The 53,959-nt window shown below is 74.0% G+C and carries 58 protein-coding genes (1 of these 58 cut by a window edge); 30 read left to right on the top strand and 28 right to left on the bottom strand.

From position 1 onward, the window contains the following. Window positions 1-270 carry the 3' portion of a DUF4440 domain-containing protein gene (locus ACIBG4_RS24555; protein WP_397203768.1) on the top strand. It extends 150 nt beyond the left edge of the window, so the window shows 270 of its 420 coding nt (coding positions 151-420); the start codon falls outside the window, past its left edge; its stop codon occupies window positions 268-270. A 36-nt stretch (window positions 271-306) separates the two neighbouring features. Here the strand turns inward: ACIBG4_RS24555 and ACIBG4_RS24550 are convergent, their stop codons facing one another. Beyond that, window positions 307-921, bottom strand: coding sequence for a TetR/AcrR family transcriptional regulator (locus tag ACIBG4_RS24550; protein ID WP_397203767.1), 615 nt, complete (start codon window positions 919-921; stop codon window positions 307-309). Window positions 922-990: 69 nt separating this feature from the next. Between ACIBG4_RS24550 and ACIBG4_RS24545 the strand changes: the two genes are divergently transcribed. Together ACIBG4_RS24545 and ACIBG4_RS24540 are read left to right on the top strand one after the other, a co-directional pair. Continuing rightward, entirely contained in the window at window positions 991-3,111 is a 2,121-nt protein-coding gene (locus ACIBG4_RS24545; protein WP_397203766.1) for a HelD family protein, read from the top strand. Between the two features lie 138 nt (window positions 3,112-3,249). Beyond that, window positions 3,250-4,233, top strand: a complete 984-nt coding sequence (locus ACIBG4_RS24540; RefSeq protein WP_310709798.1) for a right-handed parallel beta-helix repeat-containing protein — start codon at window positions 3,250-3,252, stop codon at window positions 4,231-4,233. A gap of 109 nt (window positions 4,234-4,342) precedes the next feature. Here the strand turns inward: ACIBG4_RS24540 and ACIBG4_RS24535 are convergent, their stop codons facing one another. From ACIBG4_RS24535 to ACIBG4_RS24520, 4 genes are read right to left on the bottom strand one after another with little or no spacing between them, the layout of a single operon-like run. Continuing rightward, a complete protein-coding gene (locus ACIBG4_RS24535) occupies window positions 4,343-5,581 on the bottom strand; it encodes an ABC transporter permease (protein ID WP_397203765.1) in 1,239 nt (412 codons plus the stop codon). After that, window positions 5,578-6,393, bottom strand: coding sequence for an ABC transporter ATP-binding protein (locus ACIBG4_RS24530; protein ID WP_397203764.1), 816 nt, complete (start codon window positions 6,391-6,393; stop codon window positions 5,578-5,580). The genes ACIBG4_RS24535 and ACIBG4_RS24530 overlap by 4 nt, the downstream gene beginning before the upstream one ends. Next, window positions 6,390-7,448: a peptidoglycan-binding protein gene (locus ACIBG4_RS24525; RefSeq protein WP_310709801.1), complete on the bottom strand. Its 1,059-nt coding sequence runs from the start codon at window positions 7,446-7,448 to the stop codon at window positions 6,390-6,392. Before ACIBG4_RS24525 ends, ACIBG4_RS24530 begins: the two co-directional genes overlap by 4 nt. Then, window positions 7,445-7,987: a hypothetical protein gene (locus ACIBG4_RS24520; protein WP_397203763.1), complete on the bottom strand. Its 543-nt coding sequence runs from the start codon at window positions 7,985-7,987 to the stop codon at window positions 7,445-7,447. Before ACIBG4_RS24520 ends, ACIBG4_RS24525 begins: the two co-directional genes overlap by 4 nt. 160 nt (window positions 7,988-8,147) lie before the next feature. Here ACIBG4_RS24520 and ACIBG4_RS24515 point away from each other — a divergent pair, with 160 nt between their 5' ends. The 5 genes from ACIBG4_RS24515 (at window position 8,148) to ACIBG4_RS24495 (ending at window position 13,252) form a co-directional block, all read left to right on the top strand. After that, window positions 8,148-8,801 carry a response regulator transcription factor gene (locus ACIBG4_RS24515; protein WP_397203762.1) on the top strand — a complete coding sequence of 218 codons (654 nt, stop codon included), beginning with the start codon at window positions 8,148-8,150 and terminating at the stop codon, window positions 8,799-8,801. After that, window positions 8,798-10,015 (top strand): sensor histidine kinase, encoded by a 1,218-nt coding sequence (locus ACIBG4_RS24510; RefSeq protein WP_397203761.1) that lies wholly within the window; start codon window positions 8,798-8,800, stop codon window positions 10,013-10,015. Before ACIBG4_RS24515 ends, ACIBG4_RS24510 begins: the two co-directional genes overlap by 4 nt. A 22-nt stretch (window positions 10,016-10,037) precedes the next feature. Beyond that, entirely contained in the window at window positions 10,038-10,634 is a 597-nt protein-coding gene (locus ACIBG4_RS24505; protein WP_397203760.1) for an NUDIX hydrolase, read from the top strand. A 251-nt stretch (window positions 10,635-10,885) separates the two neighbouring features. Beyond that, window positions 10,886-11,605, top strand: a complete 720-nt coding sequence (locus ACIBG4_RS24500) for a lysophospholipid acyltransferase family protein (protein WP_397203759.1) — start codon at window positions 10,886-10,888, stop codon at window positions 11,603-11,605. A gap of 45 nt (window positions 11,606-11,650) precedes the next feature. After that, on the top strand, window positions 11,651-13,252 hold the full coding sequence (locus ACIBG4_RS24495; RefSeq protein WP_397203758.1) for a penicillin-binding transpeptidase domain-containing protein: 1,602 nt from the start codon (window positions 11,651-11,653) through the stop codon (window positions 13,250-13,252). 9 nt (window positions 13,253-13,261) lie between these two features. Here ACIBG4_RS24495 and ACIBG4_RS24490 read toward each other — a convergent pair whose 3' ends face one another. The 3 genes from ACIBG4_RS24490 to ACIBG4_RS24480 all read right to left on the bottom strand — a co-directional run bounded on the left by ACIBG4_RS24490 (window position 13,262) and on the right by ACIBG4_RS24480 (window position 15,437). Further along, window positions 13,262-14,125 (bottom strand): alpha/beta fold hydrolase, encoded by an 864-nt coding sequence (locus ACIBG4_RS24490; RefSeq protein ID WP_397203757.1) that lies wholly within the window; start codon window positions 14,123-14,125, stop codon window positions 13,262-13,264. Between the two features lie 172 nt (window positions 14,126-14,297). Next, window positions 14,298-14,945 (bottom strand): PadR family transcriptional regulator, encoded by a 648-nt coding sequence (locus ACIBG4_RS24485; protein ID WP_397203756.1) that lies wholly within the window; start codon window positions 14,943-14,945, stop codon window positions 14,298-14,300. Between the two features lie 228 nt (window positions 14,946-15,173). Next, window positions 15,174-15,437, bottom strand: a complete 264-nt coding sequence (locus ACIBG4_RS24480) for a DUF3040 domain-containing protein (protein WP_310709810.1) — start codon at window positions 15,435-15,437, stop codon at window positions 15,174-15,176. A gap of 134 nt (window positions 15,438-15,571) precedes the next feature. On the opposite strand from ACIBG4_RS24480, the gene ACIBG4_RS24475 reads away from it, so the two are divergent. Continuing rightward, window positions 15,572-16,618, top strand: a complete 1,047-nt coding sequence (locus tag ACIBG4_RS24475; protein ID WP_397203755.1) for an Rv2578c family radical SAM protein — start codon at window positions 15,572-15,574, stop codon at window positions 16,616-16,618. Between the two features lie 520 nt (window positions 16,619-17,138). Beyond that, window positions 17,139-18,638 (top strand): glycosyltransferase family 4 protein, encoded by a 1,500-nt coding sequence (locus ACIBG4_RS24470; RefSeq protein WP_397203754.1) that lies wholly within the window; start codon window positions 17,139-17,141, stop codon window positions 18,636-18,638. 162 nt (window positions 18,639-18,800) lie between these two features. On the opposite strand, the gene ACIBG4_RS24465 is transcribed toward ACIBG4_RS24470, so the two are convergent. Further along, a complete protein-coding gene (locus tag ACIBG4_RS24465) occupies window positions 18,801-19,187 on the bottom strand; it encodes a DoxX family protein (RefSeq protein WP_397203753.1) in 387 nt (128 codons plus the stop codon). Beyond that, on the bottom strand, window positions 19,184-19,618 hold the full coding sequence (locus ACIBG4_RS24460; RefSeq protein ID WP_397203752.1) for a MarR family winged helix-turn-helix transcriptional regulator: 435 nt from the start codon (window positions 19,616-19,618) through the stop codon (window positions 19,184-19,186). The genes ACIBG4_RS24465 and ACIBG4_RS24460 overlap by 4 nt, the downstream gene beginning before the upstream one ends. Window positions 19,619-19,685: 67 nt before the next feature. On the opposite strand from ACIBG4_RS24460, the gene ACIBG4_RS24455 reads away from it, so the two are divergent. Both ACIBG4_RS24455 and ACIBG4_RS24450 read left to right on the top strand, forming a co-directional pair. Further along, window positions 19,686-20,189: a MarR family winged helix-turn-helix transcriptional regulator gene (locus ACIBG4_RS24455; RefSeq protein WP_397203751.1), complete on the top strand. Its 504-nt coding sequence runs from the start codon at window positions 19,686-19,688 to the stop codon at window positions 20,187-20,189. A gap of 147 nt (window positions 20,190-20,336) precedes the next feature. Then, window positions 20,337-21,080: an HNH endonuclease family protein gene (locus ACIBG4_RS24450; protein ID WP_397203750.1), complete on the top strand. Its 744-nt coding sequence runs from the start codon at window positions 20,337-20,339 to the stop codon at window positions 21,078-21,080. Window positions 21,081-21,113: 33 nt separating this feature from the next. Here the strand turns inward: ACIBG4_RS24450 and ACIBG4_RS24445 are convergent, their stop codons facing one another. Then, window positions 21,114-21,962, bottom strand: coding sequence for an SGNH/GDSL hydrolase family protein (locus ACIBG4_RS24445; protein ID WP_397203749.1), 849 nt, complete (start codon window positions 21,960-21,962; stop codon window positions 21,114-21,116). A 240-nt stretch (window positions 21,963-22,202) separates the two neighbouring features. Between ACIBG4_RS24445 and ACIBG4_RS24440 the strand changes: the two genes are divergently transcribed. Next, entirely contained in the window at window positions 22,203-23,432 is a 1,230-nt protein-coding gene (locus tag ACIBG4_RS24440; RefSeq protein ID WP_397203748.1) for an isochorismate synthase MenF, read from the top strand. 16 nt (window positions 23,433-23,448) lie between these two features. On the opposite strand, the gene ACIBG4_RS24435 is transcribed toward ACIBG4_RS24440, so the two are convergent. Then, window positions 23,449-24,069, bottom strand: a complete 621-nt coding sequence (locus tag ACIBG4_RS24435; RefSeq protein ID WP_397203747.1) for a YigZ family protein — start codon at window positions 24,067-24,069, stop codon at window positions 23,449-23,451. A gap of 37 nt (window positions 24,070-24,106) precedes the next feature. After that, window positions 24,107-24,562, bottom strand: a complete 456-nt coding sequence (locus ACIBG4_RS24430; RefSeq protein WP_397203746.1) for a MarR family winged helix-turn-helix transcriptional regulator — start codon at window positions 24,560-24,562, stop codon at window positions 24,107-24,109. Window positions 24,563-24,617: 55 nt separating this feature from the next. Here ACIBG4_RS24430 and ACIBG4_RS24425 point away from each other — a divergent pair, with 55 nt between their 5' ends. From ACIBG4_RS24425 to ACIBG4_RS24415, 3 genes are all read left to right on the top strand, one after another. Next, the gene (locus tag ACIBG4_RS24425; protein ID WP_397203745.1) at window positions 24,618-24,983 is read left to right on the top strand and encodes a VOC family protein; all 366 of its coding nucleotides are present in this window, start codon (window positions 24,618-24,620) and stop codon (window positions 24,981-24,983) included. Window positions 24,984-25,072: 89 nt separating this feature from the next. Next, complete coding sequence (locus ACIBG4_RS24420; RefSeq protein WP_397203744.1) at window positions 25,073-26,191, top strand: epoxide hydrolase family protein; 1,119 nt, start codon at window positions 25,073-25,075, stop codon at window positions 26,189-26,191. A gap of 128 nt (window positions 26,192-26,319) precedes the next feature. Next, window positions 26,320-26,898, top strand: a complete 579-nt coding sequence (locus ACIBG4_RS24415) for a TetR/AcrR family transcriptional regulator (RefSeq protein ID WP_310709823.1) — start codon at window positions 26,320-26,322, stop codon at window positions 26,896-26,898. Between the two features lie 37 nt (window positions 26,899-26,935). Here the strand turns inward: ACIBG4_RS24415 and ACIBG4_RS24410 are convergent, their stop codons facing one another. The 3 genes from ACIBG4_RS24410 to ACIBG4_RS24400 are packed head-to-tail and all read right to left on the bottom strand — an operon-like array spanning window position 26,936 to window position 29,728. Beyond that, entirely contained in the window at window positions 26,936-27,691 is a 756-nt protein-coding gene (locus tag ACIBG4_RS24410; protein WP_397203743.1) for an ATP-binding cassette domain-containing protein, read from the bottom strand. Next, complete coding sequence (locus tag ACIBG4_RS24405) at window positions 27,688-28,728, bottom strand: ABC transporter permease (protein ID WP_397203742.1); 1,041 nt, start codon at window positions 28,726-28,728, stop codon at window positions 27,688-27,690. The genes ACIBG4_RS24410 and ACIBG4_RS24405 overlap by 4 nt, the downstream gene beginning before the upstream one ends. Before the next feature lie 19 nt (window positions 28,729-28,747). Then, window positions 28,748-29,728, bottom strand: coding sequence for a substrate-binding domain-containing protein (locus tag ACIBG4_RS24400; protein ID WP_397203741.1), 981 nt, complete (start codon window positions 29,726-29,728; stop codon window positions 28,748-28,750). 133 nt (window positions 29,729-29,861) lie between these two features. Here ACIBG4_RS24400 and ACIBG4_RS24395 point away from each other — a divergent pair, with 133 nt between their 5' ends. Continuing rightward, complete coding sequence (locus ACIBG4_RS24395; protein WP_310709829.1) at window positions 29,862-30,494, top strand: TetR/AcrR family transcriptional regulator; 633 nt, start codon at window positions 29,862-29,864, stop codon at window positions 30,492-30,494. 60 nt (window positions 30,495-30,554) lie between these two features. Here the strand turns inward: ACIBG4_RS24395 and ACIBG4_RS24390 are convergent, their stop codons facing one another. After that, entirely contained in the window at window positions 30,555-31,487 is a 933-nt protein-coding gene (locus tag ACIBG4_RS24390) for an HpcH/HpaI aldolase/citrate lyase family protein (RefSeq protein WP_397203740.1), read from the bottom strand. Further along, complete coding sequence (locus tag ACIBG4_RS24385) at window positions 31,484-32,671, bottom strand: CaiB/BaiF CoA transferase family protein (RefSeq protein ID WP_397203739.1); 1,188 nt, start codon at window positions 32,669-32,671, stop codon at window positions 31,484-31,486. The genes ACIBG4_RS24390 and ACIBG4_RS24385 overlap by 4 nt, the downstream gene beginning before the upstream one ends. A 92-nt stretch (window positions 32,672-32,763) precedes the next feature. Between ACIBG4_RS24385 and ACIBG4_RS24380 the strand changes: the two genes are divergently transcribed. Beyond that, a complete protein-coding gene (locus ACIBG4_RS24380; protein ID WP_310709834.1) occupies window positions 32,764-33,405 on the top strand; it encodes a GntR family transcriptional regulator in 642 nt (213 codons plus the stop codon). A gap of 181 nt (window positions 33,406-33,586) precedes the next feature. Then, on the top strand, window positions 33,587-34,357 hold the full coding sequence (locus ACIBG4_RS24375) for an HAD family hydrolase (protein ID WP_397203738.1): 771 nt from the start codon (window positions 33,587-33,589) through the stop codon (window positions 34,355-34,357). Here the strand turns inward: ACIBG4_RS24375 and ACIBG4_RS24370 are convergent. Then, the gene (locus tag ACIBG4_RS24370; RefSeq protein WP_310709837.1) at window positions 34,294-35,094 is read right to left on the bottom strand and encodes an inositol monophosphatase family protein; all 801 of its coding nucleotides are present in this window, start codon (window positions 35,092-35,094) and stop codon (window positions 34,294-34,296) included. The genes ACIBG4_RS24375 and ACIBG4_RS24370 overlap by 64 nt on opposite strands. Window positions 35,095-35,235: 141 nt before the next feature. Between ACIBG4_RS24370 and ACIBG4_RS24365 the strand changes: the two genes are divergently transcribed. The 6 genes from ACIBG4_RS24365 (at window position 35,236) to ACIBG4_RS24340 (ending at window position 41,558) form a co-directional block, all read left to right on the top strand. Beyond that, complete coding sequence (locus tag ACIBG4_RS24365) at window positions 35,236-35,976, top strand: GntR family transcriptional regulator (RefSeq protein ID WP_310709839.1); 741 nt, start codon at window positions 35,236-35,238, stop codon at window positions 35,974-35,976. A gap of 96 nt (window positions 35,977-36,072) precedes the next feature. After that, the gene (locus ACIBG4_RS24360) at window positions 36,073-36,870 is read left to right on the top strand and encodes a hypothetical protein (RefSeq protein ID WP_397203737.1); all 798 of its coding nucleotides are present in this window, start codon (window positions 36,073-36,075) and stop codon (window positions 36,868-36,870) included. 98 nt (window positions 36,871-36,968) lie between these two features. After that, window positions 36,969-38,450 carry an MFS transporter gene (locus ACIBG4_RS24355; protein ID WP_397203736.1) on the top strand — a complete coding sequence of 494 codons (1,482 nt, stop codon included), beginning with the start codon at window positions 36,969-36,971 and terminating at the stop codon, window positions 38,448-38,450. A 144-nt stretch (window positions 38,451-38,594) separates the two neighbouring features. Next, a complete protein-coding gene (locus ACIBG4_RS24350; RefSeq protein ID WP_397203735.1) occupies window positions 38,595-39,443 on the top strand; it encodes a tryptophan 2,3-dioxygenase family protein in 849 nt (282 codons plus the stop codon). Further along, window positions 39,436-40,638: a kynureninase gene (kynU, locus tag ACIBG4_RS24345; RefSeq protein WP_397203734.1), complete on the top strand. Its 1,203-nt coding sequence runs from the start codon at window positions 39,436-39,438 to the stop codon at window positions 40,636-40,638. The genes ACIBG4_RS24350 and kynU overlap by 8 nt, the downstream gene beginning before the upstream one ends. Then, entirely contained in the window at window positions 40,635-41,558 is a 924-nt protein-coding gene (locus ACIBG4_RS24340; RefSeq protein ID WP_397203733.1) for an alpha/beta hydrolase family protein, read from the top strand. The genes kynU and ACIBG4_RS24340 overlap by 4 nt, the downstream gene beginning before the upstream one ends. Here the strand turns inward: ACIBG4_RS24340 and ACIBG4_RS24335 are convergent. Then, the gene (locus ACIBG4_RS24335) at window positions 41,524-42,402 is read right to left on the bottom strand and encodes a GNAT family N-acetyltransferase (RefSeq protein WP_397203732.1); all 879 of its coding nucleotides are present in this window, start codon (window positions 42,400-42,402) and stop codon (window positions 41,524-41,526) included. The two genes, ACIBG4_RS24340 and ACIBG4_RS24335, sit on opposite strands and share 35 nt — an antisense overlap. Window positions 42,403-42,527: 125 nt before the next feature. Next, window positions 42,528-43,007 (bottom strand): MarR family winged helix-turn-helix transcriptional regulator, encoded by a 480-nt coding sequence (locus ACIBG4_RS24330; protein WP_397203731.1) that lies wholly within the window; start codon window positions 43,005-43,007, stop codon window positions 42,528-42,530. A 103-nt stretch (window positions 43,008-43,110) separates the two neighbouring features. Here ACIBG4_RS24330 and ACIBG4_RS24325 point away from each other — a divergent pair, with 103 nt between their 5' ends. After that, window positions 43,111-43,998 (top strand): NmrA/HSCARG family protein, encoded by an 888-nt coding sequence (locus ACIBG4_RS24325; RefSeq protein ID WP_397203730.1) that lies wholly within the window; start codon window positions 43,111-43,113, stop codon window positions 43,996-43,998. 22 nt (window positions 43,999-44,020) lie between these two features. Continuing rightward, window positions 44,021-44,485 (top strand): MarR family winged helix-turn-helix transcriptional regulator, encoded by a 465-nt coding sequence (locus ACIBG4_RS24320; protein ID WP_397203729.1) that lies wholly within the window; start codon window positions 44,021-44,023, stop codon window positions 44,483-44,485. 127 nt (window positions 44,486-44,612) lie between these two features. Here the strand turns inward: ACIBG4_RS24320 and ACIBG4_RS24315 are convergent, their stop codons facing one another. The 4 genes from ACIBG4_RS24315 to ACIBG4_RS24300 form a co-directional block, all read right to left on the bottom strand. Beyond that, window positions 44,613-45,041: a DUF5360 family protein gene (locus ACIBG4_RS24315; protein ID WP_397203728.1), complete on the bottom strand. Its 429-nt coding sequence runs from the start codon at window positions 45,039-45,041 to the stop codon at window positions 44,613-44,615. Continuing rightward, the gene (locus ACIBG4_RS24310) at window positions 45,025-45,570 is read right to left on the bottom strand and encodes a TetR/AcrR family transcriptional regulator (protein ID WP_397203727.1); all 546 of its coding nucleotides are present in this window, start codon (window positions 45,568-45,570) and stop codon (window positions 45,025-45,027) included. Before ACIBG4_RS24310 ends, ACIBG4_RS24315 begins: the two co-directional genes overlap by 17 nt. Before the next feature lie 72 nt (window positions 45,571-45,642). Beyond that, a complete protein-coding gene (gene menD, locus ACIBG4_RS24305; protein ID WP_397203726.1) occupies window positions 45,643-47,301 on the bottom strand; it encodes a 2-succinyl-5-enolpyruvyl-6-hydroxy-3-cyclohexene-1-carboxylic-acid synthase in 1,659 nt (552 codons plus the stop codon). Beyond that, window positions 47,298-48,323 carry an o-succinylbenzoate synthase gene (locus ACIBG4_RS24300; RefSeq protein ID WP_397203995.1) on the bottom strand — a complete coding sequence of 342 codons (1,026 nt, stop codon included), beginning with the start codon at window positions 48,321-48,323 and terminating at the stop codon, window positions 47,298-47,300. Before ACIBG4_RS24300 ends, menD begins: the two co-directional genes overlap by 4 nt. A gap of 197 nt (window positions 48,324-48,520) precedes the next feature. On the opposite strand from ACIBG4_RS24300, the gene ACIBG4_RS24295 reads away from it, so the two are divergent. Then, a complete protein-coding gene (locus ACIBG4_RS24295) occupies window positions 48,521-49,666 on the top strand; it encodes an AMP-binding protein (protein WP_397203725.1) in 1,146 nt (381 codons plus the stop codon). 479 nt (window positions 49,667-50,145) lie between these two features. Here ACIBG4_RS24295 and ACIBG4_RS24290 read toward each other — a convergent pair whose 3' ends face one another. Beyond that, the gene (locus ACIBG4_RS24290) at window positions 50,146-50,973 is read right to left on the bottom strand and encodes an SDR family oxidoreductase (protein WP_397203724.1); all 828 of its coding nucleotides are present in this window, start codon (window positions 50,971-50,973) and stop codon (window positions 50,146-50,148) included. A gap of 60 nt (window positions 50,974-51,033) precedes the next feature. On the opposite strand from ACIBG4_RS24290, the gene ACIBG4_RS24285 reads away from it, so the two are divergent. Beyond that, complete coding sequence (locus ACIBG4_RS24285; RefSeq protein ID WP_397203994.1) at window positions 51,034-51,513, top strand: MarR family winged helix-turn-helix transcriptional regulator; 480 nt, start codon at window positions 51,034-51,036, stop codon at window positions 51,511-51,513. A 9-nt stretch (window positions 51,514-51,522) separates the two neighbouring features. Here ACIBG4_RS24285 and ACIBG4_RS24280 read toward each other — a convergent pair whose 3' ends face one another. Continuing rightward, window positions 51,523-51,888 carry a darcynin family protein gene (locus ACIBG4_RS24280; RefSeq protein WP_310717450.1) on the bottom strand — a complete coding sequence of 122 codons (366 nt, stop codon included), beginning with the start codon at window positions 51,886-51,888 and terminating at the stop codon, window positions 51,523-51,525. Beyond that, a complete protein-coding gene (locus ACIBG4_RS24275; protein WP_397203723.1) occupies window positions 51,878-52,795 on the bottom strand; it encodes an NAD(P)H-binding protein in 918 nt (305 codons plus the stop codon). Before ACIBG4_RS24275 ends, ACIBG4_RS24280 begins: the two co-directional genes overlap by 11 nt. A gap of 115 nt (window positions 52,796-52,910) precedes the next feature. On the opposite strand from ACIBG4_RS24275, the gene ACIBG4_RS24270 reads away from it, so the two are divergent. Continuing rightward, window positions 52,911-53,849 carry a LysR family transcriptional regulator gene (locus tag ACIBG4_RS24270; RefSeq protein ID WP_397203722.1) on the top strand — a complete coding sequence of 313 codons (939 nt, stop codon included), beginning with the start codon at window positions 52,911-52,913 and terminating at the stop codon, window positions 53,847-53,849. The last annotated feature ends 110 nt before the right edge of the window (window positions 53,850-53,959 follow it).

The raw sequence follows: 53,959 nt of genomic DNA, 5'->3' as shown, positions 1-53,959 counted from the left end.
GCCTTCACGCTCGCGGCCCCGGACGGGCGGCTGCTGTCACGCGCGGAGGTGCTGGCCGAGGTCGAGGCCGGGTACGGGCGCGTGCCCGGGGCCCGGATCGAGATCCGCCACGTCACGGTGGTCGCCGCCTCCGGGGCTCTGGTGGTGGCCGCGTACGAGGAGTGGCAGGGCGGCGCGGGACGGCGCTCGACGGCCGTGTTCGAGCGCCGGCCCGGCGGGCTGAGCTGGCTGCACCTGCACGAGACCGCCGTCCGGGAGGGCGGCCCCTAGGACGAACGCGCCGGCGTCCGGACGGCGGTGGGGCGCTCAGCCGGGGGTGCGCCCGGCCCCCAGCAGCGAGAAGGCCAGCTCGGCGGCGCGGACCGCCTCCGGCTCGACCTCGGCGATGGGGCGGCCGGCGGCCAGCGCCTCCCAGGAGCGCCGGGCCAGCACGCGCTGCGTGGCCATCGCCTGGGCGGCCAGCAGCTCGGCCGTCAGCCGGTCCGTGCTCTCGGCGAGCGCCTCGGCCAGGGCGCTCTCGTCCACGGCCATGTACTGGAACACCCGCGTCGCCAGGCTCGGCGTGGAGAAGACGAGACGGTAGTAGGCCACCACCGCCGGGTTGTCGTTGAGCCCGGTGACCGGCTCGTGGCGGGCCAGCCCGTCGAGGAAGTGGCGGCGCAGCGCTTCGAGGGGGGTCTCGCCCGCCGCCCGGCCGCGCACCACGCGGGCGGCCTCGCCCTGGTGGTCGGCGATGCGGTGCAGGACGAGGTCCTCCTTGGTCGGGAAGTACTTGAACAGCGTCGGCTTCGACACCCGGGCCGCGGCCGCCACCTCGGTGACCGGCACCTCGTCGAAGCCGCGCTCGAGGAAGAGCGAGATGGCGGCCTCCGAGATCGCCTCGTGGACGCGCTGCCGGTGCTGCTGCCTCAGTCCTGTCATGGATTCACTCTAGCAAAGTGTTAACCTGGTTAAAGTATTGCCCGGGTTAACACTTTCCGGAGGGCGCACATGGACGAGCTGGAGCACGGCGTGGACGGGCTGGAGCAGGAGCGGCGGTACGTCGAGACGTGCCGGGCGGGGCTGCGCCGCATGCTCGACGCCGCGCGCGACAACGTGATCGTCGGCGAGACCGTCGCCGGTGACCGCTACAGCGCCGAGCGGCTCGGCCGCTACCTCAAGAGCCTGGCCAAGGAGCTGACCGAGGAGCCGGACGGCCCGCCGTTCTTCGGCCGCCTCACCTTCGAGCGCCGGGACGGCGCCGCGCCCGCCGAGGGCACGGGGGCCGGAGGGGGCACGGGGGCCGGAGAGGGCACCGCGGACGCGGAAGGGCACGACGGCCGTACGTACTACATCGGCAGGCGGCACATCCCCGGCGAGCACGGCGGCCCGCCGGTCGTCATCGACTGGCGGGCGCCCGTCGCCCGGGCCTTCTACCGGGCCGGCGCGCGGGACCCGCAGGGCGTGGCGGTGCGCCGCCGGTTCGGCTGGTCGGACACCACGCTGACGTCGTACGAGGACGAGCGGCTGGGGCGCGGCGAGGAGCGCCGCAGCCGCCTGCTGGCGGCCGAGATCGAGCGGCCGCGCGTCGGCCCGATGCGTGACATCGTCGCCACGATCCAGCCGGAGCAGGACGACCTGGTCCGCACCGGCCTGGAGGACTCGATCGGCGTGCAGGGGGCGCCCGGCACCGGCAAGACCGCCGTGGGCCTGCACCGCGCGGCGTACCTGCTGTACGCCTACCGGCAGCGGCTCCAGCGCGGCGGCGTCCTCGTCCTCGGCCCCAACCGCGCCTTCCTCGGCTACATCGCGGCGGTCCTGCCCGCGCTGGGCGAGGTGGACGTGGAGCAGACCACGCTGGACGCACTCATCGCCACGGTGCCGGTCCAGGCCCGGGACGACGCGCGGGCGGCAGCGGTCAAGCACGACGCCCGGATGGCCGAGGTGCTGCGCCGGGCCCTGTACGGGCGGATCTCGAAGCCGGTCGAGCCGGTGGTGGTGAGCGAGGGGTCGTTCCGGTGGCGGGTGGAGGAGGACGAGCTGCGCCGCGTCGTGGACGACACGCGGCGTGACGCGCTGCCGTACGGGACCGGGCGGGAGCGGGTGCGGGCCCGGGTGGTGGCGCTGATGCGCCGCCAGGCCGAGGCGCGCGGCCACAGCCCCAACGCCGCCTGGGAGCGCCGCACCGGCCGCGCGATCGCGGCGTGGCTCGACGGGGTCTGGCCGGCGGTCCGGGCCGAGCAGGTGGTGCACGAGGTGCTGTCCGGCCGGTGGACGCCCGCCGGCGGCGAGGGCGGGCCGCTGAGCGCGGCCGAGTGGGCGGCCGTCGTGTGGGAGCGGCCGGCGCGCACGTACAAGAGCGCGAAGTGGTCGGCGGCCGACCTCGTGCTGATCGACGAGGTCGCCGGCCTGCTGGAGCGCCCGCGCGGCTACGGCCACGTCATCGTGGACGAGGCGCAGGACCTGTCGCCCATGCAGTGCCGCGCCGTGGCCCGGCGCGCCGAGCACGGCTCGCTCACCGTGCTGGGAGACCTGGCCCAGGGCACGACGCCGTGGGCGGCCCGGTCGTGGCCGGAGCTGATGGCGGCGCTGGGCAAGCCCGAGGCGCGGGTGGTGGAGCTGACCACGGGCTTCCGGGTGCCGGCGGTCGTCGTGGAGCTGGCGAACCGGCTGCTGGCCGCCCTGGACGCGGGCGTGCCGGCGACCCGCTCGTACCGCTCGGACGGGCGGCTGCGCGTGACCCGGGTTCCGGGGCTGGAGCGGGGCGTGGTGGTGGCGGCGCGGGAGGCGCTGGAGTTCGAGGGGTCGGTCGGGGTCGTCGCCGCCGACGCGGACGCCGAGGCGCTGACCGCCGCCCTGTGGGACGCCGGGCTGGACGTGGGCGAGCGGCTGAGCGTGGTCCCGGTCTCGCTGGTCAAGGGGCTGGAGTACGACCACGTGGTGCTGGCCGAGCCGGCCGCGATCGCCGAGGCGGAGGGGCGGGGGCTCAACCGGCTCTACGTGGCGCTGACCCGGGCGGTGTCCCGGCTGGACGTGGTGCACGCCCGGCCGCTGCCGCCGGAGCTCGGCGACCCGGCGCCGGTCGCCGGGCGGGCGACGCGTGAAAGTTTCTCGACCGCCGACTCAGTCTGAGCCGCCCCGACCAGCCCTCATGCCGGCCGTGACGGGTCGGGGCCGACGGCCGGCGTTGACCGAGGGAAAGCGCTTTCCTACGGTGTGGGCAACCGCTTTCCCGTGACCGTGAGGTCATCTCCGCAGAGGAGCTCAGCGATGGGCACACGAGGACGCACCCCCACTCTGATCACCGGCCTGGCCGCCGCGGCGGCCGCCGTCACCGCGCTCGCGGCACCCGCCTCCGCCGTACCGCGCTCCGACGAGCCGGCCGCGGCACTGGCCGCCGAGACCTCCCCCGTCGGCTGGGCGAGCCAGGGCGGCGGCACCACGGGCGGCGGCGGCACGCCCCCGACGACCGTCAGCTCCGCCTCCGCTCTCAAGACGGCCCTGTCCTCCGGCTCCGCCGCCGTGATCCGGGTCTCGGGGACGATCTCCTGCTCCGGCATGCTGAAGGTGACCTCCAACAAGACCGTCCTCGGCAACTCCGGGGCGACGATCTCCGGCTGCGGGTTCAACGTCGCCAGCGCCTCCAACGTCATCATCCGCAACCTCACGTTCCGCGGCTGGAACGACGACGGCATCAACGTGCAGTACTCGACGCGGGTGTGGATCGACCACAACTCCTTCAGCGACGGCTACGACGGGGCGGTGGACATCAAGCGCGCCAGCGACTACGTCACCGTCTCCTGGAACAAGTTCTCCGACCACGACAAGACCATGCTGCTCGGCCACAGCGACGACAACGGCTCGGAGGACCGCGGCCACCTGCGGGTGACGTACCACCACAACTGGTTCGACGGCACCAACCAGCGCCACCCGCGGGTGCGCTTCGGCAACCCGGTGCACGTCTACAACAACTACTACTCCAGCATCGGCAGCTACGGCGTGGCCTCCACCAAGGAGGCGGGCGTGCTCGTCGAGGGCAACTACTTCGAGAACACCGACGACCCCTTCCACCGCGGTGAGGGCAGCTCGCCCGCCGCCAACCTGGTGGCCCGCAACAACCACTTCGTCAACTCGGGCAGCGGCGACGCGGGCGGCAGCGTCGCCACGATCCCGTACTCCTACCCCCTCGACGCGGCCTCCGGCGTCAAGACCATCGTGACCGGCGGAGCCGGCGCCGGCCGGATCAGCCCCTGACCGGCGCGGACCGGACGCCCGGGTACGGCCTCCCACCGCGGGGAGGCCGTACCCGGAGCCCACGACTCCCCGGCGGCGCGCCCGGTCGCGCCCGGACTGACGGCGGCCCTCAGGTGGCGGCCAGGGCGACCGTCGGGGACAGGCGGGCGGCGCGCATCGCCGGGTAGATCCCGGCGATCGTGCCGATGACCAGGGTGGCCGCGACCGCCCCGCCGATCGCCCACGGCGGCACCACCGCCGGCCAGCCGCGCGCCAGCGCGTACCCGGCGCTGGCCAGCGTCCCCAGCGCCGCCCCCGCGATCCCGCCGAGCGCCGACAGCAGCAGCGACTCGGTCAGGAACTGCACCCGCACCTGCCCCCGGGTCGCGCCCAGCGACCGGCGCAGCCCGATCTCCCGGCGCCGCTCCAGCACCGAGATGACCATCGTGTTGGCCACCCCGACGCCGCCGACCAGCAGCGCGACGGCGCCGAGGCCGAGCAGCAGGTTCGTGAACGCGCCCGCCGCCGCGGCCCGGGCGGCCAGCGCGTCGGAGGGCCTGCTGACCTCCACCTCGCCCGGGTTCTCGGGGTTGACCGTGCGGGCCAGCACGTCCCGGACCGCCTCGACCGCCTCCTCCGCCGACCGCTCGTAGATCGTCGTGGGGTGTCCCCCGAACCCGAGGAGGCTCTGCGCGACGGGGAAGCCGACGAGGGCCGAGCGGTCGATCTCCGGTGCCAGCGGCATCGGCCGCAGGATCCCGACCACCGTGAACCACCGCCCGCCCGTCCAGACCCGCACGCCGATGCGGTCGATGCCGAGCCGGGCGGCGGCCTCGGAGCCGAGGACGACGGCGGGCCGGCGCTCGGTGGCGGCGTTCAGCCAGGCGCCCTTGGCGACGCGGCCCTCCAGCGTGGTGAGCAGCTCGGTGGTGGCGGCCTGCACGGAGATGCCGCTGGTCACGGCCTCGGGGATGCGGTCGGTACGGCGGACGGTCGCCTTGACGAAGCCGGTGGCCGAGGCCGTGCGCACCGGGCCGACGCGCTTGACCATGTCCACGGCCGTGACGGGCAGCTCGGCCTCCTCGCCGAACATCGTGCGCCCCGGTGACACGGTCAGCAGGTTGGTGCCCAGCCGGTCGAGCTGCCGCATGAGCTGCTCGCGGGAGGACGACGAGATGCCGACGACCGCCACCATGGTGGCGATGCCGATGGCGATGCCCAGCGCCGACAGGACGACCCGGGTGGGACGGGCCCGCAGCCCGGCGGCCCCCACCCGCAGCACGTCGGCCGGGCTCAGCCGGGCCGGCCTCGGCCCGCGCGCTCCGGACGCGCGGGTCATGTGCCCGCGCTTCGTCGATCCCCGGCTCATCCCCGATCCCCCTTCGTGATCTCGGCCGGCGGGGCGGTCCCGTCACCCTCGTCGCCGTCGATGCGGCCGTCGAGCAGGCGCACCCGGCGGGGGCACCAGGCGGCGATCTCCGCGTCGTGCGTGATGATCGCGATGGTGGTGCCGGCCGCGTGCAGGTCGCGCAGCACGCCGAGGACCTCGGCGCCGGCGCCGGAGTCGAGGTTGCCGGTGGGCTCGTCGGCCAGCAGCAGCCGCGGGCCGCCCGCGACGGCGCGGGCGACGGCCACGCGCTGCTGCTCGCCGCCCGACAGCTGGTACGGCCGGTGGCCCAGCCGGTGGCCGAGGCCGACCCGTTCCAGGGCGGCGGCGGCCCGCTCGCGCCGGACCCGCCGCGGGGTGCCGGTGTAGAGCAGGCCGTCGGCCACGTTGTCCAGGGCGCTCAGGCCCGGACCGAGATGGAACTGCTGGAAGACGAACCCCAGCGTGCGACCGCGCAGCGCCGACAGCTCGCGGTCGGACAGCGTGGCGACGTCGTGCCCGTCGACCCGGACGGTGCCCGAGGTGGGCCGGTCGAGGGTGCCGACCATGTGCAGCATGGTCGACTTGCCGGACCCGGACCGGCCGACGATGGCCAGCAGCTCACCGTCGGCCACGGCCAGGTCCACGCCGCGCAGCGCCCGCACGTCCCCGGGGTAGACCTTGGTCACGCCCCGCAGCTCCACCACGTACGACACCGCGCCCGAGCCCGCGCCCGATCCCGATGCCGAGCCCGATGCCGCACCGGGTGCCGCGCCGGAGCCCGCGGCGAGGCCCTCGGAAAGGGTGCCGGTCATGTGGACGGCACCCCGACCTTCATGCCCTCCGCCAGCCCGGCGCCCTCGACCTCGACCCGGCCGCCGCCGAACGCGCCGGTCCGCACGCCCACGATCCGGGTCGCGCCGCCCTCGACCACCTCGACGCCGAACCCGCCCTCGCGCAGCGCCAGCAGCGCCTCGACCGGCACGGACAGCACCCCCTTGCGCCGCTCGCTCTCCATCTCGACCTCCACCGGCGCCTGGTCGAGGCGGGTCCTGGGCGTCCTGGCCAGGGTGATGTCGACGTCCACGGTGACGTTCTGGTCCTGGCCCTGTCCGCTGGTCTCGGCGACCGTGCCGACCGAGGTGATCTTCCCGGAGACGCGTTCGCCGCCCGGCAGCTCCACGGTGACCTTCGCGCCCTTCCGGGCCAGCGCCTGGTCGTCGGCGTCGAGGTCCACGTGGACCAGCCGCCGCACGCCGCTGACCGTCAGGGTCCGGCGGCCCGGTGCGAGCCGGTCGCCCACCTCCACGGCCGCGTCGGTGACGCGGACGACCGACGGCAGGAACACCACCTGCGACGCGTCCACCCGTCCCGTCTCCGGGAGCCCCCGGTCGTCCTGCCACTCCTTGACCGCGAGGTAGGTGGCGTAGCTGAAGTGCTCGTCCACGGTCAGGTAGTCGCCGTGGCCGAGGGCCTTGAGGTTGCGCTCCAGCTGCTCGACGTCCGGCCCGTCGGAGACGCCCTGGCGCAGCTCCCGGTACAGCGGCAGCTTGCCGTACATGAGCACGACCGGTTCGCGGTCGGCGGACAGCAGCGCGTGGCCGCGGCGCACCACGGCCCCCTCGGCGGCCACCCACGTCACCGTGCCCGACGCGCCCGTGCTCACCTGGCGCTCGCCGGAGTAGGTGAGCGCCCCGGTGACGGTCTTGGTGTCCACGAGGTCCTGCCGGGTGATCTCCGCCGTCGCCGGTACGGCCTGCCGGGCGGGGGCCGCCGCGCCGGTGCCGCCGTCGCCGAGCACGGCCACGGCCGTCCACGCGGCGGCCACGGCGAGCACCCCGGCTCCGGTGAGCGCGAGCCCCTTCCTCATCGGGGGCCGCCGCCGGGCTCGAACTCCTTGCACGCCTGGTGGGCGGCCTTGACCTTCTCCTCGGGCGTCCCGGGCTTGACGGTGATCACCATCCGGCCGTCGGTGGACGGGTCGGCCACGTCGATGCCGTTCTGGCGCATGCACTGGGCGAACTTCAGCACCTGGTCGCGCGCCTTCGGATCCATCTTGCCCTTGGCCTCGCCGACCGCGGCCTCCATGAAGTGCCCGCACGCCTTCTGGGCCTCCTGCATCTTGGCCTCGTCGCCCTTGCGGGACTTGATCCGGATGCCGCCGCCGGGCTCCGGGTCGTCCATCTCGATGCCGTGCTCGCGCATGCACTGCGCGAACTTGAGCTGGGCGTCCCTCGGGTCCATGGAGGGCGCGGCGGAGGCGGGCGCGCCGCCGGTGCTCGCGGTCGCTCCACCGGTGCTCGCCACGCCGGCCACGCCGTCCCCGGCCGGTGTGCCGCCGCCGCACGCGGACAGGCCGGACAGGGCCGCCGTCGCGCAGACGGCCGCCAGCAGGTATCGCAGTTTCATCGCTGTCACTCCTTCGCGGGCGCCGCCGGACGTTCGCCGCGGCGCGAGGCCCACTCCAGCGAGGTGGGTGCTAAACGGCGATAAGCCGCCCCAGGCGCCCTTATCCGCCGCTAACACGCGATCCGCCAAGGTCAGTGCGGAACGGAAAGGGGGGCCCGGGATGCGGGTGCTCGTCGTGGAGGACGAAGAGGAGCTGGCCGACGCCATCGCGCGCGGGCTGCGGCTGCACGCCATCGCGGTCGACGTGGCCTACGACGGGCAGGAGGCGCTGGAGCTGGCCGCGTACGTCCCGTACGACGTGGTGGTGCTGGACCGCGACCTGCCCGAGGTGCACGGCGACGAGGTGTGCCGGCAGCTGGCGGGCGGCGACGCGGCGGGCCGGGTGCTCATGCTGACCGCGGCCGGCCGGGTGCGCGACCGGGTGGACGGGCTCACCCTGGGCGCGGACGACTACCTGATCAAGCCGTTCACGTTCGCCGAGCTGGTGGCGCGGATCCGGGCGCTGTCGCGCCGCTCCCGGCGGGACGGCCCGGCGCCGCTGGAGCGGGCGGGCGTGCGGCTGGACCCGGGCCGCCGCACGGTCACGCGCGACGGGCGGCCGGTCGCGCTGAACCGCAAGGAGTTCGACGTGCTGCACGCGCTGCTGCGCGCGGACGGGCGGCTGGTCACCTCGGCGCAGCTGCGCAGGAGCGCGTGGGACGAGTACGCCGACGCCGCCAGCGGGGTGCTGCGGGTCACGCTCACCTCGCTGCGCAGGAAGCTCGGCTCTCCCCCTCTCATCGAGAACCTCCCGGGCCAGGGGTACCGGCTGTGAGGGCGCCCCTCGGCCGGTGGAGGCCCCGGCGGGACCGGCCGCCGGGCCGCGTCCGGCCGTGGCACCGGCTCGGGCTGCGGATGCGGCTGACGATCCTGTACGGCGGGCTGTTCTTCCTGGCCGGGTCGCTGCTGCTGTGGTCCACGTACCTGCTGACCGCGCGGGCGCTGAGCCAGCAGTTCTCCATCGGCTTCACGAAGATCGTCACCGGCAAGCCGCTCGTGACGGTCACCCAGTCGCCGTCCGACGACCTGGTGTTCCAGCAGGTGAAGGGGGACGTGCGGCAGCGGGCCGCGACCGTGCTGGAGGACATGCTGCGCTCCTCGGCGGCCATCATGGTGCTGCTCGGCGTCCTCGCGGTGGTGCTCGGCTACCTGGTGGCCGACCGGGCGCTGCGCCCGCTCGACCGGGTGACCGAGACGGCCCGCAGGCTCTCCGAGAGCACCCTGCACGAGCGCATTGCGCTGGACGGGCCGCCCGACGAGGTCAAGCGGCTGGCCGACACGTTCGACGCGATGCTCGACCGGCTGCACCGGGTGTTCGAGGGGCAGCGGCGCTTCATCGCCAACGCCTCGCACGAGCTGCGCACCCCGCTGGCCATCAACCGCACGGTGCTGGAGGTGTCGCTGGAGGAGCCGGCCGCCTCGGAGGACCTGAAGGCGCTGGCGCGGGCCCTGCTGGGCACCAACGCCCGCTACGAGCGGCTCATCGAGGGGCTGCTGCTGCTCGCCCAGTCCGAGCAGGAGCTGGGCGTGCGCAAGACCGTGGACGTGGCGCAGGTGGCGCGCATCGTGCTGGAGCAGCTCGACCTCGCCGGGCGCAGGCGGCCCCTCACCCTCCACACCGACCTGCGCCCGGCCCTCGCTCTGGGCGACCCGCTGCTGATGGAGCGGTGCCTGTTCAACCTGGTGGAGAACGCCGCGAAGTACAACGTGCGCGACGGCCAGGTGTGGGTGCGGGTGCGCCCGGAGGACGGCCACGCGGTGGTCGAGGTGGACAACACCGGCCAGACCGTCCCGCCGTACGAGGTGGAGGACCTGTTCGAGCCGTTCAGGCGGCTCCAGGGCGACCGGCTGCGCTCGGCGCGCGGCTCGGGGCTGGGGCTGTCGATCGTGCGGGCCATCTGCGACGCGCACGCCGGCACGGTCACGGCCGAGGCCCGCCCGGAGGGCGGCCTGAGCGTCACCGTACGGCTGCCGGAGGCGCCGCCCTGAGCCGCCGTGCGATCCTGGGCGGGTGCTTCCCCCGATGGACGAGCTGCGCGAGCTGGTCGCCGCCCGCCTGGCCGCCTTCCCCCGCCGGGAGGCGCCGCCCGCCCCCGGCCTCCGCCGCGCCGCCGTCACCGTGTGCGTGCTGGAGGACGACGCCGGCGACCCGTACACGATCATGATCCGGCGCTCGCCGCACGGCCGCAACGCGGGCCAGTGGGCGCTGCCCGGCGGCCGGCTGGACGACGGCGAGCAGCCGGTCGAGGCGGCGCTTCGCGAGCTGGCCGAGGAGACCACGGTCAGCGGCGTGCGGGTGGCGGGGCTGCTGGACGACTACGTCACCGACTCCGGGTTCGTGATCACCCCGGTCGTGGCCTTCGGCGGCCGGCAGCGGCCCGTGGCGGACCCGCGCGAGGTGGCCTCGGTGCACGCCGTACCGCTGGAGCGGTTCCTCGCGCCGGGGGTGCCGCGCTGGAGCGCCGGGCTGCTGCAGATGCCGCTGGGCCCCTCGATCGTGGTCCACGCGCCGACCGGGGCGATTTTGTGGCAGTTCGCCGAGGTGGCGCTGCGTGGCCGTGAGCTGCGGGTCTTCGACGTCGCCCAGCCACACTGGACCAGGACCTGACCGAATCTTTGGGCCCGGTGGAATACGGGTCGCCGGATGTCCGTTAGAGTCGTGAGGCCGATGTGGTCTGTGTCCCCCGGGCCGCAAAATACCGCCTTCACGGAATACCGTTCGGCTGGAGCCGTGTTGTGCATCTCGCCGAGGAGGCGACCGCCACATCGGCCTCATCAGCTTTTCCAGGCGCCCCGGCTTCGGCCGGGGCGCCTGCCTTATGGTGGGACGGCCGACCGACGATCAGCCAGGAGAGCCCATTGCTGTACCAAGTGGTCAAGTTCGCCGCCACGCCGCTGGCCCATGTGATGTGCCGCCCGCACATCTCCGGCGCGGCGCACGTGCCCCGGACGGGCCCCGCGATCCTGGCCGCCAACCACCTGTCCGTCCTCGACTCGTTCCTGCTGCCGACCCTCCTGCCGCGGCCGGTGACGTTCGTCGCCAAGAACGAGTACTTCTCCGGCAACCCGGTCTCCGGCTGGTTCATGCGCCTGGGCGGCAGCCTCCCCATCGACCGTGACAGCGCGCACGCGGCGCAGGCCATGCTCGACGCCGCCACCGAGGTGCTGGAGCGCGGCGAGCTGTTCGGCATCCATCCCGAGGGCACCCGCTCCCCCGACGGCCGCCTCTACCGCGGCAAGATCGGCGTGGCCTGGCTGGCGCTGCGCACCGGCGCGCCGGTGCTCCCCGTCGCGCTCAGCGGCACGGAGAAGGTGCTGCCGGTCGGCGCCAAGGTGCCCCGCCCCGCCCGGATCGGCATCCGGATCGGCGAGCCCATGACGTTCGACGGCGACCACACCAAGGCCCGCGACCGGCGGCAGGTCACCGACGAGATCATGGCCGCCATCCAGAAGCTGTCCGGCCAGGAGTACGTGCCCGCCTACGCCGCCAGCGTCAAGTCCTCGGCCAACGGGTCCCACGAGGCGGGGACCGAATCCAAGATCGTCGCATCGGACCCGGCGGGCGGCGGGCCCGGCTAAGCTCGTGGACCCAGCAAGCGCTGCCGAGGACCAGGGGGCTGACCAGTGGCGCGTGGCCGTACCATCGCGATCGTTTCCGGCATCACCGTGCTGGTCGTGGGCGCCGCCGGGGGCGGCGCCTACTACCTGCTGCGCACCCAGGGCACCCCGGCGGAGACGGCACAGCGCTTCGCCGCCGCCTGGCAGGCGGGTGACACGGCGGCCATGCGGGCCCAGCTCGCCGCCCCGCAGCCGCTGACCGCCTACGACCAGATGCGCACCGCCCTGGCCGTCGAGTCCACGCAGGTGAGGCTGGGCAAGGTCACCGAGACCGACGACCGGGCCCGCGTCCCGTACACCGCGACGCTCAGGCTCAAGAACATCGGCGAGTGGACCTACGAGGGACGGCTCGACCTCAAGGTCGCCGACCGTGCCTGGAAGGTGGACTGGACGCCGGCCGCGCTGCACCCGTCCCTGACGTCCGGCGCGTCGTTCACGATCAAGACCAGCTGGCCGGACCGGGCGAAGATCACCGACGCCGACGGCGGGCGCATCGACGACGGCAAGGCCGGCGGCTCGGTGCAGCAGCTCGTCGGCTACCTCGACAAGGCCACCAAGAAGGACGTCGCCAAGCTCGGCAGCGCCTACAAGGTCGGCCAGGCCGTGGGCCGGGGCGGGCTCCAGGAGACGTTCCAGAAGAAGCTCGCGGGCACCCCCACGACCCAGATCCAGGTCGCCGGCAAGACCCTGCACACCATCGAGGGCACCGACGGCGAGCCGGTCAAGACCAGCCTCGACCCGCGCGCGCAGGCCGCCGCGGTCGCCGCGGTCAAGGACGTCAAGAAGCCCACCTCCATGGTCGCCGTGAAGGCGAGCACCGGCGAGATCCTGGCCGTGGTCAACAACGTGGGCGGCTTCAACCGCGCCCTGGACGGCCGCTACCCGCCGGGCTCCACCTTCAAGGCGGTCACGGCGATCGGGCTGCTCGCCGCGGGCGTCTCACCCGGCGACTCGGTCACCTGCCCCAAGTACGCGACCGTCGGCGGGCTGAAGATCCGCAACTCCGAGGAGGAGGAGTTCGGGTCGCTGTCGTTCCTCGACTCCTTCGCCCACTCGTGCAACACCACGTTCGCGCCGATGGCCGAGCGGCGGCTCGGCGCCGACAAGCTGCTGGAGACGGCGGAGTCGGTCGGCTTCAACCAGCCGCTCAACATCGGCGTGCCCGCCACCAAGGCCAGCGTGCCGCGCGCCCAGTCCGACGCCGAGCTCGCCGCCGAGGCGTTCGGGCAGGCCCGGATCACGGCCAGCCCCCTGTCGATGGCGTCGGTGGCCGCCGCCATCGACGACGGCACCTGGCGCCCGCCGACGCTCGTGCCCGGGCTCCCGCAGAAGGCCGAGGAGCACCCGCTGCCCGACGGGGTCAAGGAGTCCATGCACAAGCTGACCGCCGCCGTGGTCACCAAGGGCACCGCCAAGGGCGCGGGCCTGCCGGCCGGCACCCACGGCAAGACCGGCACCGCCGAGTACGGCACCGGCGAGAAGCTGGAGACGCACGCCTGGTTCATGGGGTTCAAGGACGACGTGGCGTTCGCGGTGGTGGTGGAGGGCGGCGGGACGGGCGGCAAGGTCGCCGCGCCGATCGCCGCCGCCTTCCTCCGCGGCCTCTGACCCTGGGGCTCAGGACAGGAAGCGGGCGATCTCGCGGGCGACGGCCTCCGGCTTCCCGCCCGCGGCGGCGTTGCCGGTGGCGTTGTGGTTCAGGCCGCGCAGGACGACCCGCCGGGCGTCGGGGAGCACGCCCTCCAGCGCGGTGAGGCTCTTCCTCAGGTAGGCCGGGCTCTTGGAGCCGCCCAGCAGCAGCACCTCGGCCCGCAGCTCGCGCAGCCGAGGCAGCAGGCCGGCCGTCTCGGCGACCACCCGCGCGTCGTGGTGGATCGTGGGGGCCAGCTCGCGGAAGCCGGGCTCCTCCCCCGTCCCGTTGCGCTCCTGCCGCTCGACGAACGTGGTGGTGAGCCGTTCCGTCAGGCGGCGGGGCATGAGCCGGAACACCGGCGACCCCATGCGGGTGCCCAGCATGCCGGTGACGAGCGCGGCGCTGGTCCGCCCCTCGGCGATCTCCCGGTCGAAGCGCGCCAGCCACCCCGTGTCGTTGGACCCGTCGAGGTCCAGCGGCGGCTCGAACGCGACGACGCGGCGCACGTCGGGCCGGGACAGCGCGGTGAGCAGGGCGATGATCGCGCCCGAGCTGACCCCGGCCACGTCGCGCGCCCCGGTGGCGTCGAGCAGCGCGCAGACGTCCTCGACGTCCTGGCGCACGCCGTGGCCGGGACGTCGCGGGCCGCCGGCGCCGCGTCCGCGGCGGTCGGGCACGTAGAGGGTGTGGGAGCCGGCCAGGGCGCGGGCCAGCTCGATGTTGCTCGGCCCGGTCTGCATGGCTCCGTGCAGCAGCACCAGCCCGGGCCCGTCACCGAGCCGGCGGTAGGCGACGGCGGTGCCGTCCGCGGAGGTCACGTGCTCGACGACGGTCTTCAGGTTGCGCATGGTCGTTCCCCATCCGTGGTGTGGGCGTGCAGGTCCACGCGGGGAGGCCCGGATATGCTTGCGAGTGCCATCTCGTGGCCGGGATCCGCCCGCGCGGGTTTCGGTTCGAGGTTCCGAGGGCTCCGGCGGCGGTGTTCCCGCACCTCCTCCGGGGCCCTCCTCCATGTCCGGGTCAGTCCGTGACGGCCCCCCTCTCGGCCAGGCCGGCGATGTCCTGGGGGATGTGGCCCGAGCTGTGGAAGGCCCGCCACTCCGCCAGCCGGGGGAACGTGCCCGCGGCCAGCTCCTCCAGCAGCGACCGGGTCCAGGCGGCCTCGGCCTCGCGCATCGCCAGGGCGTACTCCGACTCCAGGACGAACAGCCGCGGGAGGTCGCCCGCGTCGCGCTCCAGCGCCTCCCGCTGGGCGGCGACGAGCCGCTCCAGGGCGTCGAGCCGCCGGCGCAGCAGGGTGGTCACCTCCTCGGGCGCGAGCCCGCCCATGACCGACAACCCCGCCTCGAACCTGCGCGGCGCCTCCTCCGGGTCGGACAGCAACTCGCGCGTCCAGTCGGCCAGCTCGGCGCGGCCCTCGGCGGTGATCTCGTAGACGGTGCGTTCGGGCCGGCCGCCCTGCCGGTCGCTGCCCGCCTCCCGCAGCAGGCCGTGCCGGGCCAGGTTGTGCACGACGGTGTAGAGGGACCCCCACTTGATCGCCATGTCCTGGTCCTTGCCGCGGGCCCGCAGGACGGAGGCCATCTCGTAGGCGTGCATCGGGCGCTGTGCCACGACGGACAGCACGGCGAGGGCCAGCAGGCTCCCCACCTTCCGCCGCTTCGCCATCTCGCGCGCCTCCGCTCGGTAGCTCGTGTACGAACACTCGTCTACGAGTATACGTGCGCGAGCATCCCATGGCCAGGGCGAGTCCGAGGCGACGTCGACCACCGCAGGAGACCTACGGCGAGAGAGGGCGCCCGGCCCGCGAGCTGGAGCTCCGCGCTCGATCACCCAACAAAGGCTCAAAAATCCGCCCAAGACGGCTACACACGGGCCGAGATGGGGAAATGCGGATCAGAAGGACGTGGCGCTTCCGTGCTGGAGGACCATGACCAGCAGGGTCGCCACGAGCGTGGCGATGAGCACCCAGCTGATCAGGATGATCACCGTCGAGCGGCGCGGCCTCGGCCGGAGCCGGCCCTGGCCGGCGGCCTTGGCCTCGTTGCGTCGGACCCGCTCGTTGAACGACTCCAGTCGCGCCACGAGACGGGGATCGTCGTCGACGAGGTGCCGTTCGATCTGTGCCAGCAATCGCTCCTCGTCCTGCGACCAGGCCATGGGTGCACCTCCGGAACGCAAGCTCTGTGCGGGTGTTCTGCCCAACCCTGAAGATCATTAGCCCCCGCCCTGTCAGGTAATTGCCGCCTCTTTCCATTTGCGATCATCATCGAACTTCTGTTCCAATCAAGGACATGCGCTGGGACAATCTCCGCCTGACGGGTACCGATGCGGATGATCCGGTCGTGCCGCTGTTCGCCCGCGGCGCGGTGACGCGCACGTTCGACACCCCCGAGTTCCGGGGGATGACGTTCTACGAGATCCACGCCCGCTCGATCATCAACCGGGTGCCCGCCGCCAGCCGTGTCCCGTTCGAGTACACGATCAATCCCTACCGGGGGTGCGGCCACCGCTGCGTCTACTGCTTCGCCCGCAACACCCACCGCTACCTCGACCTCGACGCCGGGGCGGACTTCGACTCCAAGATCATTGTGAAGGTCAACGCCGCCGAGCTGGCCCGCAGGGAGCTGGCCGCCCCGGGCTGGCGCGGGCAGCACGTCGCCATGGGCACCAACGTCGACTGCTACCAGCGCGCCGAGGGCCGTTACCGGCTCATGCCGGGCATCCTGGAGGCGCTGCGCGACGCCGCCAACCCGTTCTCGATCCTCACCAAGGGCACGCTGATCCTGCGCGACCTCGACCTGCTCGCCGAGGCGGCCGAGGTCACCGACGTCAGCGCCAATGTCTCGGTCGGCTTCCTCGACGCCGATGCCTGGCGCTCCGCCGAGCCCGGCACCCCCGACCCGCGCCGGCGCCTGGAGGTGTGCGCGACGCTCAACGAGCGCGGCATCGACTGCGGGGTGCTGATGGCGCCGATCCTGCCCTACCTCACCGACTCCCCCGCCCAGCTCGACCGCACGGTCAAGGAGATCGCCGAGGCGGGCGCGACGCACATCGCGCCGATCGTGCTGCACCTGCGGCCAGGGGCGCGCGAGTGGTGGCTGACGTGGCTGTCCCGCGAGCACCCGCGCCTCGTGCCGCGCTACCTGGAGCTGTACGGCAGGGGCGCCTACGCGCCGCAGGCGTACCAGCGGCGGATCACGGAGCAGGTCAGGCGGCTGGCCGAGCACCACGGGGTCGGCGCGACCACCTCCGGGCGGACCCGCCGCGTCCGCCCGCCGCGCTCCGCGGCCACACCGCCCGCCAAGCCTCCGGCGGCCGAACAGCTGCCTCTGCTGTGACACTTTGCGGCGTTTGGGGCAGCCCTGACCGGACTCGCCCGGGATGCAATGTCGGGTTGGAGTGCTAAACGGGTATTAAGCGGCTTAGTGTGCCATTCGGGCACCATAGCCACTCGGGGGAAACGATGGCAGAAGCCAAGAAGAAACCGGCGACCAAGTCCGGCAAGTCCAAGAAGGAAGCGATCAAGACCAGCAGGCAGGTCAAGGACGCCAAGAAGGACAGCCGGAAGCCGGACGAGGCGTAGCCGGTGAGTTGACGGGCAGCCGCGGTCCTGGCCCGGCTGCCCGGCCCCCGCGCACTCTCCGTCCCGGACTGCTCACGGGCACATGGCGCGGGATCTCGGCTGCATCACCGGTGCAACCTTAATGGCATTTGAGGCGTCTAATGATCATAGGTGGGGATAGTGCCACGGGGATGAATGGTGCACTCCGCCGAAGCGAGACAATAGGCCGGTGGTGAGAGTGGCTCACCGCCGGCCACGTGTGTTGTGACACTCTCGAGCCAAGGGGGATCCCGCAGGTGCGCGCACTGGCACGCAAGAGCAGGTCGGCGATGGTCCGGCTGTACAAGGGCTACAACCGGCGCAAGGCGCGCAAGGCGCCGCCCCCTTCCCTTCATCAGGTACGGATCCTGCTGCTGCACGCCAACGGCATGGGCGGGACGATCAGAACCGTGTTCAACCTGGCCAGCTACCTGGCTCGGGAGCACGACGTGGAGATCGTCTCCATCCTGAAGGAGGCCGAGCAGCCGTTCTTCCCCATCGACCCGCGGGTGAAGTTCCGCTTCCTGGACGACCGGCTGGACCCCAGCCCGGATCCCATGCGGGCGATGCTGTCGAAGATGCCGAGCCGGCTGATCCCCAAGGAGGAGACCGCCTACCACCGGTTCAACCTGTGGACCGACCTCAAGCTGGCCCGCTACATCCGCTCGCTCGACACCGGCGTGCTCATGGCGACCCGGCCCGGCCTCAACCTGGCGATGGCCCAGCTCGCCCTGCCCAGCGTCATCACGGTCGGCCAGGAGCACGTGGCCCTGCGCACGCAGGTGGAGCCGATGCAGGAGCTCATCAAGTGGCGCTACCGCCGCTTCGACGCGCTCACCACGCTGACCAAGGCCGACCTGCGCGACTATCGCGCCACGCTGCCCAAGAAGCCCAAGCGCCTGGTGCGGATCCCCAACGCCGTGCCGCCCATGGAGGGCGGCCTGTCCAAGCTGGACGCCAAGGTCGTCGTGGCCGTCGGCCGGATGACCCGGCTCAAGGGCTTCCACCGGCTGATCACCGCCTGGGAGCAGGTCGCGCAGGCGCACCCCGACTGGCAGCTGCGCATCTTCGGCGCCGGTCCGCAGGAGGACAACCTGCGCACCCAGATCGCCGAGGCCGGCCTGGAGGGCAAGGTCGTGCTGCCCGGCCCGACGTCCGACGTGGGCGCGGAGCTGGAGAAGGCGTCGATCTTCGTGCTGAGCTCGCGCCACGAGGGCTTCCCGATGACGATCCTGGAGGCCATGGCCAAGGGGCTGGCGATCGTCAGCTTCAACAGCCCGCACGGGCCCAAGGAGATGATCACCGACGAGGTCGACGGGCTGCTCGTCAAGCCGCGGACCAACGCCAACCTCGCGACGGCGATCATGCGGGTGATCGAGGACGAGGACCTGCGCCGCCGGCTGGCCGCCGGTGCGCTGGAGACGGCCCGCACGTACGACATCGACGCCGTCGGCGCGCAGTGGGACGCCCTGCTGGAGGAGTTGCTGGCCCGCCGCAACGGCACCTGGGTCAAGCCGGAGCCCGCGGCCGCCGCCACCACGGAGACCCCGGACGGCCCCCACGACGAGCCCCACGGCTCCTCGCAGGACGACCCCCAGGACGAGGACGATCCGCAGGGCGTGGACGAGGCCGGCGACGATGACGACGACGAGGCCGCCCGCGAGGCCGGCGCCGGACGCGACCGGGCGGAGCCGGGCCGGATGGCGTACGACCTGCGCGGCCCGGCCGTGAACCAGGCCCCCGCCTCCTCCGCGTAAGCGCACCTCACGATCTCTCGCGGCCGGCCTCGCCGGCCGGACGGCACATCGCGGCCCGCAGGCATCCTGCGGGCCGCAGGCGTCTTGTGGGCCGCAGGCGTCCTGCGGCCGCACGGGTGGGACGCCGCCCGATCGGCCCGGGTCAGCTTCCGGCGATCGGCCTCACCGCCGGGCGATCCGCCGGTACACCTCCACCGTGCCGCGATGCCGCCCCCAGGCGACGAGGGCCGCCATGACGAGCACGTTCAGCGCCGGGACCACGCTTCCGCGCATCACGGCGAGCTCGGCGACGACGGCGCCGCACATCATCAGCACCAGGCCCCACGCCGCCGGACCCGCCAGCCGGGGGATCAGCACGGCGAGCGCCCCGGCGAGCTCCAGGACGACGACCAGGTACAGGAACCAGGCGCCGAACCCCAGCCTGGCGAACCCGGCCACGAACTCCTCGTTCCCGAGGAGCTTCTGCACGGCGCTGTTGACCAGCATCGCCGCCAGCAGGACCTGGATGATCCACAGAGCGATGTTCAGGAAGGTACGGGCGGTCGTCACGTGTCGGCCCTGCCCGGGAGGGCGGCGCGCTCCAGGTTGCCGGCCATGTGCTGGAGGACGCCGACGGTCTCGCGGTACTCCTCCTCGGTGAGGCCGGCGAGGAACGTGGCGCGGATGCCGTCCACCTTCCGCCGCACCGCGGCATGTCCGGCCCGGCCGTCCGCCGTGAGCGTGTGGCGGCCCGCGTCGTCCCGGGAGAGCCAGCCGCGGCGGGCGAGCTCGCCCGTGACGTCTTCCTGGGTGATCGCCCCGGGTACCCAGAAGGGCCGCAACGCCTCAGCCAGCTCCTCCGTGGTCCGCGGGGACCGGTGCAGCACGTTCATGACCTGCCAGTGCCTCCGGGTGAGCCGCTCCTCGGCGAAGACGCGCTCGGCGGCGGCCTCGATGAGCTGGTCGAGGTGCTTCAGCCAGAAACCGATGGGCCGTTCCATGAGCATATCCTTTCACATATAGATGCAATCTGACATGTAAGTGCTCGGGAGCATATACTTCGGGATCGTGGAACGCAACGGCGACGAGCACGTCGAGACGGTCGAACGGGCCATGGTGGCCATCCGCCGCAGCCAGACCCGGCGCAACCTGGCACGACTCGCCGCGGCTCGTCGGACGACCGGCTCCGGCGCCGACCAGGAGACGGCGGCGATCGCCGCACCAGGGGGCGGCGCCGAGATCCTGGACGTCATCGAGGAAGCCGAGGAAGGAGGCGACGCCGCGACCGTCAGCAGCGTGGCCGCCGCCCTGAACATCGACCAGCCACGCGCCAGCAAGCTCGTCGCCGCCGCCGTGACGGCCGGTCTGGTACGGCGCGAGGCGGACCAGGCCGACGGCCGCCGCGCCCTGCTCGTCCGCACCCCGGCCGGGCGGCGCGTGTCCGCGCGGATCCACGCCTTCCGGCAGGAGATGTACGCCGAGGCCATGCGCGACTGGCCGGCCGCCGACCGCGCCGAGTTCGCCCGGCTCCTGGCCGGTTTCGTGGAATCCCTGGGCACGATCACCCGCTGAGGCGTCGTCACGCGGGTGCGGGCCGCGCAAGTCACACCTTCCTGCCCGGCCCGATGTCCATGCCTTACCGTGTCAAAGTCGGCCATGCCGGGAATCTCTCTAGAGATCTGTGCCCAACACCCTGACACCCCCACTTCGGAGGCGTGATTGAGCACGAAGGACACGGTCGCGCTCATCGCGGGAGGCGTCCTCGTGGTCTCCCTGTTCGGGACCGCGAAGAGCACCCGGGCCACCGGCGTCAACAACGCCGACACGGTCAGCATGGGCACCAGCCCGCTCACCAACGCCGGCGGCACCCGCCCCGGCCTGGCCCCCATCACCTCCGGCACCGACCGGGCCGCCGCCCGCAAGCTCATCTCCCGCCTGCGCGTCAAGGGCCGCGGCCCCGCCACGGGGTACGCGCGCACCCGGTACGGCGACAACTGGGCCGACACCGCCTCCGGCGTCCCGTACGCGGGCAACGGGTGCCGGACCCGTGACGACCTGCTGACCCGCGACGGCCAGGACGTCCGCTACCGCAAGGGCTCGCGCTGCGAGGTGGTCGCCATGCGCCTGACCGACCCGTACACGGGCCGGTCCATCGAGTGGCGCAAGTCCCGCGCCGACGAGGTGCAGGTGGACCACGTGGTCCCGCTCGCCTACGCCTGGCGGATGGCCGCCACCCGCTGGCCGATGTCCAAGCGCCTGAACTTCGCCAACGACCCGCTCAACCTGCTGCCCGTGGACGGCGCCGCCAACGAGCAGAAGGACGCCTCCGGCCCGGCGGGCTGGCTGCCGCCGCGGCGCCGCATCCGCTGCGCGTACGTGACCCGGTTCGCCCAGGTCGCGCTCAAGTACGGCGTGCCGGTCACCCCGGCCGACAAGCAGGCCATGCTCGCCCAGTGCCGCTGACGGCCGCAGGCCCCCGGCGGGCCGTCCAGGCTCCTACCGGCCGTCCAGCCATGCGAAGCCGTGGCCGAACGTCGTCTCGGCCAGCGCCCGCTGCCCGGCGACGTTCGGGTGGAAGAAGTCCCACTTGCTGATGTGGTCGAGCGTGAACCGGAACCGGAACACCGCCCCCTCGTCCGTCCGGCAGGCGTCCCCCAGCGCGGCGCACGCCTCGGCCGCCTGCTGGTTGTAGGCGATCACCCGGTCCCGCACCCGTTCGCGCCGCTGGACGTCGGCCCGCTTGACCGACGAGGGGCGGGCCAGCATCGACTGGCAGATCCGCCCGCCCGTCCAGAAGGTGCGGGCGAGCACGTTGCTCCTGCCGACGTGCCACAGCCGCCGCAGGTCCGGGATGCTGGCCACGAACACCCGCACGCCGGGCACCCCGTCACGCAGCGCCGCCAGTGCCGCGTCCAGCCGCTGCCGGTACACCTCCACCGGCGTCATCTCCCGCTCGGTGCCCACGCAGGCGTCCTGGGCGCCGATGAGGATCGTCACGTAGCCGGGTTTGAGGTCGATCGCCTGGCGTACCTGGCTCATCAGGCCGGCGCTGGTCGCGCCGGGCACGGCGAGGTTGCGGTTGTGCCCGCGAAGGTCGTCGTCGAGCCGCAGCAGCCGCAGGTAGTGGCTGGCGACGTCGGCGTTGTCGCCGGCCGACCAGGAGCGGGAGGTGCACGAGACGTACCAGCCGCAGGCGTTGAACCCCGCGGAGATCGAGTCGCCGAGAGCCACCATCGACGTCGGCACCGGGACGCCGGTGTCGGCCCGCGCGGTGACTTGCGCGGCGGCCTGCACGGTACCGGAGCCGGACAGGAGGACCAGGGCGGCGAGCAGGCGAGGGATCATGGCCCTCAAGGTAGGGATCTGATCGTGGACCGGCCATGACCGGCGGGGAAGGGCGGCCATTTCACCACCGACTGCATATCGCGGCTTGACAGTCGCCCCGGAGCCCGGCGGGCTCAGGGGTCCAGCCGGCTAGGACCCCATATTGGCGAATGTCGAGGTTTTTCTCGGATCCATGACCGTTACCACCCATTCCAGGGGGTCACAGTCGAACGTGTTCAGTTCCCGCATAGAGTGTCTTGGGTGAGTGTCGCGCTCGGAACCACCCGCCCGCTACCGGTTCGCACCACCTCCGTGGGCGACCCCGGTGACCTGCTGGCTTCCCTGCCGAGGACCGCGCCGTTCGCGTGGATCCGTCACGGCGAGGGGCTCGTCGGCTGGGGGGAGGCCGCTCGCGTCACCGTGCCGCCGGGGCCGCGCCGCTTCGCGTGGGCCCGCCAGTGGCTGGCCGACGTGCTGGGCGACGCCCGCATCGACGACGCCGTCAAGACGCCCGGCTCCGGGCCCGTCGCCTTCGGCACCTTCACCTTCGACGAGGACGTGCCCGGCTCCACCCTGATCGTGCCCCGGACCATCCTGGCCCGCCGTGACGGCCGCGCCTGGCTCACCACCGTCGGCGAGCCGGGCCTGCAGCCGTTCACCCCGGTCCGCACGCCGGGCCGCATCCGCTACAGCGACGGGAGCCTGACCGCGCCCGAGTGGGAGGCCGTGGTGGCGCGGGCCGCCCGCCGCATCCGCGCCGGCGAGCTGGAGAAGGTGGTGCTCGCCCGCGACCTGCTGGCCACGGCCGAGCGCCCCATCGACATCCGGCTGCTGCTGGACCGGCTCAGCCGCCGCTACCCGGAGTGCTACACCTTCTCCGTCGCGGGCCTCGTCGGCGCGACGCCCGAGCTGCTGGTCCGCCGTACCGGCAAGCACATCGAGTCGCTCGTCCTGGCCGGCACGACGCCACGCGGCACCAGCGCCGCCGACGACCTCGCCCGCGGCACGGCCCTGTTCGCCTCGGAGAAGGACCGCCACGAGCACGAGTGTGCCATCGCGTCCGTCCGGCAGACGCTCGCGCCGCTGTGCTCCTCGCTGCACACGCCGGACGAGCCGGAGCTGCTCGTCCTGCCGAACGTCCAGCACCTGGCCAGCCACGTCACCGGGCGGCTGGCCGACGGGGCGTCCGTGCTGGACGTCGTCGCGGCCATGCACCCGACCGCCGCCGTCGGCGGCACGCCGACGGACACGGCGATCGAGGTGATCCGCGAGCTGGAGGGCATGGACCGCGCCGGGTACGCCGGTCCGGTGGGCTGGATCGACGCCCACGGCGACGGCGAGTGGGGCATCGCCCTGCGCTCGGCCGTCGTGGACGGGAACCGCGCCCGGCTGTTCGCGGGGGGCGGCATCATGGGCAACTCGGACCCCAGCTCGGAGCTGGCCGAGGCCCAGGCCAAGTTCCGCGTCATGCAGTACGCCCTGGAGGGCTGAGCCCCCGGCCGGGGCGTCAGCCCGGAACGTGGATGCCCTCGCCGGTCTCCACGCGGGCCCGCCCCGCCGTGAGCGTCGCCAGCCACGCCGTGAACGCCGGCACCTCGTCCTCCCCCACCGCCACCGCGAACTCGACGGCCGAGCCGTAGGCGACGTCCCGCACGGCGTACCGTGAGGCGCGCAGGCCGTTCTCGACGCGGCCCGCCTGGTCGTGCGCCACCGACACGCGCACCAGCCGCGCCGGCACCATGCGGACGGCCTCCGCCCGGTCCAGCGTCTCCGTCACCGCCGACCCGTACGCCCGGACCAGGCCGCCGGCACCCAGCAGGACACCGCCGAAGTAGCGGGTGACCACCGCCACCACGTCGTTGAACCCCCGGCCGACCAGGGCCTGCACCATGGGCGTGCCGGCCGTGCCGCCCGGCTCGCCGTCGTCGTCGCCCTTCTGCAGGCGCTGCCCGATCACGTACGCGGTGCAGTTGTGCGTCGCTCCCGCATGAGCCCTGCGGCGCCCGGCGATGAACTCCTGCGCCTCCTCCACCCCGCTCACCGGCGCCATCGCGCACACGAACCGGGACCGCCGCGCCTCCGTCTCGTGCTCGACGCCGGTTTTCAGGGTGAGGTACGAAGAGGACACCTCACCACGCTACCGCCTTTACAACGTAGATCAACACTCAGCCTGCGGGCGGTTCGGACTCGCCCAGGGCGGCGGCCATGCCGGTCAGGGCGTCCACCAGCAGATCGGTACGGGCCGGGTCCAGGTCGCGGACCATGAGCCGCTCGACGTCGAGGACGTCCGCGCGGGCCGCGAGCAGCCGGGCGCCGCCGGTCTCGGTCAGCGTGGCCGGCAGCGCCCGGCCGTGCGGCGCGGCCCGCGGGCGCTCCACCAGGCCGGCGTCCTGAAGGTTGCGCAGGACCACGTTCATCGACTGCCGCGTGACGAACGCCCCCCGGGCCAGCTCGGCATTCGACAGCCCCGGCCGCTGGTCGAGGAGCTCCAGGCAGGCGTACTGGGGCGTGGTGAGCCCGTGGCGCCGCAGGGCGGCGTCCATGGCCGCGCGCAGGGCGGCGTGCGCGCGCTTGAGCTGGTATCCGATGCTCCGGTCGAGATCCAGGCCGACTTGCTCCATGTCAGCATTCTGACATACAGTCCTGCTGTCAAAGTCCTGACATAGGAGGCACATCATGACCGTCACCGGAATCGACTTCGTGGCGCTGCAGGTTCGCGACGTCGCGGCGTCCGCCGCGTTCTACGAGAAGCACCTCGGCCTGGAGCGCGACCCCGCGGGCCCGCCGCACGCGGTGGTGTTCGCCACGCGGCCGATCCCGTTCGCCGTGCGTGAGCCGCTGCCCGGCGTGGACCTGGACGCGGCGTCGCGTCCGGGCCTGGGTGTGGCGCTGTGGCTGAAGGGGGACGACGCGCAGGCCCTGCGCGACGAGCTGGCGGCGGCGGGCGTGCCCATCGTGGCCGAGCCGGTGGACGGGCCGTTCGGGCGGACGTTCTCCTTCGCCGACCCCGACGGTTACGTCATCACCGTCCACGATCGCTGACCGCGCCGGAGATCCGGCCGGGGCGAGCGTTTGCGTCCATCGAACCGTATGGTGTACGGTACAGCGTACCGAGACGATGGAGGCATGGCTTGACCCCGAACGACATCCGCCCCTTCCGCTTCCAGCCCGCCCGCGCCGACCTCGACGACCTGTGGGGGCGGCTCGACCGGGTGCGCTGGCCGGACGAGGTCCCGGGGACGGGCTGGGAGCACGGTGTCCCGCTCGCCCACCTGAAGGACCTGGTCCGGCACTGGCGCACCGGCTACGACTGGGACGGCGCGCTGGCCGAGCTCGACGCGCACGACCAGTTCGTCACCGAGATCGACGGCCAGGGCGTCCACTTCCTGCACGTCCGCTCCGGGCGCGAGGACGCGCTGCCGCTGCTGATCACGCACGGCTGGCCCAGCTCCCCGGTGGAGTACCTCGACGTGATCGAGCCGCTCAGCCGCGACTTCCACCTGGTCATCCCGTCCCTGCCCGGCTACGGGCTGTCCGGTCCCACCCGCGAGCTGGGCTGGGGCTCCACCCGGATCGCGAAGGCGTGGCTGGAGCTGATGACGCGGCTCGGCTACGAGCGGTTCGGCGTGCAGGGCGGCGACTGGGGCACCTGGATCTCCCGTGAGATCGGCGTGCTCGCCCCCGACCGGGTGGTGGGCATGCACGGCAACGGGATCATCTGCTTCCCGATCGGAGCGCCGGGCGAGCTGGACGGGCTGACCGAGGTGGAGCAGGAGCGCATGGCCTTCCGTGAGCGCTACCTGACCGACCAGTACGCCTACAAGCTCATCCAGTCGGCCCGGCCGCAGACGTTCGCGTACGGCATGGCCGACTCCCCCGTGGCGCTGCTGGCGTGGTTCGCCGGCGTCTACCACGAGTGGAGCGACGAGGAGGTCCCGGCCGACCGTCTGCTCACCACGGTCATGCTCTACTGGCTGACCAACACGGCCGGGTCGGCGGCCCGCTCCTTCGTGGAGACGCCGGACACCGACCAGGACACCAGCGTCGAGTGGGAGCTCAAGCCGGCGACGGTGCCCACGTCGATCTCGGTGTTCCCGAAGGACGTCCTGCGGCCGATCCGCCGCTTCGCCGAGCGCGACAACGCCATCGTGGGCTGGGTGGAGCACGAGCGCGGCGGCACGTTCGCGGCACTGGAGCAGCCGGAGGTCTTCGCCGAGGACGTCCGCGCCTTCTTCGCCTCCCTCCGCTGACAGCCCGGCTCCGCTGACCGGCGAGCGGCGGGCGGGGGGCGGCGCGGGCGGGCGGGAAGGCATCGGGACACGGTCCGCGCCTTGACAGCCCTTACAGTCGGGGCGGCATCGCGCTTACTCTGGTGGTCATGTCCGTGACCCCTCTGCGGGGAGGTCCCGCACGTGAGGCCGAGCTGCTCGGCGCCGCCCTCGATGTGTTACGCGAGACGGGCTACGACCGGCTGAGCGTCGACGTGGTCGCGGCCAGGGCCCGGGCGAGCAGGCAGACCGTCTACCGGCGGTGGCCGTCGAAGGCGGAGCTCGTGGTGGCGGCGTTCGTCAACGCCGCCTCTCCCCTGCCCGAGGCGCCCGACACGGGGAGCCTGCGGGGGGACCTGCTGGCGCTGATGGAGTTCCTCGTCGCCGAGCTGGAGCCGCTCGGCGACGTCGTCGCGGGCCTGGTGGGCGAGATCCGGCACAACACCGAGCTGGCGGCCGCGGTGGACCGGCACTACGTGGCGGGCCGCAGGCGGCTGGCGATGCGGGTGTTCGAGCGGGCGTGGGAGAGAGGGGAGCTGGCGGCCGCCGCCGACACCGAGCTGCTGTGGCAGCTCGGGCCGGCGACCCTGTTCTTCCGCGGCCTGATCACCGGCGAGCCGGTGGACGGCGACCTGGCCCGCCGCCTCGTCGACCACGTCATCCTGCCCCTGGCCCGCTCCCGCGGGTGAGGCTCGCGCGGTTCACTCCCGCCGCAGCTCGTGCGGTTCACTCCCGCCGCAGCTCGTGCGCCAGCTCCTCCAGCTCCGCTCCCCCAGCCATCAACGCCGTCAGCTCCTCCCGGGTGATGTCGGCCTTGCCGTACTCGCCGAGGCTCGTCCCGCGGTTGAGCAGCAGGAACCGGTCCCCGACGGGGTAGGCGTGGTGCGGGTTGTGGGTGATGAACACCACCCCGAGCCCCCGGTCGCGGGCCCGGGCGACGTACCGGAGCACGACGCCCGCCTGCTTGACGCCCAGCGCGGAGGTCGGCTCGTCGAGGATGAGGACCCGGGCGCCGAAGTGGACGGCCCGGGCGATCGCCACCGACTGCCGCTCGCCGCCCGACAGCGTGCCGACCGGCTGGTCCACGTCCCGGATGTCGATGCCCATGGCCCGCAGCTCCTCCCGGGCGACCCTGCGGGCCTTCGCCACGTCGAAGGCGATGCCCTTGCGCGGCTCGGAGCCGAGGAAGAAGTTCCGCCACACCGACATCAGCGGGATCATGGCGAGGTCCTGGTAGACGGTGGCGATGCCGCGGTCGAGCGCCTCGCGCGGGCTGCCCAGCCGCACCTCCGCGCCGTCCACGAGGTACGTCCCGGCGTCGTGCTGGTCCACCCCCGACAGGATCTTGATGAGGGTGGACTTGCCGGCGCCGTTGTCGCCCAGCACGCAGGTGACCTCGCCCGCCGCCACCCCCATCGACACGTCGCGCAGGGCCAGCACCGAGCCGAACGTCTTGCCGATGCCGCGCGTCTCGATGATCAATGCTTCACCTCCTCGGCGTACCGCCTGACCAGGCGGTTGGCGAGCGTGGCCAGCAGCAGCATGGCGCCCAGGAAGAACTTGAACCAGTCGGCGTCCCAGCCCAGGAACACGATGCCCTTGTCGGCCATCCCGAAGATCACCGCGCCGATGGAGGCGCCGATCGCGGAGCCGTACCCGCCCGTGAGCAGGCAGCCGCCGATCACCGCGGCGATGATGTAGATGAACTCCTGCCCGATGCCGATGTTGGCCTGCACGGACGTGTAGCGCAGCGCGAGGATCGAGCCGACCAGCCAGGCGGCGAACGCGGTCGTCATGAACAGCGCGATCTTCGTGCGCGCGGCCGGCACGCCCACGGCCCGGGCCGCCTGCTCGTCGCCGCCGACCGCGAAGATCCAGTTGCCCGCCCGGGAGCGCATGAGCACCCAGGTCGCGAGGGCGGTGACCAGCAGCCACCACAGGATCGCCACGCGGAACGGGGTGCCGCCGATCTCGACGGTGCCCGCCAGGACCGTGCGCGCCCCTTCGTAGCCGGCCGCCCGGCGCAGCCCGCTGACCTGCACGGTGCCGGTGAGCGCCTTGGTGACGCCGAGGTTGACGCCCTGGAGCATGAGGAACGTGCCGAGGGTGACGATGAAGCTGGGCAGCCGGGTCCTGGTGACGATCATCCCGTTGGCGAACCCGACGGCCAGCGCCACGACGAGGCTCACGAGCATCGCCGTCCACACGTCCAGGCCGTAGCGGGTGGCGAGCGTGACGAGGATCAGGCCGGTCGTGCCGGTGAGGACGCCGGCCGACAGGTCGAACTCGCCGCCGATCATCAGCAGCGCGATGGCCACGGCCATGATGCCGAGCGTGGCGGCCGGGTCGAGCCAGTTGGCGACGCCCTCGGGCGAGCGGAACACCGCCGACTGCGCGGCGAAGAACGCGAACACCACGACCATCCCGACGACTGCGCCGAGCTCGGGGCGGATGAGCAGCCGCCGCAGCAGGCCGGCGCCGGCGACCCGTTCGTCGGCGCCGCCGGCCACCGCGGTCATGACCGCTCTCCGGCACGGGTCATCGGGTGCCCGCCTCGGCGAGCTTGGCCACCCGCTCGGCGTTGTCCTTGGTGACGAAGCCGGGGCCGGTGTTGACCGGCAGGCCGCCGCCGACGGTGTTGAGGTTCCGGTCGTACAGGGTGAGGAAGGTGATGGGCAGCCAGCCCTGGAGGTACTGCTGCTGGTCCACCGCGAACAGGATCTCGCCGTCCTTGATGGCCGTCACCACGTCGCCCGACAGGTCGAACGTGGCGAGCTTGGCCGTCGAGCCGGAGTCCTTCACGGCGTCGCGCGCGGCGATCGCGACGGCCGGGTTGAGCGCGAGGACGCCGTTCACCTGCTTGTCGGACTGGAGCTTGGCGGTGACCTTGGAGGTGACGTCGGCGAGGTTGCCCACGTCCACCTGCAGCCGCTCCACCGTGCCGCCGAGTCCCTGCTCGGCGCCCTTGCACCGCTGGTCGAGCCCGACGTTGCCGGCCTCGTGGACGACGCACAGCAGCTTGGTGACGCCCGCGGCCTTGAGCTGCTCGCCGGCGCCGCGCCCCGCCACGTCCTCGGACTGGCCGACGTGGGTGATCGCGCCGAACGCCTTGGAGGAGTCGGCCCCCGAGTTGATCGTCACGACGGGGATCCCGGCGGCGACGGCGCGGCCGACGGCCTCCTTCAGCGCGTCGGGGTTGGCCATGGAGACCACCAGGCCGTTGACCTTCTGCGAGACGGCCTGGTCGATGAGCTGGGACTGCTTGCCGGGGTCGCCGTCGCCCTGGTACGTCACCGTGACGCCGTACTGCTTGCCGGCCGCCTCGGCGCCGTTCTTGACCACGTCCCAGAAGGCGTCGCCCGCCCCGCCGTGGGTGATGACGGCGAAGGTGGCGCCGCCGGCCGCGGGCGGCGCGGAGCCGGAGGCGGGAGCACTCTCCGTGCCGGCCCCGCCGGAGGAGGAGCAGGCGCCGAGCGTCAAAGCGCAGAGCAGGGCCAGCACGACACGGGTTCGTCTCACCGGGACACCTCCATGACCATCGGGCTCGCCCCGGTTGTACATCAATATCAACTCTTTGTATAGACATACGGACCAATGCGCGTGGATCGGCCGGACGCTAGAACGGAAGTTTCCGTTCCAATATGCTGGGGGCATGACGACCACACCCATGAGCGGGCGCAAGGCGCAGGCGGCGCGCAACGACGAGCTGATCCTGGAGGCGGCGCGGGCCGTGTTCACCTCCGACCCCGGGGCGCCCATCTCGGCGGTGGCCGAGCGCGCCGGCGTCGGGATCAGCGCACTCTACCGTCGCTACCCCGGCAAGGAGGACCTGCTGCGCAAACTGTGCCTGGACGGGCTGAACCTCTACAGCGCGGTGTCGGAGCGGGCCCTCGACGACCAGGGGGACCCGTGGGAGGCGTTCGCCGGCTACATGCGCGGCACCGTGGACGCCGACAGCAGCTCGCTGACCATCAAGCTGGCCGGCACCTTCCAGCCCACGCCGGAGCTGGGCGCGGCGGCGGCCCGCGCCTCGGACCTGGCGACCCGGGTCCACGCGCGCGCCGTGGAGGCGGGGGTGCTGCGTCCGGACGTCACGACGGCGGACATCGCGCTGCTGTTCGAGCAGGTGGCGTCGGTGAAGCTGGGCGATCAGGAGCGCACCCGGCAACTGCGGCATCGCTACCTGGCGCTGCTGCTCGACGCCCTGCGCGTGCCCGCCTCCCACGACGCCCTGCCGGGCCCCGCCCCGGAGGACGCGGAGCTCTCCACCCGCTGGATCCCCTGACCCGCCGCCTCAGGGCACGCGGCGGCGGGTCAAGCGGGTGGCCGGGCGGTCGGGGACGGGTCAGGCGGGTGGCCGGGCGGCTGGGGACGTGGCGTCCGGGGCCGTGGCGGCCGGCCGGTCGTGCGGGCCGTCCGGGAGCGGTGGGGCGAGGCGGCGGGCGAGGGCCAGGGTGCGGCGGGCGCGGGCGACGATCGGGGCGTCCACGAAGCGGCCGTCCGGCAGGGCGACCGCCCCCAGCCCCTCCCGCTCCGCCAGCTCGGCCGCCTCGGCGATCTCCGCGGCCCGCGCGGTCTCCTCCGCCGTGGGCGTGAAGGCGCGCCGGATCGCCGGGATCTGGCGCGGGTGGATGGCCGCCCGCCCGAACATCCCGATCCCCCGCCCCGCGGCGCACGACGCCAGCAGCCCCTCCTCGTCCCGTACGTCCGGATAGACCGACATGGGCACGGGCGGCAGCCCTGCCGCGGCGGCGGCCAGCACCACCTGGAGCCGGAGCTGGTCGAGGGCGGTCGCGGCCGTGACGGACAGCTCGGCGGCCAGGTCCTGCTCGCCCAGGGCCACACCGGCGACCCGCGGGTGGGCGGCGATCGCCGGAGCGGCCAGAATCGCGGCGGCCGACTCCAGCACCGCGTACGCCGGGACCGCGAGGCCGTCCAGCGCGTCCAGCACCCCGGCGGAGTCCACCTTGGGCAGCCGGACGCCGCCGAGCCCCGGCAGGCCGGCGAGCGCGGCCAGGTCGTCCAGCCCCCTCGCGGTCGTCACGTCGTTGACCCGGACATGGACGGCCACCGCGCCGGCGTCCCCGGCGGCGCGCTCGCGCAGGTAGGCGGCGGCGTTGGCGCGGGCCTCGTCCTTGCGGGCGGGGACGACCGCGTCCTCCAGGTCGATGATCACCACGTCCGCCCCCGACGCGGCGGCCTTGGCGAACCTCTCCGGCCGGTCCCCCGGCACGTACAGCCAGGAGACGGCGGGCAGCCGGGACGACGGCGACGTCATGCGATCACGCCCTTGCCACGCAGGCCCGCGATCTCCTCGGCCCCGTAGTCCAGCTCCCCCAGCACCTCGTCCGTGTCGCGCCCCAGCGACCGGCCCGGCCAGCGCACCTCGCCGGGCGTGTCCGACAGCCGGAACAGCACGTTCTGCATCGTCACCGTCCCCAGCTCCTCGTCGGGCAGCTCGACGAACGTCCCCAGCGCCGCGTACTGCGGGTCCTCGGCGATGTCCCGGACGTCGTAGATCGGCGCGATCGCCGCCTGCGCCTCCTCGAAGCGGGCGATGACCTCGTCGGCGTCGCGGGCGGCGATCCAGCCGGCGACGGCCTCGTCCAGCTCGTCCACGTGCGCCACCCGGCCGCTGCCGCTGGAGAACCACGGCTGCGCCACCAGGTCGGCCCGGCCGACGAGCGTGACGACGCGCTCGGCGACCGCCTGCGCGCTGGTGGACACGGCCAGCCAGCGGCCGTCGCGGGTGCGGTAGGTGTTGCGGGGCGCGTTGCTGCTGGAGCGGTTGCCGGTGCGCCGCGGCACCGCGCCGAGCGCCCGGTAGGCGGTCATCTGCGGGCCCAGCAGGCCCAGGATCGGCTCGATGATCGCCATGTCCACCACCTGCCCGCGCCCGGTGCGCTCGCGGGCGTGCAGCGCCACCATGATCGCGTACGACATCGCGAGGCCCGCGATGCCGTCGGCCAGCGCGAGCGGCGGAAGCGTGGGCGGCCCGTCCGGCTCGCCGGTCATGGCCGCGAACCCGCTCATCGCCTCGGCCAGCGTCCCGAACCCGGGCTGCCCGGCCATCGGCCCGCTCTGCCCGAAGCCGGTCATGCGGGCGACGATCAGCCGGGGATTGAGCTCCAGCAGGTCCTTCGGGTCCAGCCCCCAGCGCTCCAGCGTCCCGGGCCGGAAGTTCTCGACGAGCACGTCGGAGCGCGCCACGAGGCGGCGCAGGATCTCCTGCCCCTCGGACCGCGACAGGTCCACCGCGGCGGCGCGCTTGTTGCGCGACAGGGACTTCCACCACAGCCCGACGCCGTCCACCGAGGCGCCGTGCCCGCGCGACGGGTCGCCGCGGCGCGGGTGCTCGATCTTGATCACGTCGGCGCCGAAGTCGCCCAGCATCATCGCGGCGGAGGGGCCCGCGAACAGCGTCGCGGCGTCGATGACCCGCAGGTCGGCGAGGCTCGTCATGTCTTATAACGTATAAGAAATACCTTTCCGGTCAACCCGGGCCCGTCGTGGGGGAGACTGAAGCCATGCCGACCCCTGAGCCGCGTCCCCCCATGAGCAAGGCGGACTACGTCTACGGCGTGCTGGCCGAGGAGATCCGCTCCGCCCGCATCCCGGGCGGGACGGCGCTGCGCGCGGCGGCGATCGCGCGCCGTCTCGGGGTGTCGGTGACGCCGGTCCGCGAGGCGCTGCGCCGGCTGGAGAAGGACCGGCTGATCAGCTACGAGGCGCATCACGGCGCCACGGTGGTGGACCTGGGCGACGACGCGCTGGAGGAGTTCTACGGCCTGCGCGCGGTGGTCGAGGGGCTGGGCGCCCGGCTGGCCGCCACCCGCGTCACGCCGGAGGAGCTGGAGTGGCTGCGCGAGCTGCACGCCGCGATGGCGCGCGACGCCGCCGAGGGACGGCTGAACCGCCTCGGCGAGCAGAGCAGGCACTTCCACCTGCGCATCGCCGACATCGGCGGCCCCGCCTTCCTGGGCCAGCACGCGCGGGCGGTGCACGACAGCTTCCCGGTGCCCCCCGCGGCCTCGCTGTGGCTGGACCCGGCCCAGGTGCCGGGCCAGCTGGAGGCGCACGAGGGCATCCTGGCGGCCCTGGAGCGGGGCGACGGCGCCGCGGCCGAGCACCTCATGATCGAGCACGTCCGGCGGGCCGGCGAGCACCGCCGGGACCACGAGCCCCCGGACGGCTGACCGGCCCCGCCACGTCACCGGGCCCCGCCACCCGCCGCCCGGACGGGCGCGGCCGGTCAGGCGGACAGCTCGGGGAAGGGCTCGGGCGGGCGCCGCCGTCGGTGCGCGGGCTCACGCTCGGCTGCCCGCCGCACGAGCCGGCGGCTCGCATCCTCGCGGAGAAAGGTGCCAGGATGGGAGTGTGATCCGCGGCGTCCTGCTCGACCTCGACGGCACCCTGCTCGACCACCGCTCGGCGGCCGACGCGGCGGTCACGGCCTGGCTGTCCGGGCACGCGCCCGGCCATCCGCGCCTGGCCGAGGCGGCCGCGTTGTGGTGGGCGCTGGAGGAGCCGCACCTGCGGGCGTGGCAGGCGGGCGAGTGCTCGTGGGAGGAGCAGCGCCGCCGGCGGATCCGGGCGCTGTGCGTGGAGCTGTCCGTGACGGTGCCGGACGACCTGGACGCGGCGTTCGGCGCGTACGCCTCGCACTACCGGCAGAGCTGGACGGCCTATCCGGACGCGGCGCGGGCGGTGGCGGCACTGCAGGGGTTCCGGCTGGGGGTGCTGACCAACGGGTCGCAGCGCATGCAGGAGGCCAAGGTCCGCGCGATCGGCCTGGACGGGCGGGTCGGGCCGGTGCTGACGGGCGAGGTGCTGGGCGGGAGCTACAAGCCGGCTCGGGCCTGCTACACGGCCGCCGCCGAGGCGCTCGGGCTGGCGCCCGGCGAGGTGCTGCTGGTGGGCGACGACGTGGTCAACGACGTGACGGGGCCGGCGGCGGCCGGGATGCGGTCGGTGTGGCTCGACCGGCACGGCACGGAGCCGCCTCCCGACGGTTTCCCGCGCATCACGTCGCTGGCGGAGCTGCCGGCGCTGCCGGCCCTCGCCGCTCAGGGCGCTCAGGGCGCTCAGGGCGCGAGGTCGGCCAGGGCGGAGGCGGCCAGGTCGAAGCCGCCCACGCAGGCGAGGTAGTCGCCCTTGACCAGCGGGTCGCCCAGGTAGACGCCGCCCGCCTGCCGGACGATCAGCGCCCCGGCGGCCACGTCCCACGGGCTGGCGCCCGTGCCGTACGCGACGTCCGCCCACCCGGCTGCGACGTGCGCGAGCTTGAGCGCGGCGCTGCCCACCCGCCGCACCGCCGCGAACGACTCCAGCAGCCGGCCGTAGCGCAGCAGCGCCTCCTCACGCCGGGCGGCCAGCTCGCGGGGCGTCGGATAGCTGGTCAGCAGCATCGCCTCCCGGTCGCCGGCGGCGCCGGTGCTGCGGATGGGCGTGCCGTTGCACCAGGCGCCCGCCGTCGAGGCGGTGAACTCGTCCTCGCGCACCGGGTCGTACACGACGCCGGCGACCAGCTCGCCCTCCACGGCGGCGGCGATCGAGACGCAGAAGAAGGGCAGCCCGGCGGCGAAGTTGGCGGTGCCGTCGATCGGGTCGACGTACCAGCGCAGCGGGCCGGAGCCGCTCTCGCCGCCCTCCTCGCCCAGGACGGCGCTGCCGGGCCACCGGCTCTCGATGACGGCGCGGATCGTCTCCTCGGCCGCCTTGTCGTGCTCGGTCACCGGGTCGTGGAAGTCGCTCTTGGTGGCCACCTCCGGGCGGGAGCGGAACGCCTTGCGCAGCCGCGGCCCGACGGCCCTGGCCGCCTCGCCGGCCGTCTCCAGCAGCGCGTCGTGCGGGAACGGCGTGTCCTCGTGTCGCCTGGCGTCCATGCGTCCTCCCCCATCACGGCCTTACGGCACCCTCGGGGCTCCCCTGCCCATTCCCGCGGGCTCCCCCCTTCCGATCATGCCTCATGACGCCATGTCCGTCTGGTTTGTCTGGACATTATTACCTGCGTTAACCTGATCAGCATGACCGCGAATCTGGCGATCGACCTGGACCGATCCAGCCCCGTGCCGCTCTACTTCCAGGTGGCCGAGCAGATCGCCGAAGCGATCCGGCGAGGCGACCTGGCGCCCGGCGCCCGGCTCGACAACGAGATCCTGCTGGCCGACAAGCTCGGCCTGTCCAGGCCCACCATCCGCCAGGCCATCCAGTATCTCGTGGACAAGGGCCTGCTCGTGCGCAAGCGCGGCGTCGGCACGCAGGTGGTCCACGGCCAGGTCAAGCGGTCGGTGGAGCTGACCAGCCTGTACGACGACCTGCGCCGCTCGGGGCAGGAGCCCGCCACTCAGGTCCTCGCGCTGGAGCCGCGCGCCGCCGACGAGGACATCGCGGCCATCCTGGGCGTGGAGCCGGGCTCGGAGACGCTCTACCTCGAACGCCTGCGGTTCGCGGCCGGCGAGCCGCTGGCCCTGCTGCACAACTGGCTGCCGCTCGGCCTGGCCCAGCTCGGCGCCTCCGACCTGGAGGACCGGGGCCTGTACGAGCTGCTGCGCGGGGCGGGCGTGCGCATGCGGGTCGCCAACCAGCGCATCGGGGCCCGCGCGGCGGGCCTGACCGAGGCCAGGCTGCTGCGGGAGCGGCGCGGGGCGCCGCTGCTCACCATGGTGCGCACCACCTACGACGACCAGGGCCGGGCGGTCGAGCACGGCTCGCACGTCTACCGCGCCTCGCACTACTCCCTGGAAGTGACCCTGATCGAGCGCTGACCCGGTCGCCCCGATGGTGCCCGGACACCCGTTCGCCGGCCCCCGCCCCGGGTACGGTCATGCCGGTGAACGACGCCGGCGATCGCAGGGGGAGCCATGGCAGGGCCGCTCACGACCACCACCGGGGCCGCGCTGGCGGCCGGGTTCCGCCTGGCCGCGGGCCTGCGCAGGGGCCGCCCCCTGCACCCCCACGGGCTGCTCTTCGACGCGGAGCTCCACCTGCACGGCGACGCGGCCCGCACCTGGGGGAGCCCGTTCCTCGACGAGCGGCTGGAGCTGCGCGGCATCGCCCGCCTCTCCCGCTCGGCCGGCCTGCCGCCGCCCCTGCCGGACATCCTCGGCATCGCCCTGCGCTGGCGGCAGGCGGACGCCGACGCCGAGCTCCTGCTCGCCACCACCGGCCACACCACGCCGGGGCGCCGCCTCCTGCGGCCCGCCACCAGGTGGGCGCCGGGCCTGTACAGCTCGCTCTTCCCGTACGAGACCCGCGGCGCCGGGGACGGCGGAGGCCGGCGGGTGCTGCTCGGCGCGCTGCCCCGCGTGGAGCGGCCGCTGCCGGCGCGCTTCGACGCGCTGGCCGCCGCCGTGGCGAAGGAGCCGCTGGTCCTCGACCTCCTCGTCGCGGCCCCGGCGGGACCCTGGCACCTGTTCGGCCTCGTCAAGCTCGTGCCGCCGGCCATGGCGGACGCGGACGTGCCCACCCGGTTCGATCCCACCCGGCATCCCGTCCCGGGGCTGAGCCCGGCGGGCCGCCTCCAGGAGCTGCGCCGGCCCGCGTACACCGCCGCCCAGCAGGTGCCCGACGCCTCCGCGCATGAGGGGCGGGGCGGGGGGAACAGCGGAGGGAGCGAAATGCGGGCCGCCGGATCGGCGTTGTTCACCCCAGAGGCGTGATCCGCGTCTCTGCCCGGATCACCGCAGGTCGTCCATGACGCCCGGGACCGGCGTCCAGGCCGGGCCCGGCCGCGGCGACCGCCTCGGAGGGAGGTCCCATGCCATCAGGGTCCGCGAACACCGGACCGGATCCGCGCCGGTGGAAGGCCCTCGCGGTCACCCTCGTCGTCGGCTTCATGATCCTGCTGGACGTGACCATCGTGGCCGTGGCGCTGCCGTCCATGCAGCGCGACCTGCACGCCTCGCCCGCCCAGGTGCAGTGGGTGGTGTCCGGGTACGCGCTGACGTTCGCGCTCTCCCTGGTGCTGGCCGGGCGGCTGGGTGACGCGATCGGCCGGCGGCGCATCTTCCTGGTCGCGCTGAGCGCCTTCGTGCTGTTCAGCATGGCCGCGGGGGCCGCGACGACCATCGAGCTGCTGGTCCTGGCCAGGCTCGCCCAGGGCGTCGCCGCCGGCTGCCTGGCCCCGCAGAACTCGGCCCTGATCCAGCAGATGTTCCGGGGCGCGGAGCGCGGCCGGGCGTTCGGCTTCTTCGGCGCCACCGTCGGGATCTCCAGCGCGGTCGGCCCCATCACCGGCGGCGTGATCCTCGCGCTGGCGGGCGGCGACCAGGGCTGGCGCTGGATCTTCTTCGTGAACGTGCCGATCGGGGTGGCCGCGCTCGTCCTCGCCGCCCGGCTGCTGCCGCGCGGCCGGGGCGCCCCGCGGGGGGCGCTGGACCTGACGGGAGTCGTCCTGCTGGGCGCCGGCGTGTTCCTGATGATGTTCCCGCTCGTGCAGGCCGACTCGGGCGGCGTCCAGCGGCTCTGGTGGATGTTCCCCGTCGGGGCGGCGCTCCTCGTGGCGTTCGCGCTGTGGGAGCGGCGCGTCGCGGCCCGTGGCGCCGAGCCGCTGCTCGCCCCCAGGCTGATCACCGAGACCCGCGGTTACGCGCCCGGCGCCGCGCTGGCGACGGTGTACTTCATCGGCTTCAGCGGCGTCTGGCTGGTCTTCGCGCTCTACTTCCAGAACGGGCGGGGCTTCACGCCGCTGATGTCCGGGCTGTGCGTCACGCCGTTCGCGATCGGCTCGGCCTGCGCGGCGGTCGTCGCCGGGCGGCTGGTGGAGCGGCTGGGGCGGCTGCTGACCGTGCTCGGGCTCGCCGCGGTCGTGGTCGGTCTGTCCGCGGCGGCGCTGCTGCTGGGCTACGCCTCGCCGGCCGTCGCCGTGTGGGCCGCGATCCCCGCGCTGCTCGTCGGCGGCATCGGCAGCGGCTTCGTGATCTCGCCCAACGTGACGATGACGCTCAAGGACGTGCCGGTGCGGATGGCGGGCGCGGCCGGCGGCGCCCTGCAGACGGGGCAGCGCCTCGGCGGGGCGGTCGGCACGGCGGCGCTGCCCGGCGTGTACTACCTGGTCCTCTCCTCGACGGGCGGCGACATCTCCGAGGCCGTGACCGTGGCCCTGGGCGCCGCGGTCGCCGGCCTGCTGGTCGCCTTCGCGATCGCGGTGGCGGAGTGGCGGCGGGACGGCCGCGCGGCCACGCCGGGCCCGTGCCCGCCGGAGGTGGCGCACGGCCACACGCACGCCGGCCAGGGCTGACCCTTGCCAGATCGGGACAGATCCCGCATCATGCCTGATGGACTCGGCGCCGTCCGTGGCGACCGGGTCCGAGGGGACCGGGGCTCCAGCGCCGAGAGGAAGGGAGCGGACCGCTACCCGGTGGCACGTCTCCAGGAGACAGCGATGTCGCATCGCACGCGGTCCCGAGAAGCCGGCATCGGTTCGGACTCCCCGAACCTCGACTTCGCGGGTACGACCCCCTACGAGGACTACGTCCGGGCGGACGTCCTCACCCACCTCCAGCACCCCCTGTCCGATGACCCGGGCGAGATGGCGTTCCTGGTCACGACCCAGGTCATGGAGCTGTGGTTCACCGTGATCGTGCACGAGTGGGAGACCGCCGGCCGCGCGCTGCGCGAGGACCGGCTGCCCGTCGCCGTGGCCGCGCTGGAGCGCAGCGTGCGCGAGCTGGAGGCGCTGAACGCCTCCTGGCGGCCGCTGGCGCGGCTCACCCCGGCCGAGTTCAACGCGTACCGGGCGGCGCTCGGCGAGGGCTCCGGCTTCCAGTCGGCGATGTACCGGCGGATGGAGTTCCTGCTCGGCGAGAAGTCGTCGTCCATGCTGGTGCCGCACCGGGGCGCGCCGCGGGTCCACGAGGAGCTGGAGAAGGCGCTGCACCAGCCGAGCCTGTACGACGAGGTGCTGCACCTCCTCGCCCGCCGCGGTCACGCCGTGCCGCGCGCGGTGCTGGAGAGGGACCTGTCGCAGCGGTACGAGCCCCGCGCCGAGGTCGAGGCGGTGTGGGCGGAGATCTACTCCGGTGACCGGGACAGCGACCTGGCGCGGCTGGGAGAGGCGCTGACGGACGTCGCCGAGCAGGTGTGGCGCTGGCGCAACGACCATCTGGTGGCCACCCGGCGCGCGATGGGCGCCAAGACCGGCACCGGGGGCTCGGCGGGCGTGGCCTGGCTGGAGAGACGGGCCGCCAAGCACGTCTTCCCCGAGCTGTGGACGGCGCGCAGCCATGTCTGATCCCGCGTACCTGGCGGCGAAGGCCCGCAAGCTCGACGAGTCGGACGGGCTGCGCGCCAAGCGCGCCGAGTTCGTCCTCGACGACGACACCGTCTACCTCGACGGCAACTCCCTCGGCGCGCTGCCCGCCGCCGTTCCGGGCCGGGTGGCCGACGTGGTGGCCAGGGAGTGGGGGCGGCTGCGCATCCGGTCCTGGACGGAGTCCGGCTGGTGGACGGCGCCGGAGCGCGTCGGCGACCGCATCGCCCCGCTCGTCGGCGCCGCGCCCGGTCAGGTCGTGGCCGGCGACTCGACCAGCGTGAACGTCTTCAAGGCGCTGGTGGGCGCGGTGCGGATGGCCGGCGCGGAGCGGGACGAGATCGTCGTCGACGCGACGACGTTCCCCACGGACGGCTACATCGCCGAGTCGGCCGCGCGCATGACCGGCCGCCGGCTGGTCGCCGCCGACCCGCGCGACCTGCCGGCCGCCCTCGGCCCCCGCACCGCCGCCGCCCTGGTCAACCACGTCGACTACCGCAGCGGGCGGCTCCACGACCTGCCGGGCGTGACGGCGGCCGCGCACGCCGCGGGCGCCCTGGTGGTGTGGGACCTGTGCCACAGCGCGGGCGCGCTACCGGTCGGCCTCGACGAGCACGGCGTCGACCTCGCCGTCGGCTGCACCTACAAGTACCTCAACGGCGGCCCCGGCTCGCCCGCCTACCTGTACGTCCGCCGGGACCTTCAGCCCCGCTTCGACTCCCCGCTCCCCGGCTGGAACTCCCACCGCGACCCCTTCGGCATGTCGCCGCGGTACGAGGCCGCCGACGGCGCGCGGCGGGGCCGGGTGGGCACCCCGGACATCCTGTCGATGCTGGCCCTGGAGGCGGCGCTGGAGGTGTGGGACGGGGTCTCGATCGAGGCGGTGCGGGACAAGAGCCTGGCCCTGACGGACTTCTTCCTGGAGTGCGTCGCGGCGTACGTGCCCGCGGGGCGCGTCGAGCCGATCACCCCGGCCGCGCACGCGGAGCGGGGCAGCCAGGTCGCGCTGCGCTGTCCCGGCGCGGGTGAGGTGATGGTCTCGCTGATCGCCCGCGGGGTCGTCGGCGACTTCCGGCACCCGGACGTGCTGCGGTTCGGTTTCACACCGCTGTACGTGTCGTTCGCGGACGTGCATCGGGCGGCGCGCGTGCTGGCCGAGGTGGTCTCCGCGCCGTGACCGTCCCGCCGGAGCGGCGCGCCGCGGCGCGGGACGCCGCCGAGCAGGAGTCGGCCTTCTCCCATCCGCACGCGGAGCCGGACGTCACCGTCGCCTACGGCCGGCACCCCGACCAGGTCGTCGACCTCTACGCCCCTCGGGGCGGCGGCGGGGCGGGGGCGCCTCTGGTCGTCGTCCTGCACGGGGGCGCGTGGCGGGCCGCCTACGACCGGCGGCACGTGTCGCCCTTCGCGGCCTTCCTCGCGCGGCGGGGGTTCGCGGTGGCCTCGGTCGAGTACCGGCGGGGAGGCGCCGGGCCGGGGGTTGCGGGGCGCTGGCCGGAGACGTTCGACGACGTGGCCGCCGCCATGGACGCCCTGCCCGGCCTCGCCGCGGGCGCGCTGCCCCGGACGGACGCGCAGCCTTGGGCGGAGGGCGCGCCCTTGGTGGACGTGAGCCGCATCGTGGTGACCGGGCATTCGGCGGGCGGCCACCTCGCGCTGTGGGCGGCGGCCCGCCACGTGCTGCCGCAGGGGTCGCCGTGGCGGCCTCCCGGCCCCGGTCCGTCCGTCGCGGGTGTGGTGGCGCTCGCGCCGATCGCCGACCTCAGGACCGCGCGCGAGCTGTCGGTGTGCTCCGGCGCCGCGCTCCAGCTCCTCGGCGGGCCGGAGCGCTTCGAGGAGCGGCGCCCGTCCGCCGACCCCGCCGCGCTCCTGCCCACCGGCGTCCCCGCCACCGTCGTCCACGGCCGGGCCGACATCGTGGTGCCGGTCGAGGTCGCCGGGGCATACGTGCGCGCGGCGGCCCGAGCGGGTGAGGCGGTGCGGCTGAGGCTGGTGGAGGACGCCGGTCACTTCCCGCTGATCGACCCGGCGGCGGAGGCCTGCGCCGTGGTGGCCGAGGAGGTCACGCGCCTCCTGGACGGTCCCGGACCCAGGTGACGGTACGGGCGGCCGGGCGGAAGCCGATCGACCGGTAGAGCCGTCCCGGCGCCGGGTAGGCGTCGTCCCCCCGGGCGTACACGACCGCCCGCTCGGCGCCCGCCTCCCGGGCCGCGCGCAGCGCGGCGAGGCAGACCGCCCGGGCGAGTCCCCGGCGGCGGTGGGCGGGCAGGGTGCCGGTGGGCTCGATCTCCGCGACGCGCCGCGCCTCGTCCAGCCAGACCAGGCAGTACGCGGCGACCTCGCCGTCCGGCGCCACGGCGACCAGGTCCAGCCCGGCCCGGTACGGCCAGGCGGCCCGGACGGCCCGGTAGCTCTCCTCGCTCACCCGTGACGGGTGGAAGGCCGCCCGGTGCGCCGCCACGCGCCCCGGCACATCGGTCTCCCCCACGGCCCGCAGCCGGTAGCCCTGGGGCGGGACGGGCTCGGCCGGGCCGGCCAGGTCGCGGACCAGGTGCCTGAAGAAGGGGCCGTCGCCGGCCGGCCGGTAACCGGCCTCGCGGAGGGCGGCGGCGAGGTGCGTCTCGGTGTCGAGCACGGTCACGTCGAGCGGCCCGGCGGGTGCCGTGCGCGCGAACCACTCCAGCACCTGCCTCGCCAGCTCCGGCCGGGCGGGGTCCACCGCCAGGTCCAGGGAGCCCGGCAGGTCGATCCACCCCCAGGCCACGGTCCGGCCGCCGTCGCGCCACAGCCGGGTCGGCCACCCGGGCTCCCGCCCGGTGTGCTGGAACCTGCCCCAGGCCAGGTCGCCGACGTGCCACCGCGACCCGGGCGACCAGATGCGGCTGCACAGCTCCTGCATGGCCCGCAGGTCGTCCGGACCCTCGTACGCGCTGACGATCACGCCGCCCAGTCTGCCGGGCGCCCCGACCGGCCCGCATCCGGATATACGGCCGCCCGTGACGCGAAGGCACCCGGTGCGCTCGGCGAACTCCTCGCAGCCGCCGTCAGGGCGGCATCCCGGGAGCTTCAGGCCGGCTTCGGCCGGGAGCGCAGGCGATCCATCTGGACGTGACTGAGGTCGTGCGCCCGGCGCAGGTGCCGGGTGATCACCTCCAGCTCCTCCTCGGTGTGCTCGCCGTAGAGCGCCTGCCAGGAGGCGCCGAGGTCGTCCCAGAGCGCAGTGACCCGGGCCACGCGCTCGGGGACCAGGGCGACCAGGACGCGGCGCCGGTCCTGCCGGTCGGGCGTGCGGACCATGTAGCCTCCGCGTTCGAGCCGGTCGACCAGGCGGGTGGCCGAGCCGGCGGTCAGACCGGTCAGCTCGGCGATCTGCTTGACCGTGAGCGGCTCGGGCGCCGCCGTCATCAGGCTCAGGCACTGCACGTCGGTCGGATGCAACCCGAGATGGTCGGCGACGGCCTGGTTGAACAGCACATACGCCGCCATGTAGCGGCGCGACGCCATGGACAGTTCCTCGTACAGCCGCTCGCGACGCGTGCCTGTCATCGTGATCAGCTCCCAATAGCTGTGCGACGCAACTAGTTTCTGATAATCTAGTGCGTGACGCAGTTAATGCGCCACGCAGCTATACTACAACCTGGAGACCTCCATGCTCACTGTCGCCGTCACCGGAGCGACCGGCGCCCAGGGCGGGTCCACCGCCCGCGCCCTCCTCGACGCCGGCCACCGGGTGCGCGCGCTCACCCGCGACCCCGGCTCGCCCGCCGCCGGGGCCCTCAAGGCCCTCGGCGCCGAGGTGCGCCACGCCGACTTCGACGAGCGCGCCTCCCTCGACGCCGCGCTCGTGGGGGCCGACGCCCTGTTCGCGGTCACCACACCGTTCGGCACCGACACAGCCACCGAGGTCCGGCAGGGCAAGGCCCTGCTCGACGCCGCGGCGGCCGCCCGTCTCGGCCACGTCGTGCTCACCTCCGCCGCCCACGCCGACCGTGACACCGGCGTACCGCACTACGAGAGCAAGCGTCTCGTCGAGCAGCACCTGCGCGCCTCCGGCGTGCCGTGGACGGTGATCGCGCCGGCCGCGTTCATGGACAACTACGCCGGCGGGTGGACGCTGGACGGCCTGCGCGAGGGCACGTTCGCCTGGCCGATGCCCGTCGACCAGCCGCTCGCGCTCATCCCCGCCGCCGACATCGGCGCGTTCGCCGCGCTGACCCTCCAGCGCCGCACCGCGTTCACCGGCCGCCGCATCGACATCGCCTCGGACGAGCGCACTCCCCGCCAGATGGCCGAGATCCTCGCCTCCGCCATCGGCGCGCCGATCACTCACCAGGAGGTGCCCCTCGCGTACGTCCGCAAGCGGTCGGACGATCTGGCCGCCATGTTCGCGTACTTCACCGAGGCCGGCCTCGACGTGGACGTCGCCGGCCTGCGCCGCGACCACCCGGAGGTCGGCTGGCACGGCTTCGCCGACTGGGCCGCCGCCCAGGACTGGCCCGCCCTCCTGTCGTCCGGGACCACCGTCTCCACCCACTGAGTCCCCCGAAGGGAACGCCCTCATGAAACCGATCGGCTACTGGCTCAACCGCGCCGACCAGGCCCTCACCCGCCACATGAACGGCATGCTGGAGGAGTTCGGCCTCACCCGGCTCTCCTGGCAGGTGCTCAACGTCGTCCAGGACGCCCCGAACGCCACCGGAGCCCACGACGCCGCACAGCGGGCGCGGGGCGTCACCGACGGAGAGGTCCTGTCGATGCTCGCCGCCAATGCCGGCACGCCCGCGCTGACCGCCGCGATCGAGGCCGTGCTGACCGGCGGCTGGGCGGCCCGCCCCGCGCCGGGCCGGCTGGCCATCACCCCCGAGGGCGCCGAGCGCCTGGCCCGTGTCGCCGAGCGGGTCGGCGCGTTCCGCGACCTGTCGATGACCGGCATCTCGCCCGACGAGTACCGGACGGCCGTCAGCGTCCTCGAACGCATGACGGCCAACCTCGAGCCGGCGCGCGCTCCTCACCCACCGGCGTGACGGCCGGGCCTCCTCCTCAGAACCCGCGACTTGTCCGGACCCTCGTCCGTGCTGACGATCAAGCCGCCCCAGCCTGCCGGGCGCCCCGTCCGGTCCGCAGCCGGATGTCCGGTCACCCGGGAGCCGGTCAGTCACCGGCCGCGGCCCTGCCGCGCGGCGCCACGACCAGGGCCACGATGGCGGGCAGCGGGAACAGCATGAGGTAGAGGTTCGGGATCCACCAGGCCAGGGAGAAGTCGCCGCGCAGCGTCCAGAACGCGATGGCCATGAGCCCGGAGGCCATGGTGAGCACGAGGGACACGAGCATGAGCGGCACCCCGGCCCCCGAGGACGGGGACGCCACGCCGGAGCGTGCGAGGAGCCAGAGGCTCGTCAGGCCGGTGGCGCTGGCCGCCAGGTCGATCCAGAGGAACGACCAGTTCCAGGCCACCATCACCGGGTCGGTGTACCCGGCGAAGGCCCACTCGGGCGGGATCAGCCCGAGGCCCGTGACGGTGAAGTAGGCGACGAACCCGACGTCGGTCGCCAGCATCAGCGCCTTAGTCGCTCTGAGCACGCTCGATCAGCTCCATCAGGTAGGCGCGGGTCCGGGCGTGCAGCGCGGGGTCGGGCTCACCGAGGCCGAGCAGCCGTACGGCCCACCAGCCGTCCACCGCCAGCCGGACGGCGGTGGCCGCGGCGGGGTCCACGCCGTCGCGGGTCAGCCGCTCCTGCCAGGCGGCGAACCGCTCGCGCAGCGGCTCCAGGCCCGCCGGATCGACCAGCACGCCGGCGAGCAGCGCGGCCGTGACCCGGTCGGGCGCCTCCGGGGTGTGCTCCTCGGGGACGGTGGCCTCCACGTAGGCGCGCAGGAAGTCGCCGGGCCCGTCGCCCGCCCGCGCCAGCGCCTCGTCGAAGGCGTCGGTGAGCCGCGCCACCATGGCCCTGACCAGCGCCTGCTTGGTCGGGAAGTGGTAGAACAGCCCGCCCTTCGACACGCCCGCGCGCTGCGCGACCGCCTCCAGCGTGAGCGACTCGGCCCCGTCCGACAGCAGCACCTCGGCCGCCGCGTCCAGGAGCCGGTCGCGTGAACTCGGTCTCGGCATGCCCGAAACTATACAGGCCAGCCGGTACACTTTCATAGGCCCGGGAGGTCGAGGACCGGTCCGGGCGCGGGCTCAGGCGAGGGCCGCGCGGATCGCCTCCTGGGCGGCGTCCCGCAGCCGGGCGTGCACCGCCGCGTTCTCCTCCCGGTCCGTCCGCACCTCCACCACGCGCGGCCCGTCGCCCCGCAGCGCCTTGGACAGGTCCCCCAGCTCCTCCACCAGCCGGTACGGCGTGCCGGTCGCGGCGGCCACGTACCCGAGGTCCACCCCGTGAGGCGTGCCGAACACCCGCTCGAACGGGTCGCGCAGCGCCGCCTGCGGCAGCAGCGAGAAGATGCCGCCCCCGTCGTTGTTGACCACCACGAGGCACAGGTCGGGGCGCGGCTCGCGGGGCCCGAGGACGAGGCCGTTCTGGTCGTGCAGGAACGACAGGTCGCCGAGCAGCGCGTACGACGGCCCGTTGTGGGCCAGCGCCGCGCCCATCGCCGTCGAGACGGCCCCGTCGATGCCGGAGGCGCCCCGGTTGGCCAGCAGCCGCAGCCCGCGCCGGGGCCGCATGGCCTGGTCGAGGTCGCGGATCGGCATGGACGACCCGCAGAACAGCAGGGACCCGTTGGGCAGCGTGTCGGCCAGGTCGCGGGCCAGGCGCGGCTCACTGGTGCCCGAGGTGTCGAGCACCTCGTCCACCGCCGCCCGCGCGGCCTGGTCGGCGTGGCGCCAGGCGTGCAGCCAGCCGTCGTCGCCGGAGGCCACCGGGATCTCCACGGCCTGCGCCACCTGGGTGGCCGAGCGGGTGGGGTCGGGCCAGCGGTCGAGGTCGGTGGCGACGACGATGTGCTCCTGGGCGCGCTTCAGCCACGACAGCAGCGGCCGCGACAGCCCCGGCCGGCCGAGCGTCACGACCACGTCGGGCGCGTACGTGTCGGCGAACTCCGGGGTGGCCAGCAGGTGGTGGTAGGTGGAGACGGCGTGGTCGCCGTAGCGTCCGCCGCCGTTGGGCTCCGACAGGACCGGCCAGCCGGCCATCCCGGCGGCGGCGACGTAGCGGCGCACGTTGGCCGCGCCGTCGCCGATCACGAGCACGCCGCGCCGGGTGGGCGGGATGTGCAGGGCGACGGGCGGCGGGGCGACGCGGGTGCGCACCCACGGCCCGGTCGCGTCGCCGTCGAGCGACTCGTTCCAGGTGGTGTCGCCGTCGGGGATCAGCGGCTCGCGGAAGGCGAGGTTGAGGTGGACGGGCCCCGGGGCGGCGGGGCCGGCGGCGCGCTGGTAGGCGCGGCAGGCCAGCGAGCGCCAGTAGGCGACCTGGCCGGGCCGATCCTCGGGCGCTCCCACCTCGGCGAACCAGCGGACGGCCGTGCCGTACAGCTTCATCTGGTCGATGGTCTGGTTGGCGCCGGTGCCGCGCAGCTCGGGCGGGCGGTCGGCGGTGAGCACGAGCAGCGGGACGCCGGACTCGCTCGCCTCGATGACGGCCGGGTGGAAGTTCGCGGCGGCCGTGCCGGAGGAGCAGATCAGCGCGACGGGCCGCTCCGCGCGCCGCGCCAGGCCGAGCGCCAGGAACGACGCCGACCGCTCGTCCACGCGCACGTGCAGCCGTACCCGCGACTCCGAGTGCAGCGCCAGCGCCAGCGGCGCCGACCGGGAGCCGGGCGCGAGCACGACGTCGGTCAGGCCGCAGCGCACCAGCTCGTCGACGAGCACCGTGGCCAGCGCGGTCGCGGGGTTCACCGGGACGCCTCCTGCATTCGGCCGAGCCACCAGGGCGATTCGATGGCGAACTCTGACAGGGCCCGCTCGTCCACCTCGGGCCGCCGCACGCTCAGCGCCCCGCCGACCGGCGTGAGAGGGTCGGCGGTGACGTCGCCGGCCAGGAGCGCCATCGTGCCCAGCCCGCACGCGTACGGCAGCTCGGGCAGCGCCGCGGCCAGCGCCAGGCCGGCGGCCAGACCCACGGACGTCTCGACCGCGCTCGACACGACGGCCGGCAGCCCGCACGCCTCCACGACGCGCAGCGCCTGCCGCACCCCGCCGAGCGGCTGAACCTTGACCACGGCGATGTCGGCGGCCTCGGCGGCCCGCACGCGCAGCGGGTCCTCGGCGCGGCGGATCGACTCGTCGGCGGCGATCGGCACGTCGCAGGCCCGCCGCACCAGGGCCAGCTCCTCCAGGGTGGCGCACGGCTGCTCGGCGTACTCCAGGTCGAACCGGTCGAGCTCCTTCAGCCGCCGCACCGCCTCGTCGACGCTCCAGGCGCCGTTGGCGTCCACGCGCAGCCGCCCGGACGGGCCGAGGGCGTCGCGCACGGCCTCCACCCTGGCCAGGTCGTCGGCGAACGGGCGGCCGGGCTCGGCCACCTTGACCTTCGCGGTGGCGCAGCCGGACGCCCGGACGAGCTCGAACGCCCGCTCGGCCGGGACGGCCGGGACCGTGGCGTTGACCGGGACGGTGTCGCGGACCGGCGCCGGCCAGCCCTCGAAGGCGGCCTCGTGGGCGCACGCCAGCCAGCGGGCGCACTCGCGCGGCCCGTACTCGGGGAACGGCGAGAACTCGCCCCACCCCGCGGGGCCGCGCAGCAGCACGCCCTCCCTGACGGTCTGCCCGCGGAACCGGGTGGGCATCGGGATCCGGAACATCACGGGGGCACGGGTGAGCTCCCGTGGTGCCCGGTCGCCCGGCTTGTCCCCTCCGCCGCCCGTCCTGTCCGCCGCGCCGCCCGTCTGCTTGGCTGCGCCGCCCGTGCCGGGCGTCACGCCCCCGTCCGCGTCCACGCCCGCGCTCCCGTCCGCGCGTACGTCCGCGCTTTCATCCGTGCTCTCGCCTGTGCCGTCGACCGTGCTGCCGGGTGTGCCGCCGTCCGTGCCGGGTCGCGCGTCCCGCCCTGCCACCACCGCGTCACCACTGCTCACCACTGCGTCAGTACCGATCTGTCGCCACTAACCTTACGAGCATGCCGAGCACGTCGTCGCATCCGGACCGCCCGTTGCGGGCCGTCGTCATGCCGCCGGGCCCCGAGCTGTTCGCGGCGGTGCGCGACGCGCTGAGCGGTGACGGCCCGGCCGTGCTGCCGCTCGCCCCGGGTCAGGAGGCCGCCGCGATCGCCGCCCTGCGGCCCTCCGACGTCAACGGGCGGCCCCTGGAGGGCGGCTCCGGCGTGCCGGCCGACGTCGCCGTGGTGATCGCCACCAGCGGCAGCACGGGCGCGCCCAAGGGCGTCATGCTCTCGGCGGCGGCCCTGCGCGCCTCGGCCGCCGCGTCCCTGCGGCGCCTCGGCGCGGCCAGGGGCGAGCGGTGGCTGTGCTGCCTGCCGCCCTCCCACGTCTCCGGGCTCCAGGTGCTCGTCCGCGCGCTGCTCACCGGGACCGAGCCGATCGTGCACGAGAGGTTCGACCCGGAGCGGGTGCTGGCCTCGGGCGCCGGCCACGTCTCGCTGGTGCCCACTCAGCTGCACCGGCTGGTCGAGCTGCGGGCCGACCTGTCGGTGTTCGCGACGATCCTGCTCGGCGGCGCGGCGGCCCGCCCCCGCCTGCTGGAGGAGGCGCGTGACCTCGGCGCGCGGCTGGTGACGACGTACGGGATGAGCGAGACGAGCGGCGGCTGCGTGTACGACGGCCGGCCCCTCGACCACGTGGACGTCAAGGTGGGCGACGACGGCCGGATCCGCGTGGCGGGGCCGGTGCTGTTCTCCGGGTACCGCTCGGGCGAGCCCGTCCCGCGCGACGGCGACTGGTTCGTGACCTCCGACCTGGGCGAGCTGTCCGGCGGACGGCTGCGCGTGCTGGGCCGGGCCGACGACGTGATCAACACGGGCGGCGAGAAGGTCGTGGCGGGCGCCGTGGCCACGGTGCTCGGGGGCCACCCCGAGGTGGCGGACGTGGCGGTCGTCGGCCGGGACGACCCCGAGTGGGGCGAGGTGGTGGTGGCCGTGGTGGTGCCCGCCGACCCCTCCCGCCCGCCGACGCTGACGCAGCTACGCGCCTACTGCGCCGACCGGCTGCCCTCCTACGCCGCGCCGCGCGAGCTGCGCCTCACGCCGGGCCTGCCCCTGCTGCCCAACGGCAAGCCCGACCTCGTACGGCTGCGCTCGCAGATCTGAGGCCTGTTCTGAGTTCGGATCATGCGTTTACGGATTCGCCTGCTGGTGCTCGCCGGTCCCAGTAGGGCACGAAGTTGATCGAACCTGGACGGACTCTTGTCACGTCCTACCGATATGGATCGCGTCAAACGGCTCGGACCGGCGGCGGCAGCCCTCCTGCTGATCGCCTTCGGCTACAGCCGGGCGTCCGCTCTTCCCCATCCCTCGAACGCCGCGTCCTCCGTCAAGGAGATCGCCGAGCGCACGGATGTGGGCACGGGCCCGCAGGTGGGCGGAGATCACGACGGCCGGTCTGGAACGCCTGGTGAGCCCGGACCCCGCAGAAGCCCTCGCCCTCTTCGAGAGCGTCCAGCCGACCTGACCGCCGAGCGCGGGGGCACTCGCCGGGTCCGATCCTCCTCGCGGGCCGGACGGCATCGCGCCGCCGTCGGAGGGGTGACGCCGATCTCGCGCACGACCTGGACCGGCGCCCTCGTCCGTCAGCGGAACGCCGCAGCGTTCCGGGCCGCCCAGTCGGCGTAAGCGCGCGGAGCGCTGCCGGTCAGTTCCCGTACGGCCGGCGACACATCCGCGGTCCTGCCGACGAACGAGGCGAACAGCGTGAGTATCGAGTCCACGACCACCTCAGGGGTGTGCGCGACCATCTCGGCACGGGCCTGGGCGGGGGACAGTTCTTCGAGGCGCAGGTCGCGGCCGAGGACCTCGCCGAGGATCCGCACCCGCTCGGCCGTCGTCAGCGAGGCGGGTCCGCTGAGCTGGTACGCCTTGCCCGCGTGCCCGTCGTCGAGCAGCGTCCGCGCCGCCACCGCGGCGATGTCGCGCTCATCGACCGGCGCGGTCGCGGCCTGGGCGAAGGGGGCGCGCACCACGCCGTCGTGCCTGATGCCGGGCGCCCAGCGCAGGTCGTTCGCCATGAACGCGCCAGGGCGCAGGAACGTCCACGGCAGCCCCGACCTGGCCACGGCCTGCTCGTGCTCGGCGTGGACGCCGCCGAGCGCGCCCGCCTGCCTCATCGTCACCGCCAGCGCGGACAGCAGCACCACGTGTCCGAGGCCGGCCTTCGCGGCCTCGGACAGGAAGCCGTGGGCCGGACCGGCGGCCAGCACCAGGAACGCACGGTCCACTCCCTTGAGTGCGGGGCGCAGGTCCTCCGCTCGGGACAGGTCGGCTCGGACGACCTCCACGTCGTCGGGCAGGCCGGCCCGCTCCGGGTTCCGGCAGATCGCGCGGACCTGCTCCCCCACCTGGAGCAGCAGCTCCACGAGATGACGGCCTACGTTGCCCGTCGCCCCGGTCACCAGTATCACGGCTACCTCACTTCGGATATACGAACTGTTTGGATACCAGGACTGTATCCTGTCGTCGTGATGGACGACGCCCCGACTCCCCGACTGCCACGACCCGAGGAGGTCAAGGAGGCCCTCGGCTTCGTGCCTCTGGTGGAGGCCTACTTCCGGCGAGCTCAGGCCGAGATGCCGGACGAGCTGCGGGAGATCTTCCGCAGCCATCGGCTCACCGCCCGGCACGGCGCGGTCATTCCGCAGCTGACGACCGAACCGTCACTGAGCGTGAGCGAGCTGGCCGACAGGATGGGCGTGTCGCTGACGACGGCGAGCGAGCTCGTCGGCGACCTCAGCCGGGCCGGGCTGGTCGAGCGCCGGGAGGATCCGGCCGATCGCCGCCGCACCCTGGTGTCGCTGGCCGCTCACCATCGGGCCATGGTGGAGCGGTTCGTCGCCCTTCGCGCCGCGCCTCTGCTGCGCGTCCTGGACAACCTGTCGCCTCAGGAGAGGCAGGGGTTCGTGGCGGGGCTGACCGCGTGGGCCCACGAGGTGCGGAACTGGTAGGAGGGAGCGTCAGGTGGCGAGAGTGGCCAGCGGCTCCACACCGTAGGTGCGGGCGTAGCCGTTCTCGGTGCCCACGAGCAGGTCCACGACGTCGAAGTAGCGGTCCCAGAAGGGGGTCTCGCGCAGCGCGTCGATCAGCAGCCGGTAGGCGTCGTGGTCGTCCGCCTCCCAGACCCAGATGTCGGTGACCCGCGCCGAGTAGAACTCCGTGTCGTAGAAGCGGGAGCGGACGCCGCGGGTTCGGGCCTCGATCACCGGGACGACCTGGGTGGTGAAGGCCTGGACGCGTTCGGCCACGGTCATCGCCAGCCACTCGGGCGTCGTCTTGACCAGCATGAACGCGGTGACCGGCGGCTCGGTGCGATCAGCGGGCATCGGCTGCCTCCGAAGTGGCGAGGACGGCGGGCTTGAGAGTGTGCGCGCACCACTGCGCGAATGCGGTGGCCGGACCCTGCAGCGGCGAGCGGTCGACGCCCGAGTCCAGGCCCTGGTCCTTGGCGCGCTTCATGGCGACCATGCCCTCGACGAACTCCTCATTGAGGCCGTGGCCGAGCAGGGTGGACCGCAGCTCGTCGAGCGGCTGACGCACGTAGCGGACCGGACGGCCCAGTTCCTCGGTCATGATGCGGGCCAGGTCGTCGGGCGACAGGTCCTGCGGACCGAGCACCGGAACGCTGCCGACGCCGGTCCAGGAGCGGTCCAGCAGGAGCCCGGCCGCCGTCGCGGCGATGTCGGCGACAGCCACCATCGGGGCCGGACGGTCCGCGGCGACGGTGTCGGTGAAGACGCCGTCCTCGCGGATCGAGTCGGCCTCCTCCAGCAGGTTCTCGAAGAAGGACGGGCAGGCCAGGGCGCGGTAGGCGACGCCGGAGCCGGCGATCAGGTCGTCCATGGCCAGGGAGGCGGTGACCAGCCCGGCCCGGGCGGCGTGCGGGGTGCCGCGGCCGAGCGCCGAGACGCCGACGACATGGCCGACGCCATGGGCGGCGAGCGCCCGCGCGGCCGGGCGGGTGAAGCCGCTGTACGCCTCGTCGGGCGTGAGCGAGGCGTCCGGCGGCACCAGCCAGAAGACGGCGTCGGCCCCGGCGAAGGCACGCTCGACGGTCGCGGCGTCGCCGTGCGAGCCGATGACCACCTCGACCCGTCCGCGCACGGCCTCGGGCAGCCGGGCGGGGTCGCGCACCACGACGCGCACCTCCTCTGCGTGTGCCGGCGCGGCCTCGACCAGCAGCGACAGCAGCCGCCGGCCGATGTTGCCGGTGGGGGCGGTAATGACGATCATGAAAACCTCGCGGTCACTGGGGGATCGGTGCAACCCCTTGATCCTGCAGGTCCGCGCCGCATTGCCACAATGGGAACTTCAGCATCCGATCATTGCCTGAAACGGAATAATGCCGGTGAGAAGCCCAGACCCGAACCTCGACGCCAACCTCGCCGTCGCCCTCGACGCCCTGCTGACCGAGCAGAGCGTCACCCGTGCCGCCGCGCGGCTGCACACCTCCCCCGCGGCGATGAGCCGCACCCTGGCCCGGCTGCGCCGGGTCCTCCAGGACCCGCTGCTGGTACGCGCGGGACAGGCGATGGTCCCCACGCCCCGGGCCGAGGCGCTGCGGGACGAGGCCGCCGCTGTGGTGCGCCGGCTGGAGGCGTTGCTCACGCCGAGCGGCGGGATCGACCCCGCCACGCTGCGGCGCACCTTCACCGTCCAGACCTCGGACCTGGTCGGCGCGGCGCTGGCGCCGGGTCTGCTCGGGCTGGCCCGGAGCCGGGCGCCAGGGGTCTCGCTGCGGGTGTCGGCCGAGGAGTGGGAGGCGGGCCCCGCGCTGCGCGAGGGCCGGGTCGACCTGGAGGTGGGGGCCATCGACCACGTCGACCCGGAGACCCGGGTCGAGGAGCTGGTCACGCTGCGGATGGCCGCCGGCGTGAGAGCCGGGCACCGGCTCGCCGAAGGAACCCTGACGCCCGCCAGGCTGGCCGCGGCCGAGCACGTGGCGGTCAGCCGCCGCGGACGCTTCACCGGCCCGCTGGACGCGGCCCTGGCCGAGCAGGGGCTCAGCCGGCGGGTCAGCGCCGTCCTGCCCGGGCACCTGGCGGCGATGGCGCTGGCCGCGGCCGGCGACGTGGTCTGCCTGGTGCCGGCCGCGCTGCCGGGCGAGCCCCCTTCGCCCCTCAGCGACGCGGCGCACGCCCTGGGACTGCGCCTGCTGGAGATCCCGCTGCCGTTGCCGCCGCTGACGATCGGCATGGCCTGGCATCCGCGCCACGCCGCCGACGAGGCCCACCAGTGGTTGCGTGGCGCCGTACGCCGGGTCCTCCGTCCGGCCAGGGAGGACTAGCCCAGACGCGCGTCCGCCTAGGCAGTGTTTTGTGGATCAGAAGGAGTGTTTAGCCGCCTGATTCGCCGATTCGGGCAGCGCGGTGAGCTCGGGCGTGGCTCGATGGGTAC

The organism is Nonomuraea sp. NPDC050383 (assembly GCF_044459125.1).
In the GTDB taxonomy this organism is placed as follows: Bacteria; Actinomycetota; Actinomycetes; order Streptosporangiales; family Streptosporangiaceae; genus Nonomuraea.
Note: the sequence above shows the minus strand (reverse complement) of the source record. Positions and strands in the feature narration are given on the sequence as shown.

Excerpts from the sequence above, each read along its gene's own strand:
- ACIBG4_RS24550 (WP_397203767.1), bottom strand. The coding sequence starts at position 921 with ATGACAGGACTGAGGCAGCAGCACCGGCAGCGCGTCCACGAGGCGATC.
- ACIBG4_RS24545 (WP_397203766.1), top strand. The coding sequence starts at position 991 with ATGGACGAGCTGGAGCACGGCGTGGACGGGCTGGAGCAGGAGCGGCGG.
- ACIBG4_RS24540 (WP_310709798.1), top strand. The coding sequence starts at position 3,250 with ATGGGCACACGAGGACGCACCCCCACTCTGATCACCGGCCTGGCCGCC.
- ACIBG4_RS24535 (WP_397203765.1), bottom strand. The coding sequence starts at position 5,581 with ATGAGCCGGGGATCGACGAAGCGCGGGCACATGACCCGCGCGTCCGGA.
- ACIBG4_RS24530 (WP_397203764.1), bottom strand. The coding sequence starts at position 6,393 with ATGACCGGCACCCTTTCCGAGGGCCTCGCCGCGGGCTCCGGCGCGGCA.
- ACIBG4_RS24525 (WP_310709801.1), bottom strand. The coding sequence starts at position 7,448 with ATGAGGAAGGGGCTCGCGCTCACCGGAGCCGGGGTGCTCGCCGTGGCC.
- ACIBG4_RS24520 (WP_397203763.1), bottom strand. The coding sequence starts at position 7,987 with ATGAAACTGCGATACCTGCTGGCGGCCGTCTGCGCGACGGCGGCCCTG.
- ACIBG4_RS24515 (WP_397203762.1), top strand. The coding sequence starts at position 8,148 with ATGCGGGTGCTCGTCGTGGAGGACGAAGAGGAGCTGGCCGACGCCATC.
- ACIBG4_RS24490 (WP_397203757.1), bottom strand. The coding sequence starts at position 14,125 with ATGCGCAACCTGAAGACCGTCGTCGAGCACGTGACCTCCGCGGACGGC.
- ACIBG4_RS24485 (WP_397203756.1), bottom strand. The coding sequence starts at position 14,945 with ATGGCGAAGCGGCGGAAGGTGGGGAGCCTGCTGGCCCTCGCCGTGCTG.
- ACIBG4_RS24480 (WP_310709810.1), bottom strand. The coding sequence starts at position 15,437 with ATGGCCTGGTCGCAGGACGAGGAGCGATTGCTGGCACAGATCGAACGG.
- ACIBG4_RS24475 (WP_397203755.1), top strand. The coding sequence starts at position 15,572 with ATGCGCTGGGACAATCTCCGCCTGACGGGTACCGATGCGGATGATCCG.
- ACIBG4_RS24460 (WP_397203752.1), bottom strand. The coding sequence starts at position 19,618 with ATGGAACGGCCCATCGGTTTCTGGCTGAAGCACCTCGACCAGCTCATC.
- ACIBG4_RS24445 (WP_397203749.1), bottom strand. The coding sequence starts at position 21,962 with ATGATCCCTCGCCTGCTCGCCGCCCTGGTCCTCCTGTCCGGCTCCGGT.
- ACIBG4_RS24430 (WP_397203746.1), bottom strand. The coding sequence starts at position 24,562 with ATGGAGCAAGTCGGCCTGGATCTCGACCGGAGCATCGGATACCAGCTC.
- ACIBG4_RS24425 (WP_397203745.1), top strand. The coding sequence starts at position 24,618 with ATGACCGTCACCGGAATCGACTTCGTGGCGCTGCAGGTTCGCGACGTC.
- ACIBG4_RS24415 (WP_310709823.1), top strand. The coding sequence starts at position 26,320 with ATGTCCGTGACCCCTCTGCGGGGAGGTCCCGCACGTGAGGCCGAGCTG.
- ACIBG4_RS24405 (WP_397203742.1), bottom strand. The coding sequence starts at position 28,728 with ATGACCGCGGTGGCCGGCGGCGCCGACGAACGGGTCGCCGGCGCCGGC.
- ACIBG4_RS24395 (WP_310709829.1), top strand. The coding sequence starts at position 29,862 with ATGACGACCACACCCATGAGCGGGCGCAAGGCGCAGGCGGCGCGCAAC.
- ACIBG4_RS24390 (WP_397203740.1), bottom strand. The coding sequence starts at position 31,487 with ATGACGTCGCCGTCGTCCCGGCTGCCCGCCGTCTCCTGGCTGTACGTG.
- ACIBG4_RS24385 (WP_397203739.1), bottom strand. The coding sequence starts at position 32,671 with ATGACGAGCCTCGCCGACCTGCGGGTCATCGACGCCGCGACGCTGTTC.
- ACIBG4_RS24380 (WP_310709834.1), top strand. The coding sequence starts at position 32,764 with ATGAGCAAGGCGGACTACGTCTACGGCGTGCTGGCCGAGGAGATCCGC.
- ACIBG4_RS24370 (WP_310709837.1), bottom strand. The coding sequence starts at position 35,094 with ATGGACGCCAGGCGACACGAGGACACGCCGTTCCCGCACGACGCGCTG.
- ACIBG4_RS24365 (WP_310709839.1), top strand. The coding sequence starts at position 35,236 with ATGACCGCGAATCTGGCGATCGACCTGGACCGATCCAGCCCCGTGCCG.
- ACIBG4_RS24360 (WP_397203737.1), top strand. The coding sequence starts at position 36,073 with ATGGCAGGGCCGCTCACGACCACCACCGGGGCCGCGCTGGCGGCCGGG.
- ACIBG4_RS24355 (WP_397203736.1), top strand. The coding sequence starts at position 36,969 with ATGCCATCAGGGTCCGCGAACACCGGACCGGATCCGCGCCGGTGGAAG.
- ACIBG4_RS24350 (WP_397203735.1), top strand. The coding sequence starts at position 38,595 with ATGTCGCATCGCACGCGGTCCCGAGAAGCCGGCATCGGTTCGGACTCC.
- kynU (WP_397203734.1), top strand. The coding sequence starts at position 39,436 with ATGTCTGATCCCGCGTACCTGGCGGCGAAGGCCCGCAAGCTCGACGAG.
- ACIBG4_RS24330 (WP_397203731.1), bottom strand. The coding sequence starts at position 43,007 with ATGACAGGCACGCGTCGCGAGCGGCTGTACGAGGAACTGTCCATGGCG.
- ACIBG4_RS24325 (WP_397203730.1), top strand. The coding sequence starts at position 43,111 with ATGCTCACTGTCGCCGTCACCGGAGCGACCGGCGCCCAGGGCGGGTCC.
- ACIBG4_RS24320 (WP_397203729.1), top strand. The coding sequence starts at position 44,021 with ATGAAACCGATCGGCTACTGGCTCAACCGCGCCGACCAGGCCCTCACC.
- ACIBG4_RS24310 (WP_397203727.1), bottom strand. The coding sequence starts at position 45,570 with ATGCCGAGACCGAGTTCACGCGACCGGCTCCTGGACGCGGCGGCCGAG.
- ACIBG4_RS24295 (WP_397203725.1), top strand. The coding sequence starts at position 48,521 with ATGCCGAGCACGTCGTCGCATCCGGACCGCCCGTTGCGGGCCGTCGTC.
- ACIBG4_RS24285 (WP_397203994.1), top strand. The coding sequence starts at position 51,034 with ATGGACGACGCCCCGACTCCCCGACTGCCACGACCCGAGGAGGTCAAG.
- ACIBG4_RS24280 (WP_310717450.1), bottom strand. The coding sequence starts at position 51,888 with ATGCCCGCTGATCGCACCGAGCCGCCGGTCACCGCGTTCATGCTGGTC.
- ACIBG4_RS24275 (WP_397203723.1), bottom strand. The coding sequence starts at position 52,795 with ATGATCGTCATTACCGCCCCCACCGGCAACATCGGCCGGCGGCTGCTG.